The 55298-nt window shown below is 60.0% G+C and carries 58 protein-coding genes and 1 pseudogene (1 of these 59 running past the window's edge); 32 read left to right on the top strand and 27 right to left on the bottom strand.

Annotated features, from left to right (window positions below; genetic code table 11):
- The 6 genes and pseudogenes from P3C18_RS12155 to P3C18_RS12130 all read right to left on the bottom strand — a co-directional run.
- Positions 1 to 968, bottom strand: partial view of a heme biosynthesis HemY N-terminal domain-containing protein gene (locus tag P3C18_RS12155; RefSeq protein WP_275962110.1) — the 5' portion only. The gene continues 283 nt to the left of window position 1, outside the view; 968 of the gene's 1251 nt are visible here — the first part of the coding sequence; its start codon is at positions 966 to 968; its stop codon lies beyond the left edge, outside the window.
- Entirely contained in the window at positions 965 to 2080 is a 1116-nt protein-coding gene (locus P3C18_RS12150; protein ID WP_275962431.1) for a uroporphyrinogen-III C-methyltransferase, read from the bottom strand. The genes P3C18_RS12155 and P3C18_RS12150 overlap by 4 nt, the downstream gene beginning before the upstream one ends.
- A gap of 123 nt (positions 2081 to 2203) precedes the next feature.
- Positions 2204 to 2944: pseudogene (locus tag P3C18_RS12145) on the bottom strand (uroporphyrinogen-III synthase); the annotation flags it as partial.
- Between the two features lie 11 nt (positions 2945 to 2955).
- On the bottom strand, positions 2956 to 3894 hold the full coding sequence (gene hemC / locus P3C18_RS12140; protein ID WP_275962109.1) for a hydroxymethylbilane synthase: 939 nt from the start codon (positions 3892 to 3894) through the stop codon (positions 2956 to 2958).
- Between the two features lie 92 nt (positions 3895 to 3986).
- A complete protein-coding gene (locus P3C18_RS12135; RefSeq protein ID WP_160014938.1) occupies positions 3987 to 4733 on the bottom strand; it encodes a LytTR family DNA-binding domain-containing protein in 747 nt (248 codons plus the stop codon).
- Positions 4730 to 5812: a sensor histidine kinase gene (locus P3C18_RS12130; protein ID WP_275962108.1), complete on the bottom strand. Its 1083-nt coding sequence runs from the start codon at positions 5810 to 5812 to the stop codon at positions 4730 to 4732. The genes P3C18_RS12135 and P3C18_RS12130 overlap by 4 nt, the downstream gene beginning before the upstream one ends.
- Positions 5813 to 6066: 254 nt before the next feature.
- Here P3C18_RS12130 and argH point away from each other — a divergent pair, with 254 nt between their 5' ends.
- From argH to P3C18_RS12100, 6 genes are all read left to right on the top strand, one after another.
- A complete protein-coding gene (argH, locus tag P3C18_RS12125) occupies positions 6067 to 7461 on the top strand; it encodes an argininosuccinate lyase (protein WP_275962107.1) in 1395 nt (464 codons plus the stop codon).
- 31 nt (positions 7462 to 7492) lie between these two features.
- Positions 7493 to 7735 (top strand): hypothetical protein, encoded by a 243-nt coding sequence (locus P3C18_RS12120; protein WP_275962106.1) that lies wholly within the window; start codon positions 7493 to 7495, stop codon positions 7733 to 7735.
- Between the two features lie 6 nt (positions 7736 to 7741).
- Complete coding sequence (locus P3C18_RS12115; protein ID WP_275962105.1) at positions 7742 to 8221, top strand: GNAT family N-acetyltransferase; 480 nt, start codon at positions 7742 to 7744, stop codon at positions 8219 to 8221.
- 24 nt (positions 8222 to 8245) lie between these two features.
- On the top strand, positions 8246 to 8515 hold the full coding sequence (locus P3C18_RS12110) for a hypothetical protein (protein WP_090254619.1): 270 nt from the start codon (positions 8246 to 8248) through the stop codon (positions 8513 to 8515).
- Between the two features lie 177 nt (positions 8516 to 8692).
- On the top strand, positions 8693 to 8938 hold the full coding sequence (locus P3C18_RS12105) for a TIGR02647 family protein (protein ID WP_090254617.1): 246 nt from the start codon (positions 8693 to 8695) through the stop codon (positions 8936 to 8938).
- 177 nt (positions 8939 to 9115) lie between these two features.
- Positions 9116 to 11971, top strand: a complete 2856-nt coding sequence (locus tag P3C18_RS12100; RefSeq protein WP_275962104.1) for a class I adenylate cyclase — start codon at positions 9116 to 9118, stop codon at positions 11969 to 11971.
- 3 nt (positions 11972 to 11974) lie between these two features.
- On the opposite strand, the gene P3C18_RS12095 is transcribed toward P3C18_RS12100, so the two are convergent.
- The 5 genes from P3C18_RS12095 to P3C18_RS12075 all read right to left on the bottom strand — a co-directional run bounded on the left by P3C18_RS12095 (position 11975) and on the right by P3C18_RS12075 (position 15092).
- Positions 11975 to 12775 carry a lipase family protein gene (locus tag P3C18_RS12095; RefSeq protein ID WP_275962103.1) on the bottom strand — a complete coding sequence of 267 codons (801 nt, stop codon included), beginning with the start codon at positions 12773 to 12775 and terminating at the stop codon, positions 11975 to 11977.
- 57 nt (positions 12776 to 12832) lie between these two features.
- Positions 12833 to 13243, bottom strand: a complete 411-nt coding sequence (gene rnk / locus P3C18_RS12090) for a nucleoside diphosphate kinase regulator (protein ID WP_275962429.1) — start codon at positions 13241 to 13243, stop codon at positions 12833 to 12835.
- A 119-nt stretch (positions 13244 to 13362) separates the two neighbouring features.
- Complete coding sequence (locus tag P3C18_RS12085; RefSeq protein WP_275962102.1) at positions 13363 to 13569, bottom strand: DUF1289 domain-containing protein; 207 nt, start codon at positions 13567 to 13569, stop codon at positions 13363 to 13365.
- Positions 13550 to 13882: an iron donor protein CyaY gene (cyaY, locus tag P3C18_RS12080; RefSeq protein ID WP_090254611.1), complete on the bottom strand. Its 333-nt coding sequence runs from the start codon at positions 13880 to 13882 to the stop codon at positions 13550 to 13552. The genes P3C18_RS12085 and cyaY overlap by 20 nt, the downstream gene beginning before the upstream one ends.
- 172 nt (positions 13883 to 14054) lie before the next feature.
- Complete coding sequence (locus P3C18_RS12075; RefSeq protein WP_275962101.1) at positions 14055 to 15092, bottom strand: AraC family transcriptional regulator; 1038 nt, start codon at positions 15090 to 15092, stop codon at positions 14055 to 14057.
- A gap of 141 nt (positions 15093 to 15233) precedes the next feature.
- Here P3C18_RS12075 and P3C18_RS12070 point away from each other — a divergent pair, with 141 nt between their 5' ends.
- From P3C18_RS12070 to P3C18_RS12045, 6 genes are read left to right on the top strand one after another with little or no spacing between them, the layout of a single operon-like run.
- Entirely contained in the window at positions 15234 to 15359 is a 126-nt protein-coding gene (locus tag P3C18_RS12070; RefSeq protein WP_090387640.1) for a lipoprotein, read from the top strand.
- Between the two features lie 9 nt (positions 15360 to 15368).
- Positions 15369 to 16616, top strand: a complete 1248-nt coding sequence (lysA, locus tag P3C18_RS12065; RefSeq protein ID WP_275962100.1) for a diaminopimelate decarboxylase — start codon at positions 15369 to 15371, stop codon at positions 16614 to 16616.
- Positions 16617 to 16621: 5 nt separating this feature from the next.
- Positions 16622 to 17452, top strand: a complete 831-nt coding sequence (dapF, locus tag P3C18_RS12060; protein WP_275962099.1) for a diaminopimelate epimerase — start codon at positions 16622 to 16624, stop codon at positions 17450 to 17452.
- A complete protein-coding gene (locus P3C18_RS12055) occupies positions 17449 to 18147 on the top strand; it encodes a DUF484 family protein (RefSeq protein WP_275962098.1) in 699 nt (232 codons plus the stop codon). The genes dapF and P3C18_RS12055 overlap by 4 nt, the downstream gene beginning before the upstream one ends.
- A gap of 53 nt (positions 18148 to 18200) precedes the next feature.
- Positions 18201 to 19097 carry a tyrosine recombinase XerC gene (gene xerC, locus P3C18_RS12050; protein WP_275962097.1) on the top strand — a complete coding sequence of 299 codons (897 nt, stop codon included), beginning with the start codon at positions 18201 to 18203 and terminating at the stop codon, positions 19095 to 19097.
- A complete protein-coding gene (locus P3C18_RS12045) occupies positions 19094 to 19789 on the top strand; it encodes an HAD-IA family hydrolase (RefSeq protein WP_275962096.1) in 696 nt (231 codons plus the stop codon). Before xerC ends, P3C18_RS12045 begins: the two co-directional genes overlap by 4 nt.
- Positions 19790 to 19940: 151 nt before the next feature.
- Here the strand turns inward: P3C18_RS12045 and sutA are convergent, their stop codons facing one another.
- From sutA to glnK, 4 genes are all read right to left on the bottom strand, one after another.
- Positions 19941 to 20270 (bottom strand): transcriptional regulator SutA, encoded by a 330-nt coding sequence (sutA, locus tag P3C18_RS12040; RefSeq protein WP_160014953.1) that lies wholly within the window; start codon positions 20268 to 20270, stop codon positions 19941 to 19943.
- 258 nt (positions 20271 to 20528) lie between these two features.
- Complete coding sequence (locus tag P3C18_RS12035; protein WP_275962094.1) at positions 20529 to 21779, bottom strand: ammonium transporter; 1251 nt, start codon at positions 21777 to 21779, stop codon at positions 20529 to 20531.
- 79 nt (positions 21780 to 21858) lie between these two features.
- Positions 21859 to 23172 (bottom strand): ammonium transporter, encoded by a 1314-nt coding sequence (locus tag P3C18_RS12030; protein WP_275962093.1) that lies wholly within the window; start codon positions 23170 to 23172, stop codon positions 21859 to 21861.
- A gap of 36 nt (positions 23173 to 23208) precedes the next feature.
- Complete coding sequence (gene glnK, locus P3C18_RS12025; protein WP_021700071.1) at positions 23209 to 23547, bottom strand: P-II family nitrogen regulator; 339 nt, start codon at positions 23545 to 23547, stop codon at positions 23209 to 23211.
- Positions 23548 to 23974: 427 nt separating this feature from the next.
- On the opposite strand from glnK, the gene P3C18_RS12020 reads away from it, so the two are divergent.
- Positions 23975 to 24244, top strand: coding sequence for an accessory factor UbiK family protein (locus P3C18_RS12020; RefSeq protein WP_275962091.1), 270 nt, complete (start codon positions 23975 to 23977; stop codon positions 24242 to 24244).
- Positions 24245 to 24283: 39 nt separating this feature from the next.
- Positions 24284 to 25783, top strand: coding sequence for a YifB family Mg chelatase-like AAA ATPase (locus tag P3C18_RS12015; protein WP_275962090.1), 1500 nt, complete (start codon positions 24284 to 24286; stop codon positions 25781 to 25783).
- Between the two features lie 56 nt (positions 25784 to 25839).
- Here P3C18_RS12015 and P3C18_RS12010 read toward each other — a convergent pair whose 3' ends face one another.
- Complete coding sequence (locus P3C18_RS12010; RefSeq protein ID WP_275962089.1) at positions 25840 to 26628, bottom strand: gamma-glutamyl-gamma-aminobutyrate hydrolase family protein; 789 nt, start codon at positions 26626 to 26628, stop codon at positions 25840 to 25842.
- A gap of 340 nt (positions 26629 to 26968) precedes the next feature.
- The gene (locus tag P3C18_RS12005; RefSeq protein ID WP_275962088.1) at positions 26969 to 27898 is read right to left on the bottom strand and encodes a LysR substrate-binding domain-containing protein; all 930 of its coding nucleotides are present in this window, start codon (positions 27896 to 27898) and stop codon (positions 26969 to 26971) included.
- A gap of 138 nt (positions 27899 to 28036) precedes the next feature.
- On the opposite strand from P3C18_RS12005, the gene P3C18_RS12000 reads away from it, so the two are divergent.
- A complete protein-coding gene (locus P3C18_RS12000) occupies positions 28037 to 29434 on the top strand; it encodes a NorM family multidrug efflux MATE transporter (RefSeq protein ID WP_275962087.1) in 1398 nt (465 codons plus the stop codon).
- Here P3C18_RS12000 and P3C18_RS11995 read toward each other — a convergent pair.
- From P3C18_RS11995 to P3C18_RS11975, 5 genes are all read right to left on the bottom strand, one after another.
- Entirely contained in the window at positions 29415 to 30332 is a 918-nt protein-coding gene (locus tag P3C18_RS11995) for an SdiA-regulated domain-containing protein (RefSeq protein WP_275962086.1), read from the bottom strand. The two genes, P3C18_RS12000 and P3C18_RS11995, sit on opposite strands and share 20 nt — an antisense overlap.
- Before the next feature lie 88 nt (positions 30333 to 30420).
- Complete coding sequence (locus P3C18_RS11990; RefSeq protein WP_275962085.1) at positions 30421 to 30768, bottom strand: NirD/YgiW/YdeI family stress tolerance protein; 348 nt, start codon at positions 30766 to 30768, stop codon at positions 30421 to 30423.
- An 84-nt stretch (positions 30769 to 30852) separates the two neighbouring features.
- Entirely contained in the window at positions 30853 to 31773 is a 921-nt protein-coding gene (locus P3C18_RS11985; RefSeq protein ID WP_275962084.1) for an SdiA-regulated domain-containing protein, read from the bottom strand.
- Between the two features lie 127 nt (positions 31774 to 31900).
- Complete coding sequence (locus P3C18_RS11980) at positions 31901 to 32566, bottom strand: fumarylacetoacetate hydrolase family protein (protein WP_275962083.1); 666 nt, start codon at positions 32564 to 32566, stop codon at positions 31901 to 31903.
- Positions 32567 to 32807: 241 nt separating this feature from the next.
- Entirely contained in the window at positions 32808 to 34202 is a 1395-nt protein-coding gene (locus P3C18_RS11975; RefSeq protein WP_275962082.1) for an FAD-binding oxidoreductase, read from the bottom strand.
- A gap of 185 nt (positions 34203 to 34387) precedes the next feature.
- Here P3C18_RS11975 and serA point away from each other — a divergent pair, with 185 nt between their 5' ends.
- Entirely contained in the window at positions 34388 to 35617 is a 1230-nt protein-coding gene (gene serA / locus P3C18_RS11970) for a phosphoglycerate dehydrogenase (RefSeq protein WP_275962081.1), read from the top strand.
- 345 nt (positions 35618 to 35962) lie between these two features.
- Here the strand turns inward: serA and P3C18_RS11965 are convergent, their stop codons facing one another.
- Complete coding sequence (locus P3C18_RS11965) at positions 35963 to 36451, bottom strand: DUF523 domain-containing protein (protein WP_275962080.1); 489 nt, start codon at positions 36449 to 36451, stop codon at positions 35963 to 35965.
- A gap of 222 nt (positions 36452 to 36673) precedes the next feature.
- On the opposite strand from P3C18_RS11965, the gene P3C18_RS11960 reads away from it, so the two are divergent.
- Positions 36674 to 37231, top strand: coding sequence for a DUF6160 family protein (locus P3C18_RS11960; RefSeq protein WP_346015630.1), 558 nt, complete (start codon positions 36674 to 36676; stop codon positions 37229 to 37231).
- Between the two features lie 20 nt (positions 37232 to 37251).
- On the opposite strand, the gene P3C18_RS11955 is transcribed toward P3C18_RS11960, so the two are convergent.
- Entirely contained in the window at positions 37252 to 37875 is a 624-nt protein-coding gene (locus tag P3C18_RS11955) for a 2OG-Fe(II) oxygenase (RefSeq protein WP_275962079.1), read from the bottom strand.
- A 104-nt stretch (positions 37876 to 37979) separates the two neighbouring features.
- Between P3C18_RS11955 and P3C18_RS11950 the strand changes: the two genes are divergently transcribed.
- On the top strand, positions 37980 to 38747 hold the full coding sequence (locus P3C18_RS11950; RefSeq protein ID WP_275962078.1) for a hypothetical protein: 768 nt from the start codon (positions 37980 to 37982) through the stop codon (positions 38745 to 38747).
- Here the strand turns inward: P3C18_RS11950 and P3C18_RS11945 are convergent, their stop codons facing one another.
- Positions 38748 to 39680 (bottom strand): alpha/beta hydrolase, encoded by a 933-nt coding sequence (locus P3C18_RS11945; RefSeq protein WP_275962077.1) that lies wholly within the window; start codon positions 39678 to 39680, stop codon positions 38748 to 38750. It abuts the gene before it with no gap.
- An 85-nt stretch (positions 39681 to 39765) separates the two neighbouring features.
- On the opposite strand from P3C18_RS11945, the gene P3C18_RS11940 reads away from it, so the two are divergent.
- A complete protein-coding gene (locus P3C18_RS11940) occupies positions 39766 to 40374 on the top strand; it encodes a DUF6436 domain-containing protein (RefSeq protein WP_275962076.1) in 609 nt (202 codons plus the stop codon).
- On the opposite strand, the gene P3C18_RS11935 is transcribed toward P3C18_RS11940, so the two are convergent.
- On the bottom strand, positions 40375 to 41160 hold the full coding sequence (locus tag P3C18_RS11935) for a transporter substrate-binding domain-containing protein (protein ID WP_275962075.1): 786 nt from the start codon (positions 41158 to 41160) through the stop codon (positions 40375 to 40377).
- Between the two features lie 34 nt (positions 41161 to 41194).
- Positions 41195 to 42250: an AraC family transcriptional regulator gene (locus P3C18_RS11930; protein WP_275962074.1), complete on the bottom strand. Its 1056-nt coding sequence runs from the start codon at positions 42248 to 42250 to the stop codon at positions 41195 to 41197.
- Positions 42251 to 42364: 114 nt separating this feature from the next.
- Here P3C18_RS11930 and P3C18_RS11925 point away from each other — a divergent pair, with 114 nt between their 5' ends.
- From P3C18_RS11925 to P3C18_RS11865, 13 genes are all read left to right on the top strand, one after another.
- The gene (locus P3C18_RS11925) at positions 42365 to 44740 is read left to right on the top strand and encodes a penicillin acylase family protein (protein WP_275962073.1); all 2376 of its coding nucleotides are present in this window, start codon (positions 42365 to 42367) and stop codon (positions 44738 to 44740) included.
- A gap of 16 nt (positions 44741 to 44756) precedes the next feature.
- Positions 44757 to 46250, top strand: a complete 1494-nt coding sequence (locus tag P3C18_RS11920; RefSeq protein ID WP_275962072.1) for a M20 family peptidase — start codon at positions 44757 to 44759, stop codon at positions 46248 to 46250.
- A gap of 214 nt (positions 46251 to 46464) precedes the next feature.
- On the top strand, positions 46465 to 46815 hold the full coding sequence (locus P3C18_RS11915) for a hypothetical protein (protein ID WP_275962071.1): 351 nt from the start codon (positions 46465 to 46467) through the stop codon (positions 46813 to 46815).
- A gap of 468 nt (positions 46816 to 47283) precedes the next feature.
- Complete coding sequence (locus P3C18_RS11910; RefSeq protein WP_275962070.1) at positions 47284 to 47814, top strand: hypothetical protein; 531 nt, start codon at positions 47284 to 47286, stop codon at positions 47812 to 47814.
- A 94-nt stretch (positions 47815 to 47908) separates the two neighbouring features.
- Positions 47909 to 48511, top strand: coding sequence for a hypothetical protein (locus P3C18_RS11905; protein ID WP_275962069.1), 603 nt, complete (start codon positions 47909 to 47911; stop codon positions 48509 to 48511).
- 386 nt (positions 48512 to 48897) lie between these two features.
- Positions 48898 to 49185 (top strand): chorismate mutase, encoded by a 288-nt coding sequence (locus P3C18_RS11900; protein WP_275962068.1) that lies wholly within the window; start codon positions 48898 to 48900, stop codon positions 49183 to 49185.
- Between the two features lie 807 nt (positions 49186 to 49992).
- The gene (locus P3C18_RS11895; protein WP_275962067.1) at positions 49993 to 50562 is read left to right on the top strand and encodes a hypothetical protein; all 570 of its coding nucleotides are present in this window, start codon (positions 49993 to 49995) and stop codon (positions 50560 to 50562) included.
- A 74-nt stretch (positions 50563 to 50636) separates the two neighbouring features.
- Positions 50637 to 50927 carry a hypothetical protein gene (locus P3C18_RS11890; RefSeq protein ID WP_275962066.1) on the top strand — a complete coding sequence of 97 codons (291 nt, stop codon included), beginning with the start codon at positions 50637 to 50639 and terminating at the stop codon, positions 50925 to 50927.
- A 736-nt stretch (positions 50928 to 51663) separates the two neighbouring features.
- The gene (locus P3C18_RS11885) at positions 51664 to 52113 is read left to right on the top strand and encodes a DUF2314 domain-containing protein (RefSeq protein ID WP_275962065.1); all 450 of its coding nucleotides are present in this window, start codon (positions 51664 to 51666) and stop codon (positions 52111 to 52113) included.
- Positions 52114 to 52229: 116 nt separating this feature from the next.
- Positions 52230 to 52838, top strand: a complete 609-nt coding sequence (locus P3C18_RS11880; RefSeq protein WP_275962064.1) for a hypothetical protein — start codon at positions 52230 to 52232, stop codon at positions 52836 to 52838.
- Positions 52839 to 52926: 88 nt separating this feature from the next.
- Complete coding sequence (locus P3C18_RS11875; protein WP_275962063.1) at positions 52927 to 53481, top strand: hypothetical protein; 555 nt, start codon at positions 52927 to 52929, stop codon at positions 53479 to 53481.
- Positions 53482 to 53562: 81 nt separating this feature from the next.
- On the top strand, positions 53563 to 54006 hold the full coding sequence (locus P3C18_RS11870) for a hypothetical protein (protein ID WP_275962062.1): 444 nt from the start codon (positions 53563 to 53565) through the stop codon (positions 54004 to 54006).
- A gap of 297 nt (positions 54007 to 54303) precedes the next feature.
- Entirely contained in the window at positions 54304 to 54975 is a 672-nt protein-coding gene (locus P3C18_RS11865; protein ID WP_275962061.1) for a cold shock domain-containing protein, read from the top strand.
- The last annotated feature ends 323 nt before the right edge of the window (positions 54976 to 55298 follow it).

Here is a 55298-nt window from a genome sequence, read left to right as displayed (position 1 = left end):
CCCAGATCACGCCCATGCAACAAGCCGTAGAGGCGCACCAGGGCAGTGTCGTAATGCTGTTTCAAGAAATGCCGCAGCAGCTCTTCCGCCTCGGCTTCGCCACCCAGTTGGCGCAGTTGCTCGGCATACACCGCCAGTAGCTCGGGCACCTGATGCTGCGCCGAGGACATGGCCTGCCAGACTTGCTGCAACGCCAGCAGCGCCGCCTGCGCATCGCCGTCAACCGGCCGCGCGGCCTGCAGCAAGCGGCCTCGCCAGGCCTGACGCTCAAGCTCACTCAGCTCGGCATTGCCTAAGGCTTTCTCCTTGCGCAGATCAGGCAGCAACCCAAGCAGGGCCGACCAATCGCCCGACTGCAGGTACAGTTGCTGCAGCTGACGCAACACCAGGTGATGGTGCGGATGACGCGAGCGCATGGCTTGCAGGGTATCCAGCGCCGCATCGGTCTGCCCACGCGCCAGTTGCAGCTCAGCATGTTGCAGGGCAATTGCCAGCTCCGCCTGCGGTTGGCGGTTAAGCGCCTGCTCCAGCAGATCATCGCTGTCGCTGTGATGACCCAGCTGATGCGCAGCGCGTGCGGCGCCCAGGTAATAGCTCAAGGGCTGCGGCGAGCTGCTGGCTGCCTGCTTAAGATGGCGCAAAGCGCGCGCCCAGCGGCCTTCGGCAAGGTCGAGAAAGCCTTGCTCGGACGCCAGCCGCACGCGGCGACGGCTGTGCAGGCGTGACCAGGGATTGAGCAGGCCGCCGGACGTGACCAGCAGCCGTACGCTTAAACGCAGCAGATAAATCAACAGCCAAATCACCAACACCAGGGCGACAAAGGCCCACAGGCTGGATTCATAGCGAAAGCCCTGAAAGGCAATCAGCACATAGCCCTTGTGCTCGGCCAGTGGCAGACCGAACAGCACCAGGCTGGCGACGCCGGTAACCACTGCCAGAATCAGCAGCAACCAGTAGAGGCGCTTCATTGCAGTGCCTCCTGCAGTTGCGCCTCGACATCATCACTGGCCGCTGCGGCGGGCTCAGCCTCGATCTGCTGCTGACTGCGCGCGGCCTGCTTTGCTTGCATGTATGCCTGCACGGCATTCAGCGTCGGGCTGAGGTCCGGTGGCGTCACCGCGATTGGCCGCTCGGCCAGCTCATCAATGCGCGCGCGCAGGGCGCGGCTGTTGGGGTTATCCACATCGAAGTGCGCATCCAGCACTTCACGAGCCTGCTGCAGGGCCTGCTGGTACACCGCCGTCTGGCCGTGCAAGGCGCCCCACTGCGCCTGCTCCAGCGCCAGGCTGAGAGCCAGGCGCACCTGGGTCAGGCTCTGGCCGGCGAGCACAGGGCGAATATTGCGGTCGGCGTTGAAATCGATGCGGAAGTATTCCGACAAGGTTTGCAGGCCACGCTGCCACCACTGTTGCTCGACCACACCTGCATCGGCCAGCTCGCTGAGCACGCCACCCTCGCCGCTGAAGCTCGGGGCCAGGGCATTGAGTTGCGCCACCTGCTCGCGCAATGCACCGAGTTGCAGAAACAACCCGGTACGGTCCGGGTTGGCGGTGGAGCGCAGTGCTTGCAGGCTCTTGGCCAATTGCTCGCGGGCGGCAAATGCGGCGGGGTCATCCTGCTCATGGAGGATTTCATCGGCGGCCTGCACCAGCGCGGTGGCGCTGTTGATGTCCTGCAAGGCGGACAGGCGCAGGCTGGCCAGACGCAGCAGATGCTCAGCCTCGGCCAGGCGCCAGTCCTGACGGCTGGCACCGAGTACAGTTTCCAAACGCTGGTTGAGTAACTGCTGATCGCCCTGCAGCTGGGTCAGCAGACGACGACGGGTTTCCAGCTCCTCGACACTCGGCAGCTGATCGAGCCGCTGCTCCAGTTTCTCGCCGGTGCGCGCCAGGCTTTGCGCCTCATTACGCGCGTCCTGCAATTGGCCTTGCTGTTGTTGCTCGCGAGCGTCCAGCGCCTGCAACTGCCACAGTCCCCAACCGCCCGCACCGGCGCCAGCCGCCGCAACCAACAAGGCCAGCAACGCCAGGCCGTTACCACGCGAAGCCGGCTTGCTCGCGGCCGGTGGCGTAACCGGCAACGCAGCGGCGGCATCCGCCGGCACCGGCTGCTGTTGTTTCACCTCAGGATCGTTCGGGGCTTGCTCTTTCGGGGTAGTTGCTTCGCTCACGTATCCATCCTTTGCGTCAGAGATCGGGGCAGGTTGCGCCTGCAAGGCTGCCAGCAACGCCGCGGCACTCGCGCCACGGCAGTCCACAACAAATTGTGCACCCGCTGCACGGGCCATCTCGGCAACTCGCGGGCTGGGTACAAACAAGGGTAGCCGGGCCAGGTCGGCCCAGGCGTCAGCGGCCAGCTCGCGCAAATGCACAAAGCCCTGCCCACTGCTGACCACCAGCGCGTTCAGGCGTTCAGCCTGAATGCGTTCGGCGAGCGCTGCCGGCGGGTAATCCGGCAGCACCCGGCGATACAGTGGCAGATAGTCCACCTGCACGCCTTGGCCGCGCAAGCGCTCGGCCAGTAACTCTCGGCCACCCTCGCCGCGCAGGATCAATACCTGCGGATTGGTGGCGGCCGTCAGCGCCTGCTGCAACTGTGGCAGGGCGAGCAGCGCCTCGCTGTCATCGGCCTGTTCGGGGTAATGCACCTGCAGGCCGTGTTCCCGAAGAATCTGCGCCGTGGCTGCACCGACGCTGAACCAGGCTTGCTCGGCAGGCACTGACACTTGATAGCGATCCAGCAGATCAAGCGCCAGCCGCGCCGCGGGCTTGCTCACCACGATCACTGCGCAGTAGCGTTGCAGATCGGCAAACGTGGCGCGTTGTTCGGCACTCTCGCTCAGCGTCTCGATGGCCAACAACGGCAAGCTGCTGCTGTAGACACCCTGCTCGGCCAAGGTTGCCACCAACGCGGCCGACTCCTGGACCGGTCGCGTCAACAGCACACGCCATGCACTCACTCGGCGGCGGCCTCGCCATAGACGGCTTGCAGAATGGCCGCAGCGCCCTGGGCCAGCAGCGCTTCAGCCACCTGCACACCCAGCTGCTCGGCCTGGGCAAGCGGCGCACGGTTTTCCGCCCGCAACAGCAGGCCGCCATCCGGCTGACCGACCAAGCCGCGCAACCACAGCTGCTCACCTTCGAGTACCGCGTAGCAGGCAATTGGCACCTGGCAGCCGCCATTCAGGTGTTTGTTCAACGCACGCTCGGCGGTCACCCGCAGCGCGGTATCACGGTGATGCAGAGGCGCCAGCAGGGCGTGGATTTCGCTGTCCGCCGTGCGGCATTCAATACCCACCGCGCCCTGACCACCGGCCGGCAGGCTGTCTTCCGCGCTGATCGAGGAGCGGATGCGCTCTTCGAAACCCAGACGAATCAGGCCGGCTGCGGCAAGGATAATGGCGTCGTAGTCACCGGCATCCAGCTTGGCCAGACGGGTGTTGACGTTGCCACGCAGAAACTGGATTTTCAGATCCGGGCGGCGCGCCAGCAGCTGGGCCTGACGGCGCAGGCTGGAGGTGCCGACCACGCTGCCTGCGGGCAATGCATCAAGGCTGGCGTAGGTGTTGGAAACGAAGGCATCACGTGGGTCTTCCCGCTCGCAGATGCAATACAGGCCCAGGCCTTCTGGGAAGTCCATCGGCACATCCTTCATCGAATGCACGGCGATGTCGGCCTCGCCTTCGAGCATGGCGGTTTCCAGCTCTTTGACAAACAGGCCCTTGCCACCAATCTTCGCCAGCGGCGCATCGAGCAGCTTGTCGCCACGGCTGACCATGGGCACCAGGCTGACCTTGAGGCCAGGGTGTGCCTGTTCCAGGCGGGCTTTGACGTGTTCGGCCTGCCACAGGGCCAGGGCACTTTTACGGGTGGCAATGCGGATTTCGCGAGACATGGGCAATTCCAGAAAACGAACTGCCGGGGATAATAACAGGCTGGCCCAGATCAGGCCTGCGACCCGGAGTCATCCGGATCGCCCGGTCGACCTCAGAGGTTGTGCATCAGTTTGCGCACCCCGGCAACATGCCGGCGGCTGACAATCAGCGCTTCCTCGTTCATACCCTTGAGGAACAGCTGGAAATGCCCGAGCGGCGTGCGCTGCAGGCGCTCGATACGCTCACGGGCAACCAGTGCATTGCGGTGGATGCGCACAAAGCGATCACCAAATTCGTCTTCCAGGGCTTTCAGCGGCTCATCCAGCAGCACCTCACCGCCAGCGTGGCGCAGGGTCACGTATTTGTGGTCGGCGATAAAGTAGATCACCTGATCCAGCGGAATCAGCTCGATGCCTTTGCGGGTGCGTGCACTGATGTGGCTGCGCGGGCCGCCACCGCTGTCTACTGCAGGACGGGTCAGGGCGGCGAGTTGCACTCGGTTGGGCCGCTCGGCTTTCTTCAGCGCCTCACTGAGGCTTTCTGCGCGCACCGGTTTGACCAGATAACCCACAGCACTGACCTGGAAGGCTTCCAGGGCAAACTCATCATGGGCGGTGCAGAAAATCACGGCCGGCGGCGCCTCACGCTCACACAGCCTGGCAGCCACCTGCAGGCCATCCAGGCCCGGCATGCGGATATCCAGCAACACCACGTCCGGCTTCAGGCTGTCGATCAGGCTCAGGGCCTCCTCGCCGTTACTGGCTGCGGGTTCAAGCACGCGATAGCCATCGAGTTCGCCCACCATGCGGCTCAGGCGCTCTCGGGCCAGGGGTTCATCATCGACAATCAGGACATTCATAATGCACGGGCTTCCTGCTTGGGTCTCGCACAAGGATAGCGTAGACAAGTGAAGTGGCGTCCGTCACGGCGCTCTACGCTGAGACTGGCCCGCGGCCCGAAAAGTGCCACCAGCCGTGCATCGATATTGGTCAGCGCCTGATGCGTGCCGCGCGATGGCGGCTGCTCGCCTAGTTGTTCGTATGGATTGCTCACGCACAGCTGGAATACCCCCTCGTGATAACTCGCCTCGACCCGCACCAGGCCACCCTCGATACGCGGCTGAATGCCGTAGATCAAGGCGTTTTCCAGTAAGGGCTGCAGCGTCAGTTGTGGAATCGGCAGATCATCCGGCACATCGACAATCTCCCACTGCAACTGTAGACGCTCGCCGAGCCGATAGCGCTCAATCGACAAATATCGTTGTGCCAGTTCCAGCTCTTCGCGCCAGGGCACCAGGCTGCCGGGCTTGGCCAGGCTGGCGCGGAACAGATCGGAGAGATCGAGCACCGCCTGCTCGGCCTTGTACGGGTCGACCACCACCAGGCTGGCGATGCTGTTCAGGCTGTTGAACAGAAAGTGCGGACGGATACGCGCCTGCAACGATTCGATACGCGCGCGCAGCTCGGCCTGCTCCTGCTTGCGCCACTGGCTCTGCAGGTAGAAATAGCGCAGCAGCAGCGCCGACATGATCAGGCTGATCAAGGCATGGCGCAGGTACAGATTGACCTCGCCGGTGCGCGGCAGTGGTCCGCCCAGCTCGTAGTAATCCGCAACGGCAGTGCAGATCAGGCTCAGGGTGACCACAATCGCGCAGCACAGGGCTCCAGCAGTGGCCGCTGGCATGCGCGCCATCAACGGGCGCAGACGGCACAGCACGGCGGCCGAGAGCAACACGATCCATTGCACAAACAGCGACGTCAGCGCCAGGCGCACCCAATCGAAGCCCGGCAGCATCGGCTCGGACAACACCAGCACCAGCACCAGCAACTCGGCCAACAGCACCATGCTCAGCAGGGCTTCTGGCTGGCAAAGCTCGGGCACAAAGAAGTCATCGACCAGTGGTGGTTGTTTTTCTGATAAAGCGCTTTTTATTTTCATCGCCGCAGTTTCCGCGTGAGCCGCACCAGCAGCAAGATAGACAGCTGCGACCGGGCAAAATAAAGCACCGAAATGCGCCCGCCGCGATAAAACTGTGAACGGCGCAACATTGCTCTACTGCAGCCTAGCTGCGCCCACCGACAAAGCGACGCGGCGAATTTACCGGCCAGCCTGTTATTATCGGCGCACTTTTCCGTCTTGCCGGCCGCCCCAGCGCGGCCAGCCCGTTTTAGCGCACCAGCCGAGCGAAGCCCATGAGCACTGAAAAAACCAACCAATCCTGGGGCGGCCGCTTCAGCGAGCCAGTCGATGCCTTTGTTGCCCGCTTTACCGCCTCCGTCGAATTCGACAAGCGCCTGTATCGCCACGACATCATGGGCTCAATCGCCCACGCCACCATGCTGGCCAAGGTCGGCGTGTTGAGCGACGCCGAGCGCGATGCCATCGTCGACGGCCTGACGCAGATTCAGAGCGAGATCGAAGCCGGCCAGTTCGACTGGCGCGTCGATCTGGAAGACGTGCACATGAACATCGAAGCGCGCCTGACCGACCGCATCGGCGTCACCGGCAAGAAGTTGCACACCGGGCGCAGCCGTAACGATCAGGTGGCCACCGATATCCGCCTGTGGCTACGCGACGAAATCGACCTGATCCTGGCCGAGATCACCCGCCTGCAGCAGGGTTTGCTGGAGCAGGCCGAGCGTGAAGCCGAGACCATCATGCCCGGCTTTACCCACCTGCAAACCGCGCAGCCAGTGACCTTCGGCCACCACCTGTTGGCCTGGTTCGAAATGCTTAGCCGTGACTACGAGCGCCTGGTGGATTGCCGCAAGCGCACCAACCGCATGCCGTTGGGCTCGGCGGCGCTGGCCGGCACCACCTACCCGATTCAGCGCGAAGTCACCGCGCAGTTGCTCGGTTTCGACGCCGTTGGCGGCAACTCGCTGGACGGCGTGTCGGATCGCGATTTCGCCATCGAATTCTGCGCCGCCGCCTCGATTGCCATGATGCACCTGTCGCGCTTCTCCGAAGAGCTGGTGCTGTGGACCAGCGCGCAGTTCCAGTTTATTGATCTGCCAGATCGTTTCTGCACCGGCAGCTCGATCATGCCGCAGAAGAAAAACCCCGACGTACCTGAACTGGTGCGCGGCAAGACTGGCCGCGTGTTCGGCGCGCTGATGGGCCTGCTGACCCTGATGAAGGGCCAGCCGCTGGCCTACAACAAGGACAACCAGGAAGACAAAGAACCGCTGTTCGACGCCGCCGACACCCTGCGCGACTCGCTGCGCGCCTTTGCCGACATGATCCCGGCGATCAAGCCCAAGCACGCGATCATGCGTGAAGCGGCGCTGCGCGGTTTCTCCACCGCCACGGATCTTGCCGACTACCTGGTGCGCAAGGGCCTGCCGTTCCGCGACTGCCACGAGATCGTCGGCCATGCGGTGAAATACGGCGTCGAGTCCGGCAAGGATTTGGCCGAGATGAGCCTGGACGAGCTGCGCCAGTTCAGCGAGCAGATCGAGCAGGACGTATTTGCCGTGCTGACCCTGGAAGGCTCGGTCAACGCCCGCGACCATATCGGCGGCACCGCACCGAATCAGGTGCGTGCGGCTGTTGTGCGCGGCAAAGAACTGCTGACGACGCGCTGATCGTCGACACACCAAGGGAAAGGGATGTCCCATGTTCGAGCTGTTGCTACGCGGCCTGGCTGTCCTGGCGGAAGTCGTACTGGAGCTGATTTTCGGCTACCTCTTCTACGCCAGCGGCTGGCTGGTGCTGCGCCTGCTCACGCTGGGCAGCTATCCGCGCCTGCCGCTGCGTATATCCGACCCGATGGACCCGCTCAGCAGTTGGGTCAGCGCCTTCGGCTTTCTCTGCGTGGTTGGCCTGCCGCTGACTGTTCTGGTTTTTCTCTACGGTTAAGTACCCATGTCTCTGCATATCCGCACCGCTACCATCGAAGACGCCGCCCTGATCCTGGGTTTTATCACCGACCTGGCGATCTACGAGAAAGCCGAGCATGAGGTGAAGACCGACGCAGCGGGGATCGAGGCGAGTCTGTTCGGCCCCGAAAGCAGCACCCGCGCGCTGATCTGTGAGCATGAAGGTCAGCCGATTGGCTATGCCGTGTACTTTTTCAACTACTCGACCTGGCTGGGCAAACACGGGCTGTACCTTGAAGACCTCTACGTCAGCCCGGAAAAGCGCGGCGTGGGCGCGGGCAAAGCCCTGCTGCGTCACCTCGCACAGCTGGCCGTGGCCAAAGGCTGTGGCCGTTTCGAGTGGGCCGTGCTGGACTGGAACCAGCCAGCCATTGAGTTCTACCAGTCGTTCGGCGCCCGCCCGCAGGACGAATGGACCACCTACCGCCTGACCGGCCAGGCCTTGCTGGATTTTGCCCAAGGCTGAAGCAGCACTCTTTTGGAGCAGCATATGAGCGAGCAAGACGACGAAGATTTCGCCCAGGACACCCTGATCCAGGCCATCGAAAACCAGCTGGAAGCCGGCGAGCCGGCCTTCGTCCAGGCGGTGCTGAACAAGCTCAGCCTGGTCGGCTATGAACGCGATGAAATCATCGAGCTGATGGCCCTGGTGCTAGCCGATGAAATCGACGTCATGCTGCGCGACGACCGCCCCTTCGATCTCGCCCGCTACGAGCAGGGCCTGCGCGCCTTGCCCGAGTTGCCCGAACAGGCGCCGTAAACAGCCTGGAAAAATTTACCCCACAACCCTCCAACTTCTGGCAGCATCAGGTCACAGCAGACTGCCTGGGGCTTCACTACACTGCCTTCGCAGGCTGCCTGTTGTTTCAGCCGATTTACCGCAGCGGGTGCTGCCGCCGCCGGCCGCAGCTCACTAAAACAAGAAGCTGGAGTACTTATGGCCTTTACCCCTGAACTGATTGCCGAACTGGAAATCCTCGCGCTGTTCAACCTGGGTACCACCCAGGAAGGAATCAAGGTTCACCACACTGCCACTCCCTCGGCGATTGCCGCCGCCCAACGCCTGCACGACAAAGGCCTGATCAATCAACCCGACGGCGGCTACCTGACCAGCCTGGGCCTCGACGCTGCCGAACACGCGCAAGTTCTGCTGACCATTCTCAATGTGACCGAAGCGGCCTAAGAAGCGCCCTCACATCGCGCCAACCAGTGCGTGATCGAAACCGTTTCTGAGCCAACCCAGCCTGCGTTGCAGCGGCTTGCTCAAGCTGCCCGCGACGCAGGCGATAACCCTGTATCCGCAGCCGTCCGCCAGCCACCTGGCAAGGCATGATCACGCACCGCCCTGCAGAGCCTGAGCATGAGTCGTACCGAGGAAATTCGCCCGGACATTGAAGACGGTATCGACCGCAAGGTACTGACGCAGCTGCGTGCGCGCTTCCTCAAACTCAACCAGGGCCGCCTGCAACGCGCCATGCAGGCGCTGTCGACGCGCCAGCAACTGGTGCTCAAGCTGTTGCCGTTGCTGTTCCACGTCAATCATCCGCTGCTGCCGGGCTACGTGTCCGGGCTGACCCCGGCCGGCCTTAGCGGCTTCGAGCCGGATGACGAGCTGCTGTCCGAAGTGCAGCGCCTGACCCGCTCGTTCGCCTACAAGCCCTACCGCGGCAAACAGACGCTGCCGATCCACGGCCTGTTTCTGATGGGCAGCCTGGGCACAGTGGCCCAGGCCGAGCAAAGCGATATGGACCTGTGGGTGTGCCACGCCAGCGACCTGAGCCAGCAACAGCTGCATGAACTGCACAAGAAGTGCGCGCTGCTGGAAGGCTGGGCGGCCACCTTCGGCGCCGAAGCGCATTTCTTTCTGATCGACCCGGCGCGTTTCACCCAGGGCGAACGCGAGGCGCAGCTGACCTCGGACGACTGCGGAACTACCCAGCATTACTTGCTGCTCGACGAGTTCTACCGCACCGCCATCTGGCTCGGCGGGCGCACGCCGCTGTGGTGGCTGGTGCCGGTGTATGAAGAGCAGCGCTACCAGCACTACACCAGCACCTTGCTGGCCAAGCGCTTTATCCGCGCCGAGGATGTGCTCGACCTCGGCCATCTGGCGCGCATTCCGCCGGAAGAGTTTATCGGCGCGGGCATGTGGCAGCTGTTCAAGGGCATCGAGTCGCCGTACAAATCGGTGCTCAAACTGCTGCTGACCGAGGTTTACGCCAGCGAACACCCCAAGGTCGAATGCCTGTCACTGCGCTTCAAGCAGGCCGTATTCGCCAATCGCCTGGACGTCGATGAGCTCGACCCCTACATCGTGGTCTACCGCCGCCTGGAGGAATACCTCAAGGCCCGTGGCGAGCATGAGCGCCTGGAGCTGATCCGCCGCTGCCTGTACCTCAAGGTCGACAAGAAGCTCAGCCGCCCACCGCGCAACAACCGCAAGAGCTGGCAACGCCTGCTGCTCGAGCGCCTGACCCGCGACTGGAACTGGGACAGCCGCCAGTTGGCGATGCTCGACAGCCGCAGCCAGTGGAAGGTGCGCCAGGTCAGCGCCGAGCGGCGCATGCTGGTCAACGAGCTGACCTACAGCTACCGCTTTCTCTCCGAATTTGCCCGCAGTGAACACGCTGGCAGCTCGCTCAACAGCCGCGACCTGGGCATCCTCGGCCGCCGTCTGTACGCCGCCTTCGAGCGCAAGGCCGGGAAGATCGAATTTATCAACCCGGGCATCGCCCCGGACCTCGCCGAAGACACCCTGACCCTGGCGCAAAGCCCCAGCCCGGACGAGCCCAATGAAACGCTGTGGGCGCTCTACAGCGGCAGCGTCAACGCCCAGGACCTGGAAGACTTCTCGCCGCTCAAGCGCTCGCGCGAGCTGATCGAACTGCTTGCCTGGTGCCAGCGCAATGGGGTAATCGACAACAGCACGCGGCTGTCGCTGCATCCAGGCTCCAGCGACCTGACCGAGTACGAGCTATCCAACCTGCTCAGCAGCCTGCAGCAGGTGGTGCCGCTGCCTTTGCCGGCGGTCGATGAAGCGGCCCTGCTCAGCGCCAGCGTGCCCGGCGAGGTGCTGCTGCTGGTCAACGTCGGCATCGATCCGCTCAAGCAGTTCAGCCAGATGAACATGCACATGACCACCGAGCGCACCGATGCGCTCGGTTATTCCGGGGTGCGCGAGAACCTGATTCTGACCATCGACCAGGTCACCCTGAACAGCTGGAACGAGTTGCTGGTGACCCGCTATGACGGCCCGCATGCGCTGCTCGATTGTCTGCGTGACTTCCTCAACGCCCTGCCGGCCACTGGCCGCAAACCCAACCTGCGGGTGCGCTGCTTCTGCCGCAACCGCGCCACGGCGATTGCCGAGCGGGTCGAAGAGCTGTTCCGCGAAACCCTCGGCAGCTTCAGCAGCGAACAGGCCAACCGCTACCTGCTGCAGATCAAACAGCAGTACCACGTACTCGAACTGAAGCCCGGCCACGTCAGCCACACCAGCCTGAAAGACCTGCCCACACTCATCGACCATCTGGGCGAGGAGCTGCCCGGCTACAGCGAGCTGCACCTGGATCGCAGCGCCCTGGAAGGGGAAGACCTGGCGCTGATCCTGCCCGTGGGCCGGCCACAGTGCATTCAAGTGTTCTATCGGCTGAACGAAGGCAGCGCCACGGCCGAACTCAGCGTGCTCGACGAGCACAACGCGCTATGGCGCCAGCAAATGCCGTTCCGTGATGAACAAAGCCTGTTGACCCCGCTGCAACGTTTTCTGCAATCGGTGCTGTACCGGCGCAATGCCTTGCTGCCGCTGGATAATCTGCCGGCGCATCAGCCGCTGGAAGTGCTGTATTACCAGGTGCTGCCGGATGCGCCGCTGCGCGCCCAGCGCCTGGAGCGCCGACCGCCGCCGCTGTCACCGATCAGCCACCCGTTCTATGACGTGCAGGCCATCGTCGAGCCGGCAGATGGCAAGCGCTCACACGTCACCCTGTACTGTAATCACCGCGAATTTTCCGAACTGGAATACGCCGGCGACCTGTTCGCCGCCGTGGCCCAGCACATCCTCGCGCAACGCCGCGATGGCGCGCGCTACCCCTGCTATATCACCGACCTCGACCTGTCGGCGGTACTTGGTGATGGGCATATGCAGAGCGTGCATTATCTGCGCTACAAGAGCCGCCTGGAGGCGGCACTTAATCAGGCACTGCAGAAGGCCTGACGCTCAGCCGCGCATCGGCGCCTGCGGGTTCTGCAGCGCGTACAGGTAGCAGTCGGCCAGGCTGTGATTGTCGGCCACCGAGGCATAACTGGCCGTGAAGGTCACCGCCAACCCCAGGTGCTGATACAGCCACTTGCCGGTAACACCCGGCGGCACTTGCGGCACCAGATCACTGTCATTCACTACGCGGAAGGTCGGCACTTGCAGCCCGTTGTAATGCGCAGCGAAATCCGGGGCAGCCAGGCGTGGGCTGGCAAAGCTGTAGTGCTGCAAAGGCAAGTCCGGCCAGCGTTCGCGCAGATCCAGCACTGCCAGGCTGGAGAGCGCACCACCCAGGCTGTGCGCGCATACCCACAGTGGCCCGTTGGGCTGCTGAGTATCGACAGCCTGCAAAGCCTGGTCGCGTAGCGAGGTGTAGAGCTTGAGAAAGCCGTCATGCACATTGCCCAGGCCAGCTTGCCAGGGGTAAGCACGCTGATCGGCATCCAGGTCATCCAGCCAGTCCTGCACCGTGTCTGTGCCACGGAACACCAGATAGACCTCGCCCTGCGGGTCGCGCGCGGCAAAGCCGAAAGGTTCTGATTCGTTAAGAAAGTGCAGCTCGCTGAGCACGCTCCAGATCGGCGCGGAAAAGCCCCAGCCGGGCAGCGCAGGCAGCTGCCAGGTGAAATCCTCGGGCCGCCGTGGGCGCTGCTGAGCTTGCCACTGACTGTATTGGTCGTAGGCGCAACTGACCAACTGCGCGCATTGCAGCGCGCGAGGAAGGTCAAAACCTTGGGGAAAGTACAGGGGTAGACTGGACATACGGCCTCCATGCCGAGATTGGCTTAGCTCTACTCTAGAAGGCTTTACCCAATCTGCTCACTCGGCGCGGCTGTACTCACCCGCCGCTTCCGGCTGATATTCCACCGCCAGCAGCGTCAGCTTGAGCACCTTGCCGCCGGGCGCAGCCCAGTCGATATGCTGCCCCACGGACAAACCCAGCAAGGCCGTGCCGACCGGCGCCAGTACCGACACACAACCTTCTCCGCCGGCGTCCTGCGGATAAACCAGGGTCAGGTGGTAATCCTTGCCGCTGCTTTCTTCACGGCAATGCACCCGCGAATTCATGGTCACCACCCCGGCCGGCACCTCGTCGTGGCCAACCACATCGGCACGGTCTAGTTCGGCCTGCAACGCAATGGCACTGGGACCGAAGTCATCCAGGCTGTCGAGCAGGTGCTCCAGGCGCTGCAGGTCAAGACGGGTAATGGTGAGCGAAGGTGCGCTGATCATGGTGCGGATATATCTCCTACCTAAGGGCAAAAAAAGCAAAACCCCATCAAGGAGATGGGGTTTGCAGGGGTTAGGCCGACCGTATCACAGCCACTCAAATAAACAAGACCGCCCGGTCAAGGTATGCCGTGATGCTGCTGCAAACGGGCTTCGGCAGCCGCGCAGATCGCTCGTTTGCGCGCCATGTCAGCGTTGCCCCAGTCGAGAATTTCCTGCAGCGTGCGACCACAGCCCAGGCAGATATCCTGACCATCCAGGCAACACTGACGCCGACAGGGCGAGGCGACCTCCTGGCCGGAGTCCTCAGAGCTCTTCGAACTCAAGGTCGGCACCGGATTGTTCGAGGGTGATGCGCGCCAGCATTTCGCCCAGCTGCTCGTCGCTGCTGTCGCAGATCCAGCGCTCACTGGCCTGGTCGTAATCGAAGTGGAAGCCGCCCGAACGCGCCGCCAGCCACAGCTGACGTAGCGGCTCCTGACGACTGAAGATCAGCTGGGTGCCGTTTTCAAAGCGCACGGTCAGCACCCCGGCGGAGTTTTCCAGGTCGAGGTCCAGGTCGCTGTCATCGAAAATATCTTCCACCGCCTGCTGGGTGGCATCGACCAGATCGTGAAAGCGGGCTTCGGTCAAACTCATTACGACTACCTCAAAAAATTCAGCGACTGCAAAAGTCTTGGAAACTGGCGCACATGAAAGCGTGACGAGCGAAGGCTAGGCAAGGCGCAAGTAGGCGAGGAAGCGGAGTGTACATCTGTACATGAGCATTCCGAGCCTGCTTGCAACGCGGCATAGCCGAGCGCAGTAGCTTTCATTGCGTCAGCTGGCGGCGATATTCACCTGGGCTTTGCCCAGTCCAACGGCGAAACGCGCGGGCCAGCGAGCCAGGCTCACTGAAGCCGACCAGAAAGGCGATTTCCGCCAGTTCCAGCGCCGGGTCACGCAGGTAATGCAACACCAGCTGCTGGCGGGTTTCATCCACCAACTGATTGAAGGATAACCCGGCTTCGCGCAAACGCCGCTGCAGGGTACGCGGACTGAGCGCCAAACGCGCGGCGATTTGCTGCAGATCGGCGCCCATTTCCGGCAGCTGGCGCGACAATTCCAGGCGCGCGCGATCCAGCACGCTATGGCCCTGCTGGATCTCACCGAGCAGGCGATCAGCATAGGCATCGAGCATCAGGCGCACCTGCGCATCGGCCTGGCCGAGCGGCGTGGCGAGCAAACGCTTGGGGAATACCAGGGCGTTATCGGCCTGATCGAACAGCACCGGGCAGCGGAATATCCGCTGGTATTCGGCAGTGTCCGCCGGCGCCGCATGCTGGAAGCGCACCTCGGTCGGCGGAATATCCAGGCCGCTAATCCAGTGGCCAAACGTTACCCAGCCGGCCAATGTCTCCTCACTGAGCTGACGTTTCTGCTGCGGCAACAGCGGCTGCCAGCTGTGCGCCACCTGCGGCTCCAGCCCTGCACGCGGCGGCTCATCGGCCAGATCGACCTGGCCCAGATTACCGACCAGCGCGGCGTAGCGCGCCTGACGATGCAATGCGTCGGCAAGGGTCGCGCAGCTCATGATCAGGTAACCGAGCACGCCGTAATAACCGGGGCGCACCGCCTCGCCCAGGTGCAGCCCCAGCTGCTCATCGCCGGTCAGCCTTACGCCATGGCCGAGCAGCTCCAGGTAGGTGCTGGCGGCGATGCGTTGATCACGCTGAGCAAGAAGCTGCGGGCTGAGCTGCACCCGCTCCAGCAGTTCAGCGCTGTCGACGCCCTGACGCGTCAGGTAATCGAGCAAACCTTGCAGGTAGGCAACAGAAACCGAGCTGCTCACGGGTACGGGGTTGTCCATCCAGTCTCCTGATCACTGGCGATGGGTGCATCGCCAAAGATACAGGCAAAGCCCCGCCCGACGGGAACCCCGGCGCATAGGCAAGGCGCCGGGGGGCCGGTATACTCCGGCGCAATCATGCTTTATTACAAGGATTTCACCATGAAGCGGTTGTTTACTGCCTTTGTCGCGATGCTTGCCGTCAGCGCCCTGCTCGCTGGCTGCGGCCAGAAAGGCCCGCTGTACCTGCCGGAAGAAAGCCAGCCAGCGCCTGCGCAAACCGAATAAGGACAGCTTATGAACGCCTTCAACTACCGCGACGGTGCGCTGTTCGCGGAAGGCGTGGCGTTGTCCGCCATCGCCCAACGCTTCGGTACGCCGACCTACGTCTACTCGCGTGCGCACATCGAGGCGCAGTATCGCGCCTATGCCGATGCCCTGCAGGGCATGCCGCATCTGGTGTGCTTTGCGGTTAAAGCCAACTCCAATATCGGTGTATTGAATGTCCTGGCGCGCCTTGGCGCTGGTTTCGACATCGTCTCCCGTGGCGAGCTGGAGCGCGTCCTCAGTGCCGGCGGCGAGCCAAGCAAGATCGTCTTCTCCGGCGTTGGCAAAACCCGTGACGACATGCGCCGCGCCCTGGAAGTTGGCGTGCACTGCTTTAACGTCGAATCCACCGACGAGCTGGAACGCCTGCAAATCGTTGCCGCCGAGCTGGGCAAGACCGCGGCGATCTCGCTGCGGGTCAACCCAGACGTCGACGCCGGCACTCACCCGTATATCTCCACGGGCCTGAAAGAAAACAAATTCGGCATCGATATCGAGCAGGCCCCGGCCGTTTATGCCCGCGCCGCTGCGCTGCCGAACCTGCAGGTGATTGGCGTCGATTGCCATATCGGCTCGCAGCTGACCACCTTGCCGCCGTTTCTCGATGCCCTCGACCGTTTGCTCGCGCTGATCGATCAGCTCGCCGCAGACGGCATCCGCATCAAGCACCTGGACCTGGGTGGCGGTCTCGGCGTGCAGTACCGCGATGAGCAGCCGCCATTGGCCGGCGATTACATCAAGGCCGTGCGTGAGCGCATTGCCGGCCGCGACCTGGCCCTGGTGTTCGAACCGGGCCGTTCCATCGTCGCCAACGCCGGTGTACTGCTGACCCAGGTCGAGTACCTCAAGCACACCGAGCACAAGGACTTCGCCATCGTCGATGCGGCGATGAACGACCTGATCCGCCCGGCCCTCTACCAGGCCTGGATGGAAGTGGTGGCGGTGCAGCCGCGCGATGGCGCGACGCGCAACTACGACATCGTCGGGCCGATCTGCGAGACCGGCGACTTCCTCGCCAAGGACCGCGACCTGGCCCTGGCCGAAGGTGACTTGCTGGCCGTGCGCTCGGCCGGTGCCTACGGTTTTGTCATGAGCTCCAACTACAACACCCGCGGCCGCGCCGCCGAGGTGATGGTGGATGGCGATCAAGCCTTCGAAGTGCGTCGCCGTGAGACGCTCAGCGAGCTCTTTGCGGGCGAAAGCCGCCTGCCGGAGTAAGTCTGATGCTATTGCGCTTTACCAAGATGCACGGCCTCGGCAACGACTTTATGGTCCTCGACCTGGTCAGCCAGCACGCGCATATCCAGCCGAAAAACGCCAAGCAGTGGGGCGACCGCCACACCGGCGTGGGCTTCGATCAGCTGCTGCTGGTCGAGCCGCCAAGCAACCCGGACGTGGATTTCCGCTACCGCATCTTCAATGCCGACGGCTCGGAAGTGGAGCAGTGCGGCAACGGCGCGCGCTGCTTCGCCCGCTTCGTGCTGGACAAGCGCCTGACGGTGAAGAAGCAGATGCGCGTGGAAACCAAGGGCGGGATCATCGAGCTGGACGTGCGCAACGACGGGCAGATCAGCGTCAACATGGGCGCACCGCGCCTGGTGCCAGCCAACATCCCGTTCCAGGCCGAACAGCAGGCACTCAGCTACAGCGTTGCAGTCGACGGCCAGACCGTTGAACTGGCCGCCGTGTCCATGGGTAACCCGCATGCCGTGCTGCGCGTCGACAGCGTCGACAACGCGCCGGTGCACAGCCTGGGGCCAAAACTTGAACACCATTCGCGCTTTCCGCAGCGGGTGAACGTCGGTTTCCTGCAAGTGGTTGATCGCCAACGCGCCAAGCTGCGCGTCTGGGAACGCGGCGCTGGGGAAACCCAGGCCTGCGGTACCGGCGCCTGTGCCGCAGTCGTGGCGGCGATCAGTCAGGGCTGGATGGACTCACCGGTGCAGATCGAACTGCCCGGCGGCAAACTGAGCATCGAGTGGGCAGGCCCCGGCCAGCCCGTTATGATGAGCGGACCCGCAGTACGTGTGTACGAAGGACAGGTTCGTTTATGACCGACAAGCAGGATTCACCCAAGCCACTGGATTCGGAAACGGTTGCCGCGTACCTGCGCCTGCACCCGGAATTCTTTATCGACCACGATGAGTTGATCCCCGAGCTGCGCATTCCGCACCAGCGCGGCGATACCGTGTCGCTGGTCGAGCGCCAGGTGAAACTGCTGCGCGAGCGCAATATCGAGATGCGTCACCGCCTCTCGCAACTGATGGACGTGGCCCGCGACAACGACCGCCTGTTCGACAAGACCCGCCGCCTGGTGCTCGACCTGCTCGACGCCAGCAGCCTGGAAGAAGTGGTCAGCTGCGTTGAAGACAGCCTGCGCCGCGAGTTTCAGGTGCCCTTTGTCAGCTTGATTCTGTTCAGCGATACGCCCATACCGGTCGGCCGCTCGGTCAGCAGCGCCGAAGCCCATCAAGCCATTGGCGGCCTGTTGGCCGGCGGCAAAACCATCTGCGGCGTACTGCGCGAGCATGAGTTGAACTTCCTGTTCGGCGCCGAAGACGGCGCGCAAGTTGGTTCGGCGGCGGTGGTGAGCATCTCCTATCAAGGCCTGCATGGCGTACTGGCGATTGGCAGCGCCGACCCGCAGCATTACAAAAGCTCGCTGGGCACGCTGTTCCTCGGTTATATCGCCGAAGTGCTGGCCCGCGTCGTACCCGGTTTTGCCACACCGTTGCGCTCGGTGCGCTAAGTTCTCAACAGCTAGCTAAACACCGCACCGACCGCGCACCGCAGGGAGCTTCCATGCAAGACATCCTGGACGCCTACCTCGAACACCTGCGCAGCGAGCGCCAGCTTTCCTCCCATACCCTGATCGGCTACCGCCACGACCTGAGCACGTTGCTGGCGTTCTGCAGCCAGGAGCAGATCGATAGCTGGAGCGCACTCGACACTGCGCGCCTGCGGCGTATGGTCGGCCGCCTGAATATGCAGGGCCAATCCAGCCGCAGCCTGGCGCGCCTGCTCTCGGCAACCCGCGGCCTCTATCGTTATTTGATTCGTGAAGGCCACTGCCAGAGCGATCCGGCCAGCGGCCTGACGCCGCCCAAGGGCGAGCGGCGCCTGCCGAAAACCCTGGATGCCGACCGCACCGCGCAGCTGCTCGACGGCGCCCTGGAAGACGACTTTATCGCCCGCCGCGACCAGGCCATGCTTGAGCTGTTCTATTCATCAGGCTTGCGCCTGTCGGAGCTGGTGGGCCTGAATCTGGATGGTCTCGACCTGCCTGCCGGCCTGGTACGCGTCATCGGCAAGGGCAACAAAACCCGCGAACTGCCGCTTGGGCGCATGGCGCGCGAAGCCATGCAGCAGTGGCTGCCGCTGCGCGCCCTGGCCAACCCGGCCGATGGCGCGGTATTTATCAGCCAGCAGGGCCGGCGCATCGGCCCGCGCGCCGTGCAGCTGCGCGTGCGCCAGGCCGGTGTGCGTGAGCTGGGCCAGCATCTGCATCCGCATATGCTGCGCCACAGCTTCGCCAGCCATATGCTCGAATCTTCCCAGGACCTGCGCGCCGTGCAGGAACTGCTCGGCCACGCCGATATCGCCACCACCCAGGTTTACACCCACCTGGACTTCCAGCACCTGGCCACGGTCTATGACCAGGCGCACCCCAGGGCCAAACGCAAAGGCAGCACAGAATGAGTATTCAGCTGATTACCTTCGACCTCGACGACACCCTGTGGGATGTCACCCCGGTGATGCAGGACGCCGAAGCGGCGCTGCGCAACTGGCTGGCCATGCATGCGCCGCGCCTGGGTGCGGTGCCGGTGGAACACCTGTGGTCGATTCGCGCCACCCTGTTGCAGGCCGAACCGATGCTCAAGCATCGCCTCAGCGAACTGCGTCGGCGCATTCTTTTCCATGCCCTGGCAGATGCAGGCTATGCACACGCGGATGCGCAGGCGCTGGCCGAGGCTGGTTTTCAGGTGTTTCTCGCCGCGCGCCATCAGGTCGAGCTGTTCGCCGAGGTGCATCCAACGCTGGAAGCCTTGGCCAATCGCTTCCAGCTCGGGGTGATCACCAACGGCAATGCCGATGTGCGCCGCCTGGGCCTGGCCGATTACTTCCAGTTCGCCCTGTGCGCCGAGGAACTCGGGGTTGGCAAGCCGGACCCCAAGCCGTTTGAGGAAGCCCTGAAACGCGCCGGCATCAAAGCCGAACACGCGGTACATATCGGCGACCACCCCAGCGACGATATTGCCGGTGCGCAGGCGGCAGGGCTGCGGGCGATCTGGTTCAATCCCCAGGGCAAAGCTTGGGAAGCCGACAACACCCCGGATGGACAGATCCGCAGCCTGGCCGAGCTGCCGGCATTGCTGCATAGCTGGGCGTAGACGAACACACGCGGTCCTGACCGACGATGAGCGGTGGATGGATAAAGCGCTATCCACCCTACACAGTCATCTGCCGGCCTTAACAAGGCATCGCGCACAAAAAAGCCCGCACGCGGATGGCATGCGGGCTTTTTCATTTTACAGCAGGCCCTTAGATAGGGCGGCTGCCGTATTTGCTATCCGGCTTTTTGGGCGGATCAGAGACCACATTCGGCTCGACTTCCTGCACCTTGCCACCACGGGAGAGGAACTCTTCCATGGCGCGGGCCAGCGCATCACGCTCTTTCTGCTTGGCTTCGATGCTCGGCAGTTCTTCTACGTCGACGGCGGCTTTGGCCTTTTTGCCTTTGCTGGCGGGTACGACTTCGTCGTCACCGTCGCCATCGTCGCTGCTGTCGCCATCATCGGCGGCAGCCAGCTCCTCGCCTTCGTCTTCGTCAGCGCCTTCTAATTCGTCGTGTTCCAGATCTTCGTCGCTCATGTTCCAACCTCATGACTTGCGAAAAGCAGAGTAGTTATAGCCCAGCTGCGTCAGCTTTCTAACGTCGCTGATAAAAATTCCAGTGGCCTTGCCTTGGGCTGAGCGCTGCGCATCGGCGAACTGCGCTCAACGGCGCGCATTCTAGGGTCTGTTGCCGCTCCATCACAACCGCGCACATGCTGAAAAACCACAACCTTTAATTGGCTTGCAGAAAAAACAAAGGGCGCCCTTAGGCGCCCTTGTTGAAACCCGAGGAAATCAACGCTTGGTGAATTCCGGATAGGCTTCCATACCGCATTCGGCGATGTCCACGCCTTCGTACTCTTCTTCCTCGGTAACGCGCAGGCCGATCACCAGTTTGATGATGGACCAGACGATCAGGCTGGCCACGAAGACCCAGGCGAAGATCGAGCCGATACCCAGCAGCTGTGCGCCGAGGGTAGCGTCGCTGTTGGTCAGGCAGACCGCCAACAGGCCCCAGATACCGACCACACCGTGAACGGAGATGGCACCGACTGGATCGTCGAGCTTGAGCTTGTCCAGACCGAGGATCGAGAACACCACCAGCACGCCGCCCACACCACCGATCAGGGTGGCTTGCAGGGCAGTCGGGGTCAGCGGTTCGGCAGTGATTGCCACCAGGCCAGCCAGGGCACCGTTGAGGGCCATGGTCAGGTCAGCCTTGCCGAACAGGATGCGTGCCACGATCAGCGCGGCGACCAGGCCACCGGCAGCGGCCATGTTGGTGTTAACAAACACCTGAGCCACGGCGTTGGCGTCTTCGATGGTGCTCATCTTCAGCTGCGAGCCACCGTTGAAGCCGAACCAGCCCATCCACAGGATAAAGGTACCCAGCGCTGCCATCGGCAGGTTGGCACCCGGAATGGCGTTGACCTGGCCATTCGGGCCGTACTTGCCTTTACGTGCGCCGAGCAGCAGTACGCCAGCCAGGGCAGCGGTTGCGCCGGCCATGTGCACCACACCGGAACCGGCGAAGTCGAGGAAGCCCGCTTCGTTAAGGAAGCCCGAACCCCATTTCCAGAAGCCCTGTACCGGGTAGATGAAACCGGTCATGACCACAGCGAATGCCAGGAAGGCAAACAGCTTCATGCGCTCAGCCACAGCACCGGACACGATCGACATGCAGGTCGCGGCAAACACCACCTGGAAGAAGAAGTCCGAACGAGCCGAGTAGTAAGGCGCGTCGTCACCGCCGGCCAGAACCGACTCAACGCTGTTCTCGTCACCAATCAGGAAACCCAGGCTTGGCAGGATGCCGCCTTCCGGGCTGGAGTACATGATGTGGTAGCCGATCACCAGGTACATGATGCTCGCCACTGCGTACAGGGCGATGTTCTTGGTGAGAATTTCAGTGGTGTTCTTGGCTCGCACCAGACCGGATTCGAGCATGGCAAAACCCGCTGCCATCCACATTACCAGGGCGCCGCAAACCAAAAAGTAGAAGGTATCAAAACCGTACTGCAGTGCAGTCAATGCTGTGTTGTCCATGGTTCACCTCTTGCCGTTGCGCTTTTTAGCGCTATTCGGTTAAGACGTCCGGGGTTGGCTCCGGACGCGCTCCGTGTGCTTACAGGTTGTAGCCGCGCTCGTTATGCAGGGCGAGATCGAGACCGATGGTCTCTTCCTCTTCGCTGACACGCAGGCCCATTACTAGGTCGATCACTTTCAGAATCACGAAGGTCACCACCGCGGTGTACACCACTGTGAAGGCCACCCCCTCGAACTGGATCCACAACTGCGCCGGAATGTTCTCCACCTCGCCGAAGCCACCCAAGGCCGGTGCGGCGAACGCCCCGGTGAGAATGGCGCCGACAATGCCGCCCACGGCGTGTACGCCGAACACGTCGAGGGAATCGTCATAACCCAGCTTGCGTTTCAGGCTGGTGGCGCAGAAGAAGCAGATCACCCCACTGGCCAGACCAATCGCCAGAGCGCCCATCGGCCCCGCCGTACCGGATGCCGGGGTGATCGCCACCAGACCCGCCACAGCACCCGAGGCAATGCCCAGAACGCTTGGCTTACGGTGGGTGATCCACTCGGCGAACATCCAGCTCAGCGCCGCGGTAGCGGTGGCAATCTGGGTGACCAGCATGGCCATACCGGCGCTGCCGTTGGCTGCCAGCGCAGAACCTGCGTTGAAGCCGAACCAGCCGACCCAGAGCATGCTTGCGCCGATCAGGGTGTAGCCGAGGTTGTGCGGCGGCATGGCGGTCGTTGGGAAACCCTTGCGCTTGCCCAGCACCAGACAGGCCACCAGACCGGCGATACCGGCGTTGATGTGCACCACAGTGCCGCCCGCGAAGTCGAGCACGCCCCAGTCCCACATCAGTGCCCCGTCGCCGCCCCAGACCATGTGCGCGATAGGCGCATAGACCAGGGTGAACCACACCGCCATAAAGATCAGCATGGCCGAGAACTTCATGCGCTCAGCAAAGGCACCAACGATCAGCGCCGGGGTGATGATGGCGAAGGTCATCTGAAAGGTGATGAAGACCGTCTCCGGAACACCAGCCACCAGGCTGTCCAGGGTCAAACCAGAAAGGAAGGCTTTGGAGAAACCGCCGACGAAGGAGTTGAAGTTGACGACCCCCTGCTCCATGCCGGTGCTGTCAAAGGCCAGGCTGTAGCCGTAAACGACCCACAGAATGCTGATCAACCCGGTTACCGCAAAACACTGCATCAACACCGACAGCACGTTCTTGGAACGCACCATGCCGGCGTAGAACAGCGCCAGACCAGGGATGGTCATAAACAGCACCAGTACAGTGGCGACTAACATCCAAGCGGTGTCGCCGCTGTTCAGGCTTGCCTCTTCGGCCATGGCAAAGCCAGGAACGAGAGACAAAAGGGCTCCTAGCCCTGCGATTTTTCGCAGAGTCATGGTTTAACTCCTGGGGCGTGGGGTTCGTTCGGAGGCTTAAACTGCGTCGGTGCCGGTTTCGCCGGTACGGATGCGGATCGCCTGTTCCAGGTTTACAACGAAAATCTTGCCGTCACCGATCTTGCCGGTGTTAGCAGCCTTGGTGATGGCCTCGATCACGCGATCGAGTTGATCGTCAGCGATGGCCACGTCGATTTTCACTTTTGGCAAGAAATCGACCACGTATTCAGCGCCGCGGTACAGCTCGGTATGGCCCTTCTGGCGACCAAAGCCTTTGACTTCAGTGACAGTGATGCCCTGCACGCCGATCTCCGACAGTGACTCACGGACGTCGTCCAGCTTGAACGGCTTGATGATGGCAGTGACTAGCTTCATGTAACTCTCTCCCGTGTATGGTGGACTTGCCCCAGGAATTACGAACCCGGCCCAAGTCTAAGCGCAGTGCCTGGCTTTTGTAATGCATCGCAGCCCTGACCCAGCGGCACCGATGCTCACCAACCGCTCCCGACGAAACACTTCCCCGCTTCGCCTGACGCACCGGAACTGCATCGGTGCATGCGTCGCAAGAGACAAAGCAGAAAGCTTGCCAGAACCGCCAAAACCGATTTATTTCATGCAGTTACCCGGCAAACAGGCGTTTTAGCCCGGTACTAGCCAACCGCCAGCGCACAACAACGGTGCAACAGCCAACCAAGCAACGCGCGAAAACTGTGCAACCCGCGCCAATCCTGCGCCGGCCACACCCGGCAAGCCGGGTAAAGCTGCGTGCTACACTGCCGCCACCTGCAAACGGAACCTCACCATGCTGCCACCTAAAGCCCTGCTAGACGCCCTGACCACCCACGCCTCGCGCCTGTTCAACGGTGACGCGCCCTTGCCCCGCGGTGAATTCGAAGCCCAGTTCAAGGTGCTGCTGCAAAGCGCCTTCAGCAAACTCGACCTGGTCAGCCGCGACGAATTCGACAGCCAGATGGTCGTCCTGGCCCGCACCCGCGCTCGCCTGGAAGCCCTCGAAGCCAAGGTTGCCGAGATGGAAACCCGTAGCGCAGACGCCCCAGCTACCAGCGAGTAACGCCCGCAGCGGATGCATCAGCCGATCAAGGAGTGATCGATGTCCCTGGCCATAGTCCACAGCCGCGCCCAGGTGGGAGTTGAAGCCCCCGCCGTCACCGTCGAAGCCCATTTGGCCAATGGCCTGCCTTCACTAGCACTGGTCGGCCTGCCGGAAACCGCCGTCAAGGAAAGCAAGGACCGGGTGCGCAGCGCCATCCTCAACTGCGCCTTCGAGTTCCCGCCCAGACGGATTACCTTGAACCTGGCACCGGCAGATTTGCCCAAGGACGGCGGACGCTTCGACCTGGCGATTGCCCTCGGCATTCTCGCCGCCAGCGGCCAGGTGCCGGCCAGCGCGCTGGAGCACCTCGAGTGCCTCGGCGAACTGGCGCTGTCCGGGGCGATTCGCCCAGTACAGGGCGTCTTACCTGCTGCACTGGCCGCCCGCGCCGCCGGACGCACCTTAGTGGTGCCCAAGGCCAATGCCGAAGAAGCCAGCCTGGCGTCGGGGCTGACGGTGATTGCCGTCGAGCACCTGCTGGAAGTCGCCGCCCACCTCAATGGCCAGACACCAATTGCGCCGTATCAGGCCCAGGGTCTGTTGCGCCAGATCCTGCCCTACCCCGATCTGGCCGAAGTGCAGGGACAGATCGCCGCCAAACGCGCCCTGCTGGTAGCGGCGGCCGGCTCGCACAATCTCTTATTCACAGGCCCACCCGGCACCGGCAAAACCCTGCTGGCCAGCCGTTTGCCCGGCCTGCTGCCAGCGCTGGATGAACAGGAAGCGCTGGAAGTGGCGGCGATTCACTCCGTGGCCAGCCACACGCCGCTAAGTGCCTGGCCGCAAAGACCCTTTAGAACGCCTCATCACAGCGCATCCGGCCCGGCGCTGGTCGGCGGTGGCAGCCGCCCGCAGCCCGGCGAAATCACCTTGGCCCATCACGGTGTTTTATTCCTCGATGAGCTCCCCGAGTTTGATCGCAAGGTTTTGGAAGTTTTACGTGAGCCCCTGGAAAGCGGGCAGATCGTGATTGCTCGCGCTCGCGACAAGGTGCGTTTCCCTGCGCGCTTTCAGTTGGTGGCGGCGATGAACCCCTGCCCCTGTGGGCATCTGGGCGATCCGTCCGGGCGCTGCCGCTGTAGCAGCGAGCAGATCCAACGTTACCGCAGCAAACTTTCCGGCCCGCTGCTCGACCGCATCGACCTGCACCTCAGCGTGCCACGGGAAACCACCCGGCTGGGTGCCAACGCCGAACCCGGCCCAAGCAGCGCCGAGCTGGCCGCCCAAGTGGTGCAAGCGCGTCAGCAGCAACTGGCGCGCCAGGGTTGCGCCAATGCCCACCTAGACCTCAACGGCGTGCAACAGCATTGCAGCCTGCAGGGCGAAGACCGCCAATGGCTGGAAAACGCCTGCGAGCGCCTGGGTCTGAGCCTGCGCGCAGCGCACCGCGTATTAAAAGTGGCGCGCACCCTGGCCGATTTGGATAGCGCCGCGCGTATCAGCCGCAGCCACCTGGGTGAAGCCCTGCAGTACCGCCCCAGCATCAGCGGCGCCTGAATAGCGCGCATAAAGAAGCCCCGCATGCGGGGCTTCTTTATATAAAGCTAAAGCACTTACTGGTCGCGACGGGCAGCCTGCTCACGACAGGCATCGCCGAATGCCTTGAAGATTTTCACCGAATGCGGGTTCTGCGCCGCCTGCCATTCCGGGTGCCATTGCACCGCCAGGGTGAACTGCTCGGCGCCTGGCAGGTGAATCGCTTCGATCAGGCCATCTTCGGCATGGGCCAGAGCTTCGACACCCTCGCCCAGTTGATCAACGGCCTGCCCGTGCAGCGAATTGACCGGGAAATCCGCATGGCCCATCAGTTCAGCAAACCAGCTGCCCGGCAGCGCACGCACGCTATGGCTGTCGGCATACTGCACAGCCACCGGAGCACTGGTGTCTTCGCGGTGGTCATTCATGCCCGGTACTTCGTAGACCTTCTGGTGGATATTACCGCCCAGGGCCACGTTGATTTCCTGCATGCCGCGGCAAATGCCAAACAGCGGCAGGCCACGTGCCAGAGCGCCGCGGATCAGCGGGATATCGAACAGATCGCGGTCCTGATCCTGGCCCTTGCTCGGGGTCAGGTTTTCCTGGCCGTAGAGGGCCGGATCGATATTGCTGCCCGCACCGGTCAGGTACACGCCGTCGACCATCGACAGGTACTGCTCGATGTCATCGGCGCCGCAGCAGCTGGGCGCCAGCAGCGGCACACAGCCAGACAGTTCGACCAGGGGGGTTATGTATTTGTGGGTCATTACTTGATAGGCATGCCCTTTGCGCTCTTGAGCGCCCATGGACATCAGGACAACCGGTTTACGCGCGCCTGGGCGCTGTTTCGTATTGTTGTTGGACATACATCACCTTGGGGCAGCCGTGATTGGCTGCCGTTGTTGTGCAGAAGGGCTGACGGTTGTCGCGCACCTTCTGTTTTACGGCTGATTGCGCCTGTCTAGATGCCCGCCGCAGCGGCAGCAGATGCGCGAGAAACGCCCATCTGGCAGTCACAACCCTGAAGCCAGTCTGCCAAAGCCGTAAAATATGTCAAACAAATACGCTCATAATGTTAAGAAATCAGACCGCAAGCAGCAGGCAACCCAGCCCAACAAACGAAGCAAGCTACTGTTTTAACAGCATTAATCTGAGAAAGCCGGCAAACGATAGTCCAATATTTTTTACGCCTTGTGCGCTGTCGTGCTAACGCGCTCGATTGTCCACCCGCTCAACCACGGGCAGCTGCATCGCCGCCACATCCGCCACCAGATAATCGCGCAAGCGGCAAAAACGCTCCTGGCCTCGACGCGCCTTGGGCCAGACCAGGTAGTAACTGCAGCCACTGCGCACCGCGCTGGGCCAAGGCAGGCCAAGCCGGCCCTGAGCGACATCCTCGGCAACCATCACCAGATCGCCAATCGACACGCCATAGCCGCGCGCAGCAGCGACCATGCCCAACTCCAGGGTATCGAATACCTGACCACCCTTAAGCGGCACCTGATCTGCCAAACCCATGGCCTGCAGCCACTGCCGCCAGTCGCGGCGATCCGGGGTGGGGTGCAGCAGTTCGGCGGCCTGCAGGCGTGGCAGATCCCAGGGCTGTTCGCTCAAGGCCTCAGGCGCGCAGACCGGAATCAGCCATTCGGCGAACAGTTCGGTACTTTCCCACTCATCCGGGAAGTCGCCCTGGCTCAGCAGCACGGCGCAGTCGAACGGCTCATGCAGAAAGTCCACCTTGTCCACGTCCATCCAGGCGCTGGTCAGTTGCACTTCACTGGCGCTGATCAGGCGATAGCGTGACAGGCGCGCCAGCAGCCAGCGCATGGTCAGCGTCGATGGGGCCTTCAGGCGCAGCACGGTATCGTCGACACGCAGGGTGTTGCAGGCCCGCTCCAGCGCCTCGAAACCATCGCGCAGCCCCGGCAACAACATGCGCGCGGTCTCGGTGAGTTGCAGGCTGCGGCCACGGCGCTCGAACAGGCGGCAGGCGAAGTGCTCTTCCAGGGTGCGCACATGCCGGCTGACCGCACTCTGGGTGATCGCCAACTCTTCGGCCGCGCGAGTAAAGGAGCTGTGCCGCGCCGCCGCCTCGAAGGCGCGCAAGGCATAGAGCGGCGGCAAGCGCTGGCTCACGACTGCGATCCATGAGTAATAGTCATGCCTGTCATCGCTATTATCCTTTTGTGCTGTCGCCGTTGGCTTATGAGAATAGGCGCATTCTCTGCCTGCGCGGATCACCCGGGCAAGCCTTCTGACTGAGTAGAACTCATCATGCCGCATCCACTGCGTGGCGAACTGCACGCCATTCTGAAACTCGCCGGGCCGCTGATTGCCGCGCAACTGGCGCATGTGCTGATGGTGTTTACCGACACTGTGATGATGGGCCTGCTTGGCCCTGCGACCCTGGCGGCCGGCGGCCTGGGCGCGGCCAGCTATTCCTTTGTATCGATCTTCTGCGTTGGGGTGATTGCCTCGGTCGGCAATCTGGTGGCGATCCGTCACGGCGCGCAGGACGCCGCCGGGGTTACCCGGCTGACGCAGAACGGCCTGTGGCTCGGCTGGGGCCTGGCGCTGCTGGCCGGCCTGACGCTGTGGAACCTCGGCCCAGCGCTGCTGTATTTCGGCCAGCAACCGGAGAACGTCAGCGGCGGCATGCAGTTTCTCTCCACCCTGGTGTTTGCCCTGCCCGGCTATATGAGTTTTATGGCGCTGCGCGGTTTTACCAGCGCCATTGGCCGCCCAGGCCCGGTAATGGCCATCAGCATTGGCGGCGCGCTGGCCAACTTCGTCCTCAACTATGCACTGATCAAGGGCTGGTTCGGCCTGCCGCCACTGGGCCTGGCCGGGATCGGTCTGGTGACTGCCGTGGTGATGAATGTCATGGCGTTGCTGCTGGCCTGGCATGTGCTGCACCACAGCGCCTACAGCCCTTATCCGCTGTGGCGCGGCCTGCTGCGGCCGGTGTGGACCGAGCTGAAAGAGCTGCTGCGCCTGGGCCTGCCGATTGGCGGCACCTACGCGGTGGAGTCCGGGCTGTTTGCCTTTGCCGCGCTGTGCATGGGCGCGCTGGGCAGCACCCAACTGGCGGCACACCAGATCGCGATCATGTCGGTGTACGTGGCCTTTATGGTGCCGGTGGGGATTTCCTACGCGGTGACCTTCCGCATCGGCCAGCACTTTGGTGCCGGCCGCCTACAGCAGGCACGCCAGGCCGGGCGCCTGGGCCTGGGTCTTGGTGCGCTGTGCATGCTCGGTTTCGCCTGTTTGTTCTGGCTGGCGCCGCAGTGGGTGGTCGGGCTGTTTCTCGATCACACAGACAGCGGCTATAGCGAGGTGGTGCGCCTGGCCGTGGCGCTGCTGGCGATTGCCGCCTGGTTCGAATTCTTCGACGGTATCCAGACCATCGCCATGGGCGCGATTCGCGGCCTCAAGGACGCCAAGACCACCTTCTGGGTCGGCCTCGGCTGCTACTGGGCAGTCGGTGCACCACTGGCCTGGGCGCTGGCATTTCCCCTGGGCTGGGGCGCAGAAGGCGTGTGGTGGGGGTTGGCCGGCGGCCTGGCTTGCGCGGCCATCGGCCTGACTCTGGGTTTCGAATGGAAAACCGCCCGCCTGCTGCAACCAACGGCCGCAGCGCTCACCTCACCAGCTAGGCGTCTGGTTTCTTGAAGCGATAAAACAGATTGGGCTCGCTGACCAGGTAGAGCACACCCTGGTTATCCATGGCGATGCCCTCACCCTGGGGCACGCTGCGGGTCAGGCCATTGCGCCCGGCCAGCAGTGACAGGCTGCTGATCGGCTTGCCCTCGATATTCAGCTCCAGCACCAGCCGTGACTCATCGGACAGCGCCAGCAGATGGCCGCTGCGCTCATCAAACTGCAGGCTGGACAGATCGCGCACAAACAACCCGGCATCACGCTGCTGATCATCCACCACATGCACGGCGAAGGGTTGCTGCGGATCACGCTGCGGGAAACCGTGAATTTCATAGATGCGGATCGGGTCGCGCTCCTTGGCAACAAACAGACGCTGGCCAACCGAGTCGTAGGCCAGCCCCTCAAAGCCTTTGTTGCCATTGCGGCCGATGCTAAGGGAGAACTGCTGCGCCTGATCGGCATGCAACTCGGTGGTGCGGTCATCGACCCGCACCTTGATCAACCGCTGCTGACGCTCATCGCTGATCACATAGAGGCCCGAGCTGATGTACTCGACCGCTTCGGCATCGCCAAAACCATGCAGGTCGATACGTCGCAGCAATTCGCCATCCAGCGACAGCTCGATCAGCTGCGCCTTCTGGTTGGTCACGGTAAACAGGCTGTTGCGGTCCGGGTCGTAGGTCAGCGCCGAGACATCATCGTTCAGCCCCTCGATCACCTTGGCTTCGATATCCACCTGATAGCCCGACAACAGTATGTCGCGCTCCGCTGCCAGGCTTTTGCCCGCCTGCTGCACATTGAACCAGGCCCGTTCAAACAGACGGTACTCCTGGGCGAACAAACCAAGCAGCAGCAACGCCAGCACGGCAAAGCTGAGCAACAGGCGCTTCAGGGTGAAATGATCTCGCATGGCGCTTCACTCTCAACTATCACGGGTGACACAACGGCGTCAGCCCGAAGCAGGGCTTCGGGCTGACATGGGCACATGATGGGGCGACTTACTTGACCAGTTCGAGGTACTCGACATCGATTTCGCGGCTGGTCAGGTCACGGTCAACTTCGCCGCTGATCTTGACCACGGCCTTTTCGGAAATGGCCTGGGCTGGCCAATGCTCATCGTCAATCTCGACATTGATGGTGCCGCTGGCGTCTTTGAACTCATACAGCTCATCCTGCAGACGCTTGACGATCTGCCCCTGCAGTACCACCGGGGTGTCATCGGCCGCATCCAGTGCAGCGGCCACGGTGGTGACCTGAGTGGTGGCGCCTGGGCCGGTGTAACCGGTGGCCATAGCAGCAGTGGAGAACAGTGGAACCAGCAGCAGAGCCAAAGTGAAACGCTTCATGGGGTGAACCTCTAATCAGTTAGGTGATGGGGCCAGAGTAGAGGGCCTAGCTGAAGCCAGGCTTAATCGGCGCTTAAGCCAAACTTAATCCGCTGCCGCCGGCTCTTTGTGCAAGACGTAGAACAGGTTGGGCTCGCTGACGATATAGATATTGCCGGCCGCATCCATGGTCACCCCTTCGGCCTGGCCGATGCCCTGGCGCAGGCCATTCATACCGCGCGCCAGGCTGATAAAGCTGACCGGCTCACCCTGCTCGTTCACTTCCAGCAGCAGGCGCGACTCATCCGAGAGCACCAGGGCATGGCCGGTGCGGGCGTCGTAACTCAGCGAGGAAATATCGCGCAGAAACAGATGCCCGGTGCTCAGCGGCTCAAGGGCTCCGACCGCGCCGTCCTCACCAGGAAAAGGCATGCTGAACAGCCCCAGCGGACCTCGCTCCTTGCCCAGCAGCACGCGCTCGTTGCGCGAATCCCAGGCAATGCCCTCGAAGCCCTTGTTGCCGGCATCGATAAAGCCCAGATCGAAGGACGCCAGATCGTCAAACTCCAGGCTGCGAGTCAGCGCGCCGAGCTTGAAGGTGGTCAGGGTGCGCTTACGCTCATCGATAATCGCCAGGCGACCATCGGCGAGCATTTCCACCCCTTCAGGGTTGGAGAAGCCATGCAGGTCGATGCGCTGCATCACCTGGCCATCCAGAGTCAGCTCAATCAACTGTGGGTGCTTCCCGGTTACGGTGAACAGGGTGTCGCTCTCGGGGCTGTAGGTCAGCCCGGACACCTCGTCGTCTTCCAGCCCCTGCAACGGCCTGCCCTGCAGCACAGCCTTATAGCCAGGCAACCAGATGCTCGCCTGCTGCTCGGCAGGCCCCACCTGTTGCTGTTGAAACCAGAAGGACAGTCGATCATCCCAATGACGGTAATTGGCCACCAGCAGAGCAACCGTGAGCAGGAACAGCAGCACAATTAGCCAGCGCAGACGCACCAGCCGAGCAATCCAGATCGACATCGCACACAACTCAGCAGAACACGATGGCTATCAGACTAGAGAGCAATCCTTAAGTTTCTGTTAAGCCGCCAGACTAGCCGGCACCTCCAGGTGCCGTTTTATATCAGCTGGCGACTAGCCGTTGCGGTTAAAGCGCGCGACTCTCGAAGCGGCTATGACCAACCAGCTCCAGCACCAGCGCATCGCCCTTGTGCAGCGGGCCGACGCCGACTGGCGTGCCGGTGAGGATCACATCGCCGGGCTGCAGACTGAAGTGGCCGCAGATGTGCTGGATCATCGGCAAGATCGGGTTGAGCATGTCGCGGCTGTTGCCGTCCTGACGCACTTCACCGTTGATTGCCAGGCGGATACCGATATCGGCAAGGTCTTCGACTGCATCGCCCGGCACGAACGGCGCCAGCACGCAGGCACCGTCGAAGGATTTGGCAGTTTCCCAGGGGTAGCCCTTGGCCTTGAGCGTGGCCTGCAGGTCGCGCAGGGTCAGGTCCAGAGCCGGGGCGAAGCCGGAAATGGCGTCGCGCACTTCCTCGGCATTCGGCGTACGCGACAGTGGCTTGCCAATCAGCACGGCGATTTCCGCCTCGTAATGCACATCACCCTTACCCTCGACCAGGGTAAAGCCGTCATCCAGCGGCACCACACAGCTGCCCGCCTTGATAAACAGCAACGGCTCAGTCGGCACCGGGTTATTCAGTTCCTTGGCATGCTCGGCGTAGTTACGGCCGATGCACACCACCTTGCCCATGGGGAAGTGGATATGGGTGCCATCGACATACTGATGCTGGTAGCTCATGGGCAACTCCTTATGGGAATGCGTTGCGCTGCTCTTTATGGGAGCGTGCCGTGTAGGGCGGGTGAAACCCGCCACCTGATAATGGCGGGCTACACCCGCCCGACGATCATGCCCGCTTTAGGGCCGGCCGTCGTTGCGACCAAAGCACGATTTCGTAGCCTGGATAAGCGCAGCGCAATCCGCGGCGCCGCTGCCCCGGATTACGCCAAGGCTTATCCGGGCTACAGATGATCAAGGTCAATCAAAGCGGGAAGATCTTACCCGGATTCATGATGCCGTTCGGGTCAAACACTGCCTTGATCGCCTTCATATAGCCAATCTCGGCTTGCGAGCGGCTGTAGGTCAGGTAATCGCGCTTGGTCATGCCCACACCGTGTTCGGCGCTGATCGAGCCGTTGTACTTATGCACGGTCTCGAACACCCACTTGTTGACCGTGGCGCACTTGGCGAAGAACTCGTCCTTGGACAGGTTCTCCGGCTTCAAGATATTCAGGTGCAGGTTGCCGTCGCCGATATGGCCGAACCAGACGATTTCGAAGTCCGGATAGTGTTCGCCGACAATGCGGTCGATATCGTGCAGAAACGCTGGCACTTTCGACACAGTGACAGAGATGTCGTTCTTGTACGGTGTCCAGTGGCTGATGGTTTCCGAGATGTACTCGCGCAGCTTCCACAGGTTCTGCAGCTGCTGCTCGCTCTGGCTCATCACGCCATCCAGCACCCACCCCTGTTCGACACAATGCTCGAAGGTGGCCAGGGCCGCTTCGGCGACTTCCTCGGTGGTGGCTTCGAATTCCAGCAGGGCGTAGAACGGGCAATCGGTTTCAAACGCCGCCGGCACGTCGCCACGGGCCATGATCTTGGCCAGGGCCTTGTCGGAGAAGAACTCGAAGGCGGTCAGGTCCAGCTTGCTCTGGAAGGCATGCAGCACCGGCATGATCGAATCGAAATCCGGAGTGCCGAGCACCATCGCGGTGAGGTTCTTTGGCGCACGGTCCAGGCGCATGGTGGCCTCGACGACGAAGCCCAGGGTGCCTTCGGCGCCGATAAACAGCTGACGCATGTCATAACCGGTGGCGTTCTTGATCAGGTCCTTGTTCAGCTCCAGCAGCTCGCCGGTGCCGGTGACGACCTTGAGGCCAGCCACCCAGTTGCGGGTCATGCCGTAGCGAATCACCTTGATGCCGCCGGCATTGGTGCCGATATTGCCGCCAATCTGGCTGGAGCCGGCCGAGGCGAAATCCACTGGGTAATACAGGCCCTTGTCCTCGGCGAACATCTGCAACTGCTTGGTCACTACACCGGGCTGGCACACAGCAGTGCGGTCGAATTCGTTGAAGTCAAGAATCTGGTTCATATAGTCGAAGGCCACCACCACTTCACCATTGGCTGCCACAGCGCCAGCGGACAAACCGGTACGACCACCGGAGGGCACCAGTGCGACCTTATGCTGATTGGCCCAACGGACGATGGCCTGCACCTGCTCGATGCTCTTGGGGAAGGCAATCGCCAGCGGCGCTGGGGCGAAGTGCTTGGTCCAGTCCTTGCCGTAGGCGTTGAGGGAATCGGCATCGGTGAGCACCTTGCCGGGCTCAACCAGGGTCTTCAGCTCTTCGATCAGCGCAGGGTTGGTCATCTACGGAACTCTCAAACGATTCATGGTCACCCTGAGCACGCTTCATCTGCCAGGGTAGGTGTTTCGCGGGGCTCGTATGCTAGCATACGCCCCCCGTGAATCGTGCCCCCGCGCCGATCTGCGGGCTGCGGCCGACGGCGCTCGGCCTCTTCCCTGACACTATTTGTGGGACAACAGGTACTCCGATGAGCAAGACCTCTCTCGACAAGAGCAAGATCAAGTTCCTTCTTCTTGAAGGCGTCCACCAGAATGCAGTGGACACCCTGAAGGCCGCTGGTTACACCAACATCGAGTACCTCAAGGGCGCACTCTCCGACGACGAGCTGAAAGAAAAGATCGCCGACGCGCACTTTATCGGTATCCGCTCGCGCACCCAGCTGACTGCCGAGGTCTTTGACTGCGCCAAGCGCCTGGTCGCCGTCGGTTGCTTCTGCATCGGCACCAACCAGGTTGACCTCGACGCCGCCCGCGAGCGCGGTATCGCCGTGTTCAACGCACCGTATTCGAACACCCGCTCGGTGGCCGAACTGGTACTGGCCCAGGCCATCCTGCTGCTGCGCGGCATCCCCGAGAAGAACGCCTCCTGCCACCGTGGCGGCTGGATCAAATCGGCGGCCAACTCCTTCGAAATCCGCGGTAAGAAGCTGGGTATCGTCGGCTACGGCTCCATCGGCACCCAGCTCTCGGTACTCGCCGAAGCCATGGGCATGCAGGTGTTCTTCTACGACACCGTAACCAAGCTGCCGCTGGGCAACGCCACCCAGATCGCCAAGCTGCATGACCTGCTGGGCCTGTGCGACATCGTGTCGCTGCACGTGCCTGAGCTGCCATCCACCCAGTGGATGATCGGCGAGAAAGAAATCCGCGCGATGAAGAAGGGCGGCATCCTGATCAACGCCGCACGCGGCACCGTGGTCGAGCTGGAGCATCTGGCCGCCGCGATCAAGGACGAGCACCTGATCGGCGCAGCCATCGACGTGTTCCCGGTCGAGCCGAAGTCCAACGACGAAGAGTTCGAAAGCCCGCTGCGCGGCCTGGATCGCGTGATCCTGACTCCGCATATCGGTGGTTCGACTGCCGAAGCTCAGGCCAACATCGGCCTGGAAGTGGCCGAGAAGCTGGTCAAGTACAGCGACAACGGTACCTCGGTGTCCTCGGTCAACTTCCCCGAAGTGGCCCTGCCGGCGCACCCGGGCAAACACCGCCTGCTGCACATCCACGCCAACATCCCGGGTGTGATGAGCGAGATCAACAATGTGTTCGCCGAAAACGGCATCAACATCTCCGGCCAGTTCCTGCAGACCAACGACAAGGTTGGTTACGTGGTCATCGACGTCGACGCCGATTACTCCGACCTGGCGCTGGAGAAGCTGCAGCACGTTAAAGGCACTATCCGTAGCCGCGTACTGTTCTAAGAACCTGGTTACGATCTGCTGCGCGTCGGCCCTGCTGCGTTAAAAACAGGCTCGAATGCGAGCCCAGTCGGAATGCTCATGTACAACAGTACACTCCGCTTCCTCGCCTGTTCTTGCCTTGCAGGACTCTAGCTCGCGAGATCGTAATACAGGTTCTAGGCGTTGCCGCGATACGAAAAAGGGAGGCTTCGGCCTCCCTTTTTGTTGATAGCAATTTCACGGCTGCTCAGCCGAGCGGCGCTGTGCGGTAGGTTAGCGTTGAGCGCAGCGAAGCCCAACAGAACTCTGCCTGCATCGTTGGGCTTCGTCGCGTTGCTCCTCAACCCAACCTACTTGCTAGGCGGTTCAAACTTCTAATTCGCGTAGCGCCGCCTCGGCGGCCGGCAGCTCTTCTTCGCTAAACACCTGCACCCCAGCACGGCGTAAGGCCGCAGCGGTCACGCCTTCACCGGCGACCTTGGTGCCGCTAAAACTGCCGTCGTAATTCTCCCGATTACCGCACGAGGGGCTGCGCGCCTTAAGCAGCGCCATGCGGATGCCATATTTCGCCACCAGCGCCAGCGCCTGCTCGGCACCTTCGACAAAGGCGGCAGTAACATCCTCGCCGTCCACGGTCAGCACCGGCAGATGCCCGTCGAGTACCTGTGCCCCCTGGCCACCGGCAATCTCCGCGGGCGCACGCGGGGTTGGCAGACCGCCGGCAACTTCCGGGCACAGCGGCACAATGCGGCCCTCCCGCTGCCAACGCTCAAGCACAGTAAACGGGCCATGGGCGCCGCCGTCATAACGTACGCGCTGGCCCAACAGACAGCGGCTCACCAGAATCTTCTGCATCGTTCACGCTCATTCAGTCACCCGCCGTAACACTGCCAGGTTACTGCGCTTACTGGCCGCCGATCAAAGGGACGGGGTGCCGAGCAGATTGCCAAGCGCTTCACGCGGGCAACCCCATCCGCGCACAACGCCGACCTATCCTTCGGCGGGAAGCGCCCTGGGCCAATGGCGCGCACGCCAGGCCAGGCACAGACTCACGCCACTCTAAGAGAGGACGCCTCCATGCATCGCCCACTTCGCACCTTCGCCCTGCTACTCACTGCCAGCCTTGCGGCCTATGCCCTGCCGAGCCAGGCGGCCCTGCTGCCGATGGATAACCAGAGCCTGAGCGAGATCAGCGGGCAGGCCGGCATCAGCATCCGCGCGGATGTGCTGGCGACCATCGGCCAGGTGCGCTGGAGCGATGACGGCGGCCACGCCTCGCTGCGCAATGTGAAGATCGACAACGGCTGCACCACCCCGACCAGCTGCCCGAACGGCTCCGGTGGCAACTTTGCCTTCGGCGCCGCGCAGCTGGGTCTGACCTTGCCGATTTTCGGCGTCAACCTGCCCACGCTGAAAATCGATGTGGTGACCAATGGCAGCGGCCAGCAGCAACTGCAGCTGACCCTGCCCGACCTCACCACCATCAACGAACAGTTGGTGGCCAGCGGCATCCCGGCGCAGCGCATTCGCGTGCGCGTCGCCGCCGATATGTACGTCGGCGAAAGCCGCCTGGGCAGTATCGAGATGCGCGATATCACCGATCTGCGTGGAACCTTTAAGGTCTGGGGCCACTAAGAGCAGTTCTGTTAGGCCGATTACAGCGGCCCATTGCCCCGCCGGCGAAACCAGCCGGTCAATGACAGCCGCTCGCGCGTTGCCGGCAATACTTCGTGGGGCATATCGGCGGAGAGAAACAGCAGCAGGCTGCCCGCTTGCGGCAATACATCGCGGGTCTCGCCATTCGGCAGATACAAACGCAGCGCGCCGCCGTGCTCTGCCTGCCAACCCTCATTGAGATAGAACACCGCCGACACAGCGCGGCGATCATCATCGCGAAAGCGGTCCACATGCTTCTGGTAGAACGCCCCCGGCGGATACAGGGCGAAGTGCCCCTCGAAATCCTCCAGCCCCAGGTACAAGCCTTGGTTCAGCGCCACGCGCAGCTCATCAAACACCTGCAGATATTGATCACAAGCCTCGGCCTGACCGGCTTCCAACCACTGAATATGATCGCCGCGCACCCCTTCGCGGATCTGCTGCTGCGCGCCACGGCCGACGCCGGCGGGTGCCAACGCACCTTGTGCGGCACGTTTACGGCACTCTTCGGCCAATTCGAGGGTCAGAGATGGGGCAATAAACTGCGGCTGCAGCGACCAACCGTGTTCGGCCAGGTCGTCAACGATGCGGGTCAGGAGCGCGGTGTGGGTATCGGTCGTCATGCCGGCGATTCTACCAGCCTGTCGGTGTTTGATTCACAGCCACGCCGAGCCTCGACAAGCGTCAGCATGCCGCAGAAAATAGCCGCCCCTGAATGGAGTCCTTAATGCGCGCCCTTTCCGTTGTACTGACCCTGCTGCTCAGCCTGCCCGCCCTGGCGGACGATTACCTGCAGCTGTATCAGGCGGCCGGCTGGCCGCAGCAGCGCATGCACTTCAGCGATGCCCTGCAGGCCGCCCAGGAACGCTACCGCAGCAGTCTGCCGCCGGCGGTGCACCAGGCGCTGGTGAATAACAGCAACCAGCGCTTCGCCGCCGCCGCGGTGGATCAGCGCGCCCAGCAGGGCCTGCGTGACAGCCTCGGCAACCCGGGCAGCGCTTTGCAATTCTTCCAGTCGCCACTGGGGCGCAAGATTGTCGACGCCGAACTGCTAGCCACCCGCAGCGATCAACTGGCGCGCTACGCCAACGGCCTGCCGCGCAGTGAGGCCAGCGCCACTCGTCGCTTGCTGATTCGCCACCTGGCCCAAGCCCTGCCGGCCAAAGAAGCCGGCGCGGAAGTCAGCCTGGCGCTGGCCGGCGTAGCTGCCGACAGCCTTAGCCAAATGCTCCCCGGCCTGCTCGGGGGCGACAGCGCACAAGCCATGCTCAATGGCCAGCGTCAGCGCCTGATGGAACAGATTGGTGCGGATCTGGATAACACCCTGCTGCACGTCTACCGCGAGCTGAGCGATCCGGAGCTGGAAGAGTTTGTCAGCTTTGCCCAGTCAGAAAGCGGCAAGACCTACTACCAGGCCGCACTGGCCGCCATTCGCAGCGGCCTGGCGGTTGGCCAGAGCAGCGCAGCACTAACCCCAGCACCGCGCGGTATCTGATTAGCTCAAGCGCTGGCTAAGAAACTCGAAGTAGCGCTGGCGCAAAGCCGGCGCTTCATTGGCCAGGTGGTGACGCGCCTCGGGCAGACGCAGAATCTGCGGCGCGGCAAATTTGTCCTGCAACACCTGAAGGTTGTGCTGCCAGGCCACGGTCATATCCGCCTCCCCCTGAATGATCAACGGGCTGCGCGCACTGCGCGGCGCCGCCTCGATACGCGGCACCCACTGACTAAGTGCGCCGACCCAGGCAGTTGGCAGATTGCGCGGCTGCAGCGGGTCCTGATGATGGACGAAGTCGATAAACGCCGCGTCGCTGGAGTTGACGCTAAAGCGTCGGGGAATCTCGCTGACAAAATTGCGCATCACCCGGTAACTGAGCTGCGACCAAACCCAGGCCCGCGGCCGCACCAGCGGCGCCAGCAGAATGGTTTCGCCGATCTGCGCCAACGGCTCGCCGGTCAGCAGGTAATCAATCAGAATCGCCCCGCCAGTGCTTTGCCCGCACAGGTGCCAGGGTTGCGGCAGCTCTAGTACGGCGGCTTCAGCCAGCACCGCCTGCAACACCGTCTGGTACTCGGCAAAATCGCCGATGCTGGCGCGCGCGCCGCTGGACAGGCCATGCCCCGGCAGATCAAAGCTCAACACGGCAAAGCCCATGCCCAGTGCCCACTCGACCACATGGCGGTACAGGCCAACGTGGTCGTAGTAACCATGCAGCAGCACCAACGTGGCGCGCGGCTGCTCAGGCCACCAGGCCTGTAGCGCAATCTGGTAGCCGCCCGCCTGCAGCGTGCCCATACGGCTGTGCGTAGCCGAGGTATCGCTGAAGCCGTAAAACTGCCGGTATGCCTGTTCGGCCGGTGACAGGGCAACGGCTGCGGCCAAGGGTCGCAGACTGGCAAGCAGGTTTTCCGGCTGAAACGGCTCTGGCATAAGGCTTCCATCAAACTTACGGGCTAGTCACAGACCATCCAGGGCTGTGCAATCAGGTTGCGGATATTCAGCTGTCGCGCCAGTCATGGCAAGCTGCGCGCCTGTTTGCCGAAGACCGCCGATGACTCGACCCACGCGCAAGACCCTACTCGCCAGCCTGCTGATTCTGCTCTGGGCCGCCGCCATGCTCGCCGCCTACTGGTGGTATGAAGCGCGCTACCTGCGCAGTTTCAGCGAGCAGACCGCGCTGTTCTACGGCGAGCAGCTGCGCCTGCCGGATGAGCTGGCCGGCCCCGGGCCGATCCGTCTGGTGCACTTCTGGGACCCGGCCTGCCCGTGCAATGTCGGCAACCAGCAGCACCTGGCCGAATTGATCGAACGCTTCGACCCCCAGGGCGTGAGCTTCTATGCCGTGCAAAAACCCGGCAGTAGCGGCCAGCTGCCCAGCACCCTCAGCGCCCTGCAACCGCTGGCAGAGCTGGCGGGCAGCTCGCAGATCCCTGCCAGCCCGGCGGTGGCGATCTGGGACCGCAACGGCCAACTGGCCTACTTCGGCCCCTACAGCGAAGGCGCCGTATGCACCTCCAGCAACAGCTTTATCGAACCGATTCTCGATGCGCTGATTGAAGAGCGCCCGGTCAACGCCAGCAACACGCTCGCAGTAGGCTGTTTCTGCGACTGGCAGAGCCACTGACTACTTCAGGCCGTCCGGCGTAAAACGCTGAAAGATCTGCTGCGCCTCGCCGCTGGCCTGCAGCTGTTTAAGCTGCTGATCAAACTGGCTGACCAGACGTTCACCCCGCGCTGAGCCCTTGCTGACCAGCAGAAAGAACTCCTTATTGGCGACCAGTGGAACATGCCGTAATTGTTCATGGCCCTGATAGATACCCAGCGCCAGGCCGCCATATAACGGCTCGATCTCGCTGGGGAAGAAGTCGCAGCGCTGACGCTGCAGCATATCCAGGTTCTGCTGAATGCCGGGGAAGCGCTTGATCGGCTCGCCCAGGCCAAACGGCTGGTAGTTGTAGCCAATCACCCCGCACACCCGATACGGCTGCAGGTTCTGCAGCAAGGCGGGTAACGGCACTTCGGCAAAGCGCTGAGCGGAGTAGAACAGCCCAAGCCGCGTTGCGTAGAGGCGCGCGCTGTAATGCGCGTAGGCCGCACGCTCGGCGTTGTAGCTGGCATCCCAGGTCAGTTCGCAACGGCCCTTCTCAGCAAAATCCGCCAGCTCCTGCTGCACCCGCGCCCAGGGCATGTAGTGCACCTCATAGCTCAGCTGCAAGCGCTGCAGAATCTCCAGCACCAGGGTGCTGGCCGACCCAGTCAGACGGCTGCGGTCCACCTCGCCATCGCTGCGCTGCCAATAGGTGTAAGGCGGCCACTCATTGCTGTCGCCCAGACAAATCTGCACTGGCGGCGCCGCCAGGCAGGGCATCGCCAGCAGCGCCAACACTCCACTCGCCATCATTCGCCACATAACCACTACCTCAGGCCTGTGTAGAAAGGCTAGATCAGTCTGGCCGAGCCATTCCCACAACCGACTGTCGGCGAAAGCCCTGCGGCGTCTCGCCCTGCCAGCGCTTGAACGCGCGGTAGAACGGTGACAGCTCGGCAAAGCCGCAGGCACGGGCCACTTCGCGGATCGCCAGGCCACTGTCGAGCAGGGCCTGGGCGCGCAGACGGCGCACCTCATCGTGCAACTGGCGAAAGCTCTGCTGCTGTTCGGCCAGCGCCCGCTGCAAGCCGCCAACGCTATAACCCAGAGCCTTGGCGCAATGCGGCAGGTCACACAACTGCACGCCCAGATTGACCTCCAGCCAGTAGCGCACGCGGTTGAGCAGCTGGTTTTCCTCCAGCTCCGCCAGCTCCACTTCCGCCTGCGCCCAGAGCACCGCGAACAGCCGTGGGTTAGCGCTGCGCGATGGCCGACCCAGCCAGGCGCGCGGGAAGATCAGTGCGTCATGAGCCTGGGCAAAGCGCGGCAGCAGCCCGAACAAACGCCGATGCTCACTCAGCCGGCGCGGTGCCGGGTGACGAAAATCCAGCCCAGCCAGGCGAAAGCTGCCGTCATTGTTGATGCTGGCGAGCATCTTCTGCAGCAACAGCGCCAGGCACTCCATCTGCTGACGCAGCGAGCCGACACCACGGTAGTTGAGGTCGAAGATCAGTCGCGCCTGCTCGTCATCCAACTCCAGACGCGCAGCAAAGCCTCCGGACAGAATGTGCTGAAAGCGCACAAACCCCTCCAGCGCCTGTCCCAGATCGCGGCTGGCCAGCAGCAGATAACCGACCACATCCAGCGGCCGTGGCTGCATGGTTTCACCCAGGTGCAGGCCGATATCGACATCACCACTGATGCCCGCCAGTGCCTGCCAGAAGCGCGGCGCATTGTCGTGATCCTCGCGAGCATTAAGCAGCGGCGGCGCCAGCACCACGCCCTGATAGGCCTGGCGATAGGTGTCAGTCGGGTCGAGGCCCAACTCCGCCAGCGCCTCATAGAGCAGGCGGCGCAGGGTCGAGGAATGCGTCAGCGCGCTGGCAATGCTGTTATGCGGATCCTGATTCATACACCCTCCTTTGATTGACCAAAGACTTTCACTCCCGCTGCACTTGGTCAATGTCGGCACCGCAATCCGCCCGCACAATGGCGGCGCTGATAAAACCTATAACAAGGAACACCCATGAAACGCACCCTGACCGTCCTTGCCGTAATAGTCGCCGCCACTGCCGCCGGCGCTTACTGGTACCTCGACAGCAAGCAACCGCAACGCGCGGGCGAGCTGAGCCTGAGTTCACTGCAGGCGCCGGTCACGGTGGATTACGACGAGCGCGGCGTGCCGCATATCCAGGCGCAGAACGAGGCCGATATGTACCGCGTGCTGGGTTATGTGCACGCTCAGGATCGTCTGTTTCAAATGGAAATTCTGCGGCGCCTGGCTCGTGGCGAGCTGGCGGAAATTCTCGGCAGCAAGCTGGTCGACACCGACCGCCTGTTCCGCACCCTGGGTATTCGCGAGCACGCCGACCGCTATGCGGCGAAGATGGACATGAACACCCCGGCTAGCCAGGCGCTGCAGGCCTATCTGGATGGCATCAATCAGTACCAGGCCAGCCGTCCGGCACCGGTAGAGTTCGATGTGCTGGGCATCGAAAAACGCCCCTTCACCACCGCCGATACCCTCAGCGTCGCCGGTTATATGGCCTACAGTTTCGCCGCGGCGTTTCGCACCGAGCCGGTGCTGACACATATCCGCGACCAACTGGGCGCCGATTACCTCAAGGCCTTTGACCTCGACTGGCACCCGCAGGGCGTGGTCGGGCAGAACCTCGCGGCCGGCGACTGGCAGGACCTCAACGCCATCGCCGAGCTAAGCCACGCCGCGCTGCTAAATGCCGGTTTGCCGCAGTTCGAAGGCAGCAACGCCTGGGCGGTGTCCGGCAGCCGCACCGCCAGCGGCAAACCACTGCTGGCCGGCGACCCGCATATCCGCTTCGCGGTGCCGTCGGTGTGGTACGAGGCCAACCTGAGTTATCCCGGTTTCAGCCTGTACGGCCATCACCAGGCGCTCAACCCGGTAGCTTCGCTGGGTCATAACCGCGATTTCGCCTGGAGCCTGACCATGTTCCAGAACGACGACCTCGACCTGATCGCCGAGAAAACCAACCCGGACAACCCCAACCAGGTCTGGTACCGCGGCCAGTGGGTCGAACTGCAAAGCCGCGTCGAGCAGATAACCGTCAAGGACGCCGCGCCGGTCAGCCTGACCATCCGCCGCTCGCCCCATGGCCCACTGATCAACAGTGCCCTGGGCGAAACGGTCGGCAGCACGCCGATTGCCATGTGGTGGGCGTTTCTGGAAACCGAAAACCCGATCCTCGACGGCTTCTACCAGCTCAACCGCGCCGCCAGCCTGGAGCAGGCCCGCGCCGCCGTCGAGCATATCGAGGCGCCGGGGCTGAACGTGGTGTGGGCCAATGCCACGGGCGATATCGGCTGGTGGGCGGCGGCGAAACTGCCGCGCCGCCCGGCCGGGGTCAACCCGAGATTTATCCTCGACGGCAGCAACGGCGAAGCGGAGAAAGACGGCTACTTCCCGTTCAGCGCCAACCCGCAGGAAGAGAACCCGGCGCGCGGTTATATCGTCTCGGCCAACTACCAGCCCATTTCGCCGACCGGCATGGAAATACCCGGCTACTACAACCTCGCCGACCGTGGCCAGCGCCTGGATGAGCGCCTGAGCGACAGCAGCGTGAAATGGGACTTGAGCAACAGCCAAGCCCTGCAGCTCGACCCTGGCACCGGCTATCCGCAGCGCCTGCTTGCACCATTGGCCGCCGACCTGCGCGCAGCAGCGGGTGATGCCGGCGGGCAAGCCCTGGTCGAGCAACTGTTGAGCTGGGATGGCCAGCACAGCCTCGACGCCACCGCCGCTACGCTGTTCAACCAGCTGGTCTATCAACTGACATTTGCGGCCATGGCTGACGAGCTGGGCGAAGCCTTCTTCGCCAACCTGCTGCAAACCCGCGTGCTCGACAGCGCCCTGCCGCGCCTGGCCGCCGACGCCAACTCGCCCTGGTGGGACAAGCGCGGCAGCGACGCCGTGGAAAGCCGTGCCGACACCGTCAAAGCCGCCTGGCAGGCCAGCCTTGCCCATCTGCGCAGCACTCTGGGTGACGACACCACTCAGTGGACCTGGGGCAGCGCGCATACCCTCACCCATAGCCATCCGCTGGGCCAACAGCAGCCGCTGGATAAGCTGTTCGACGTCGGCCCATTCGCCGCGCCGGGCGGCCATGAAACGCCGAACAACCTGTCGCAACCAGTCGGCCCGGCGCCCTGGTCAGTGGTCTACGGCCCCTCGACCCGCCGCCTGATCGATATGGCCGACACCAGCAGCGCGCTGGGCATCAACCCGGTTGGCCAGAGCGGCGTGCTGTTCGATAAGCACTACAAGGACCAGGCCGACGCCTATATTCGTGGTGAGTACGTGCCGATGCACCTGGATGCCGAGGCGATCAAAGCCAATAGCCGCAGCCAGCTGATTCTTCGCCCCTAAGCGCCCGGAGCCTGCAATGAAACGCCTGTTATTGGTTGTATTGATCGCCCTATTCGGCCTGATTGGCGTAGTCGTCGGCCGCACATTGCTGCTGCCGCCCGCCGCCTTCAACAACGCACCTGTCAGCCTGCCCGAGGGGTTGGATGCACAACGTGCAGCTGAGAGTTTGGCGGCGGCGATTCGCCTGCCCACCCTGTCGCATCAGGTCGGCACCCCGGCCAGCCAACAGGCTGCCAGCGATGCTGCCTTTGCCGGCCTACGCGAGTGGCTGACGCAGCGCTACCCACGCCTGACGGCAAGCACTGAACAACTGCCCACCGGCAGCCCGAGCATCCTGCTGCGCTGGCCGGGCAAGGACAGCCAACTGCCCGCAGCCCTGTTGATGGCGCACCAGGACGTAGTGCCCGTCGCGCCCGGCACCGAAGAGCTATGGAGCCACCCGCCGTTTTCCGGGGCGATAGCCGATGGCTTTATCTGGGGCCGTGGCGCCATCGACAGCAAAGGCTCGATGGTGGCGATCCTCGAAGCGGTGGAAACCCTGATCGCCCAAGGCTTCCAGCCGCAACGCGATGTGCTGCTGGCCTTCGGTCACGATGAAGAGATTGGCGGCCACCAAGGCAACCGGCGCATCGCCGCGCAATTGCAGGAGCAAGGCAAACGCCTGGCCTGGGTCAGCGATGAAGGCGGCTTTGTGGTGCGCGGGCAAATCCCCGGCGTCAGCCAGGATGTCGCAGTGGTCGGTATCGCGGAAAAGGGCTACGTCAGCCTGACTCTTCAAGCCAACGCCCAGGGCGGCCATTCCTCACAGCCGCCAGCCTTCGATGAAACCGCCATCGGCCGCTTGAGCCAGGCCTTGCAACGGGTAGGCGATGCGCCATTTCAACGCGGCTTCGACGGCCCCACCGGCGACCTGTTGGCCAGCTTTACCCCGGCGCAATCCTTCGGCTATCGATTGATCTTCGCCAACCTCTGGCTGTTCGGCCCATTGGTGGAACAGCAACTGGCCGCCTCGCCAGCCGGCGCTGCACAAATGCAAACCTCATTGTCACCGACCCTGCTGCGCGCCGGCATCAAGGAAAACGTTCTGCCGCCCAGCGCCCGCGCCACCCTCAACCTGCGCATCCACCCACGCGACAGCATCGAAAGCGTGGCCGCACATGTACGCAGCGCCGTGGCGGATGAACAGATTCAAGTCAAAATCATGCCCGCCGGCCGCGAGCCCTCGGCGGTTTCCGACGTCAACGGCGAAACCTACAAAGCCTTCGCCGAAGTGATCCGGCAGAGCTTCAGCAACACCCTGGTCAGCCCCAACCTCACCGTTGGCGGCACCGACTCGCGCTACTACGAGCCGCTGACCGACAACATCTTCCGCTTCAGCCCGCTGCTGATGGAACGCGACGACCTGCCGCGCATGCACGGCACCAACGAGCGCGTGGGGATCGATACGCTGGCCAATGCCAGCGGCTTCTATTACCGGCTGCTGCAGAGCCTGAATAACCCGGCGAACTAGGCCGAGAGCACGCGAGGGGCGCAACGCCCCTCGCACGCGCTGTGGCCAGCACAAAGCCGCAAATGCTGGAAAACGCTTCGTAACTTCCCCCCGGCGCGCGGCCGTCATTTGTAAGGTGGACAACTCGAAGTTTATCCACCTTATGCCCGGCTTGAGCCGTCCAACGGATGCAGGCAGACTGCCAGCAGGACACCGCGACCTAACGGGGCACGATATGGACGTTGTAAAAAGCCTCAAGCCAGGCAAAAACGGCACCAAACGCTTTGTCGAACGCTACGGCGACGACCTGGTCGCCGTGCGCTACCGCCACGACGCGGAAAAGCAAATCAGCTACACCACCGTCGAATTGATCGTCGAACGCAAACACAAACCAGCGAAAACCCGCGCCCATACGCCCAAACAATCAACGGCGTTGGTATTCGTGCGCATCAGTTTTCACGAGAAAGACATGCAATTGGCGGTAAAGCAGGCTGGCGGCAAATGGCAGCCTGAAGAGAAAGCATGGCTGTTGAGTTACAAAGCGGCAGTGCAACTGGGATTGCAAGAACGGATCATCAATAACTGATGGTCACATATGGATACGGGATAGCCAGATTTGGATACTTACTGCCAGCAGTGGCAATAGCGTGCAGATTTGGAAATGTCGTCTAATTATAGTTAGGCACACAAAGCAAAGGAATGCGGGCGCATGGAAAATTGCGGAATCAATAGTTCAAAACCGTGTGTTTCTTGTGAAAGGAATTTGGCGTATTTGAAATCGCAGGCGGGGCAAAAAATCTTAGTTCCGCAATGCCCTACACGCCAGTCATGACATCGAACTGGCGCTGAGGCGCACCAAAATCGCCAAGCAGAAAAAGCACATGAAACAGCACAACAGCATGAAAAAGCCATTTAAAGCAAAAGCACTGTTGGCTATCGTGGTGCAACCACTTGCAACGCCCGGCTCAAGTCCGCGCCTAACAAGTGGTTCAAAACGCTCGCTGCGCTCACTGGGACGGGCTAAAGCCCGCCCCTTAACCAAACGTTAGGCCCTATGAAAAAAATCATCGCAAGCCTCATAACATTTTTTATATTCAATAGCATTGCTTCAGCTCACGAAGACACTTCACTGCCGATAAGTGCCGACGGATCAATATCCGGAATACCTCCAGAGTTTGGGGCTGCAAAGCTAGATATTGAATTTTCCAAAGAAAGTACATCCGCATCTGTTTCTAAACTAGAACTACGCATCGGCGGGAAATCCCTACTATTTCCTACGTGTCTTAGCAGCCTTCTAGAAACGAAAAAAATCAACACTGTAATAGCATCCGGCTCTTGGTATCACGACGAGTCGAATCTTCCGTATTATTTGAGCATCAAATTTCACGACAGCACATACAACCCTAAAACCTGGGTAAATACCGGATATTCGATTTTAGTTAACCTCAGAGAAAACACATTAATAAGCATGAACAAGTATGAAATTCTTGATGGTGGTATGAGTTACCAGGAACCTGAAATCAATCTAAAATCTCAGTGCACAGAAAGTGAGCTTAAGAATTTTCCTTACCATCCAGTAATCTAGGCAAAGCCTAACAAGTGGTTCAAATCGTTCGCTTCGCTCACTGGGACGGGCTAAAGCCCGCCCCTTAACCAAACGTTATGTCTAAGGAGTAGACATGAAAGAATACAGCGTCTCAATGGTTTCCGGCCTTGCTGGAGTTATTATCGGCGCAACTATTCAATTTGGAATAAATTATCAACTCATAGAGAAGCCCAAGCTTCGAATAGAGCAACAAAAAACCGCCATCGAAGTACAGAAGGCAATATCCAGCTTATCCACAAATCTAGAAACATCATGCAGCAATACAAAACTAGATAACTGGACCTGGCATGTAGAGTGTTACGTTACAAACAGAGGAGCGCTACCTGCATCCGCAAAAATTGAAGAAATCTCAATATTTGCGCTCTCTGACAAGAAAAGAACCTTATACAAACAAGATGATATTTTTAGTGTGGTATCTCCAGAAGAAAACTACAGCCCAATCCTAAATCCTGGCTCACGAAGCTATTTTGACTTCCACATAAAATTTAGCGACGAAAAATACAAGGACGGAATCAAGGACTCTACGGCTGGCGTAAACGTCTTATTTGAGTTCGAAACTTCGCAAACAGCACAGCAATATTTAATCAACAGCTTTCCAGAAAGCGAGTCAGAAATTGAGTATTTCTCCAAATCCAAACTAAATTTCATGACCCGTCTAACGGAAATAAAGACATAACAATGCGCTCAACTATCGCTCACTTCGTTCGCTGGACGTCCAAAAGCTGCGCTTTTGGCCGCCCGTTAGCTTAATCGTTAGGCAACCTCCGGAATAATTTTTTCCGTTTGCATCACCCACAACACCGCGTCGCCAGTACATTTTCCATAGTTACTGGCATTATCAAAAGGAGTTGGTTTATGCCGGACAACGTAACAATTAACTTACCAAATCCGACACTAGCATCGGCGGTGCCTGCCTTTTCTTTCTGCGTTGCGGCGGCTACCTTGTCAGACCTGCCAGGCCTAACAACTGGCTCAAATCGTTCGCTGCGCTCACTGGGACGGGCTAAAGCCCGCCCCTTAGCCAAACGTTAGGGTCAGAGCAAAAATAGGAGTACGACGTACATGGATGTCAGGTGTAACTCACTAAACGAAGTACGCGAAAACATCGACAATATAGACCGCAAAATTGTTGCATTACTCGCAGTGCGTGGAAATCTTGTCACCCAAGCAGCATCATTCAAAAAGACAACAAGCGAAGTAAAAGCACCCAGCCGGGTAGAGCAAGTAATTTCAAAAGTCACATCACTTGCACAAGAGCAAGGAGCTAACCCTGCGGTAGTAGAAAGCGTCTATCGTGCCATGATCTCGGCCTTTATTGAGGCAGAGCTTAAAGAGCACTCGCGTGCTTAACGAAGATCGTGGGGAACCCTAACAAGTGGTTCAAGTCGTTCGCTTCGCTCACTCGGGACGGGCTAAAGCCCGCCCCTTAACCAAACGTTAGGCGTAAGAGCAAAGCCATGGTCGATGACCGTGCACCGGAACACAGCAGCCGCATCGCGGCGCCAGAACAGAATCGAGTGGCCGTCTGAAGATAGAGGCCGTTATTTGTGCTCAGCAAGGGAGTTGCTTTCAGGAAATGTGCACATCACAAATAACTTCCGGGGTCGAAACCGACACACCGTGCGCCCCGCCGGTTAAGCTCAGCGCTGGCAGCAAGTCCTTCGTCCGACTCGAAGTCCGCTGCCTAACAACTGGTTCAAGCCGCTCGCTTCGCTCGCTCGGGACCGCGTTCCGCGGCCCCTTAACCAAACGTTATAAGCCAATGCCATGAGCCAGAAACCTACGTACGCCGAAATAGCCCTTGAGTACCAACGAATACTCATTCAAGACCTTGATCGAATATTGGAGCGCCATGGCGTTGATCTAAAGGCGCGACGGAGTATCTGCCTCAGCTATGCATTTCAAACGGGAACACTGCATGACGGAGCAAGGCTTGAGGCCAATGGAGTAGAGTTTTCACCTGAACTAGTCTTTAAACTAATTTCTGGGGCGGTCATCTCAAACACAGAGCGACTGTGTTTCCATGACAATGCAAGTAATTCTGTATTTAACTACTTCGACGCTCAAGAAGGCTTATAACAATGCGCTCAAATCGCTCACTTCGTTCGCTGGGACCGGCTAAAGCCGGACCCTTAGCTTAATCGTTAGGCATATTCAATGAGTGACCGTCATAGCGACATTGATCAAGCCGAAAGAGCTTTTCAAGAAGGGGACTTCGATCTTCTAAAAATAATTCTACCCCCTCTTGTGGAAAAGAATATTCCGGCAGCTATTCGGATTAACTCTAGCTTTTTCGCTCCAGATATACCCGAGGATGAGTGTGAGCGCATGTATGTAGAAGGCATGTTCAAAGCTGCAGAGCTGGGTGATCTCAAAGCCAAGTATCAGGTAGGCGTTTTCTATGACCTCGGCGAATATGGCATACCTCAAGATAAATATCGTGCATCCCACATATTTAAAGAGCTTGCTGAAAAAGGCAACTCTCATTGCATGTGGATATATGCGTGCGAATTAATTTGGGGAAATGGTTCTTTTCAGAAATCCACGGAAGCCGGGTTAAATATTCTGCATAATGCAGCACTAGCTGGTTCTGCTGATGCCTGTATGACAATCGCCCGCTTTCATAACGACGGGGAATTTGGGTTCGAAAAAAATTATTTGCTACGAGAAAAATACAGGCAATTGGCACTTCAGTACGATGACACGACCTATGATCCATATGCCTAACAAGTGGTTCAAGCCGTTCGCTGCGCTCACTCGGGACGGGCTAAAGCCCGCCCCTTAACCAAACGTTATACGCCATGACAATATACGAGTACGACCTCAACGAAATACTTCCTAGAGTTGAAGGGCCGCTGAGAGAGCTTTTAGATGCAGAGCTTTCATGTGGAAATTCGATGGTTGAAATAGCAGGTGGCTGGCCCATGAAAAAAGCCAATATTTGGCTATCTAAGCGCTTCCACAAAAACTATCAAGACCAATACCCGAGTCTAAAATATACATATCTAGGCGACCCGAAAAACTGGATCGAAGAGTATATAGATATCGAGCGTGGTCTTATGGTCGCTGTTTCTGCGTCAGCTGGCGTATAACATATGGTTCAAGCCGCTCGCTGCGCTCGCTCGGGACCGGCTAAAGCCGGCCCCTTAACCAAACGTTAGAGGTAATGCTCATGACCCTTGAGTGCCCAAGGTGCCAGCAAGGACACATAAGGCCAATGCGCATCATAAGTACGCGAGAATTAATTTGGGTTTGTGAAGAATGCGAAGCAAGCTGGGCAAATCAAAACGCCATTAGCAAAAACAGTTTTCAGGACTATGGAACAGCAATGGAATCAAAGGGGCTAAACCATCTCTGGTCCGAACTGGAGCCACAATAATGCGTAGCGCTTTACCTCTAACAAGTCGCTCAAATCGCTCACTTCGTTCGCTGGGACGGGCTAAAGCCCGCCCCTTAGCTTATCGTTAGGCACACAAAGCAAAGGAATGCGGGCGCATGGAAAATCGCGAAATCAGTAGTTCAAAACCGCGTGCTTCTTATGAAAGGAATTTGGCGTATTTGAAATCGCGGGCGGCGCAAAAATCTTGGTTCCGCAATTGCCTTGCACGCCAGTCATGACATCGAACTGGCGCTGAGGCGCTCCAAAATTGCCGAGCAGAAAAAGCGCATGAAACAGCCATTTAAAGCAAAAGCACTGTTGGCTATCGTTGTGCAACAACTTGCAGCGCTTGGCTCCAGTCCGCGCCTAACAAGTGGTTCAAAACGTTCGCTCCGCTCACTGGGACGGGCTAAAGCCCGCCCCTTAACCAAACGTTAGGCAAAGGCTCAATGGAACCCATATTCCAAGACATCCATAAAAACGACAAAGAGATTGAAAGAGCTCATCAACAGTGTGCGAACACAATCAATCACTTCATTGAAATGGTCAAAACAGGGAACGAGTCTACCTATATGGCGAAACTACGTTTTCTTGACCCAGAGAAATCCGAAAAAGAAGGTAAGGATCATATTTTCTATTTGTGGTTATCCGAAGTTTTGTACCACCCAACTACGAATTTACTTTCAGGAGTATTTTTTGAAATCCCTGAAGGCTTTGAAAAGTGGCACCAAAGAGGCCAACGCTTAGGCTTTGATCCAGAGGATGTCTTTGATTGGATGGTAATTGATAAAGGTCATGCTAAGGGGGCATACACCCTTAGGGTATCGAGAGAGCGCTTAGCTACTGAGCAAGAAAGAAAAGAGTTTGACCGTTATATTGGCGTAGCGTCATACGAGTAGCCTACAGTTAATCGTTCACGCCCCAGCCTAACAACTGGTTCAAATCGCTCGCTTCGCTCACTGGGACGGGCTAAAGCCCGCCCCTTAACCAAACGTTAGGGAAGGAGTCCAAATTCGTGTGGGAAGCAATTTTAGGATCGATTGCAGCAAATGCACTGGTGCTGGGAATTTTGGGCTATCTGCTGAAATCGATCTTGTCGCACTGGCTCGACAAAGACATAAGCAAGTTCAAATTAGAAATCGAAGAAAATGCCAATAAGGTAATCGCAAGCTACCAGTCAGAACTAGAAAAAGAACGGATAAGGCTACAAATTTCCTACGGCGGAATATTTGAAAAGCAGGCAAATGCAATCTTGGAGCTATTTACGCTCGCCGTTGAGTTCGAGAAGAGCGTTCAAAGCGCAACCCATCTCGCGGATAACAAGAGCCAAGCTTACGAACAGTTTATAGAGTGCTGGCGCAACTTGGTAGGATTTTATGAAAAGCACAAAATACTAATGCCCGAGTCAATCGAAGAAATATTTGAAAAGTTCAGCAATGGTACATTTTGGAGTGTCGAAGATTACCGCAGAGCTGAACAGCGAATTTCCAGACATAAAATAACAAATGAAGATCTTGATAAACTATTTTCAAGGCAAGACAAGGCACTCGCTGACCTCGATCAATTACCAGCGCTAAAGAAAGAGCTTACAAGCAAGCTTAGATCGCTAGTCGGGGTTCATTAGTATCCTCCCCTAACTAGTGGTTCAAGTCGTTCGCTTCGCTCACTCGGGACCGGCTAAAGCCGGCCCCTTAACCAAACGTTATGTGAATATGCATAGTAAAACAATTGAAAGAATAATTTCTGGTAATACTCAGCTTGCAAAATTCTGGAGCAGTAGCCACGGCTGGGCTCCAAAAGAAGCAGCGGAGCTAATGTCAAAGTCGAGGCTTGACTGGCAAGTCGAATTATCTAAAACATTACAAATATGGAGCTCTCTTGATTCAAAACCAGGAGAGTTAATTTTAGCCTGGGCAAACTTAGGCGCGCTAGTTGAAGGGACTCTCAAGCTCTTTCTTTCAGTCTTTTACCAAGACTACAGCACCGACGAATTCAGCTTAAAAAATAAAGGCAAACTAGTCGACCCAGATGTTTTGGCACTAGAGAAATTAAGACAATTTTTTATAAAAAAGCAGTTATTAGATCAAGATGATTTAGGGCTAATTGAAAAAGTCCAGCAGCGAAGAAATGCTATCCATGCATTTAAGGATCGGCCAATTGGAACCGAGTCCGAATTTTTAGAGTGCGTTAATCTTTATCTTGAATTTCTTGTTGGTATAAACAATCGACTTCCTTATCCCGACGATTGTTACAGACCGCAATTTTAATCACATAACAACTGGTTCAAACCGTTCGCTTCGCTCACTGGGACTGGCTAAAGCCAGCCCCTTAACCAAACGTTAGGCTCTATGTTTACACATATAGAATTCAGCAAACTTGGCAAAAAACTCCTGAGCGATAGCATTAATTTCGAACGCTATCCTGGTCTTTACTATGTAACATACCCACAATTTTCATTTACTGTCCCAGACGGTGAAGAGACTATAAGAATTTCTAGGGCACCAAAAATCTCAAACGATAACGGAATAAAGTTTTGGCTAGCCAGCGAATGGCTTGCTGGCTGGCGTGGAAAAGAGGAATTGTTTTCCTCATATATCACAGATAGCGCCTTTGAAAAAATCACAGAAGATGAGGTGAATCTTGAAATATCCACCCAATGCTCAGGCTTAATTTCGCCACCACAACTGCCAGTTATTGGCGGGCAGAAATTTATAGGGGCGCTAATAATGTACTCATTAAAAACTGAATTTATTATTTCCTTCAACGAGGCAGGACAAAGCTTCAGACAGTAAGAGCTTTCAGAGTATTGACTTGGTTTTTTACTATTTCAGCCTTGGCTGTTCCAGTATTTATCGAGAAAAAAATTGAAGAAAATTTCGATACTGAGTCATTCAAAAACCTTTATCTTCTCCACGTCATACTTATAATAATTTATTTATTTTCACGCTACTTTAAGAAGCAGGCATATGCATCTGCCACTGAATCATAACAACTGGTTCAAACCGTTCGCTTCGCTCACTGGGACGGGCTAAAGCCCGCCCCTTAACCATACGTTAGGTACGCTATTAAAAAATGAGAGCGCCACAAGAATGAAAGGGAAAATTGTTTCATGGAAGGATGACAAGGGCTTCGGCTTCATCAGTCCTGAAGGTAAAAACGAACAGGTGTTCTTCCACATATCAAGCATCAAAAAGGCAATTCGCAAACCCGAAATTGGTGACGTAGTTATTTTTGAAGTGGCCAAGGACTCTCAAGGTCGCCTGAAAGCAACGCATGTGCTACTTGAAGGTATATCACTTGCGAACCCGGGGAGCTCTAAAAAAATAGTCACAGAACCGGTTAAGAAAGACGCACTAGATTATTTTGCATATTCTATTTTGGCTGCACTTCTTGCCATATCACTGGGTCTATTCATAAAAACGGGGACACCAGAGTCAGCCTTGGTTCCCGGTGCAATATTTCTACTAGTTATGTTCTTCATATTAATCAGAAAGAAGCAGCCTGCAAATAAACTGTTCTCATGCTCAAAATGCCGCTTGGTCTCCAGTCACGACGAGAGAACAGTGCTTGCCTGGAATAGAGGGCTCAATAGGTTATATTGCAAATCTTGTCACCAAGCATGGCTGCGCGAACAACCTAAAGAGCAACAAGAAAGCCGAAGCTCTTATGCTTCATCCAAGTCAGGTTGCCTTGGTTTGTTTTTGGTTATTGCTTCCGTTCCGATCATCTGCGTCGTCGGTGCGGTCACATGGATTGTGTAAGCTAAACCTAACTAGTGGTTCAAATCGTTCGCTTCGCTCACTGGGACGGGCTAAAGCCCGCCCCTTAACCAAACGTTAGGAACCGCATGCCTAATAAATCCGCAACCATTAAGTACTTTTTTTGGGTTGGCCTGCTCATATGTTGTGTTTTCTTATTTTTCGCAGGGGCTAACAGAAACGCCTTCTTCTCAATACCAACCGAGGTATTCCCTATCCCGCTAGCTGTTTCGTTAGTCATAACAGCTTATTTACTGAACCTTAAAAACAAATTGTTTAGGTTCTTGATTTGGATTGGGCTACTAGCATCCACGGCATCAATTGGG

The sequence above is a fragment of the Pseudomonas sp. 1928-m genome (assembly GCF_029269135.1).
GTDB lineage: Bacteria > Pseudomonadota > Gammaproteobacteria > Pseudomonadales > Pseudomonadaceae > Aquipseudomonas.
Note: the sequence above shows the minus strand (reverse complement) of the source record. Positions and strands in the feature narration are given on the sequence as shown.

Excerpts from the sequence above, each read along its gene's own strand:
- hemC (WP_275962109.1), bottom strand. The coding sequence starts at position 3,894 with ATGTCTCGCGAAATCCGCATTGCCACCCGTAAAAGTGCCCTGGCCCTG.
- P3C18_RS12135 (WP_160014938.1), bottom strand. The coding sequence starts at position 4,733 with ATGAATGTCCTGATTGTCGATGATGAACCCCTGGCCCGAGAGCGCCTG.
- P3C18_RS12130 (WP_275962108.1), bottom strand. The coding sequence starts at position 5,812 with ATGAAAATAAAAAGCGCTTTATCAGAAAAACAACCACCACTGGTCGAT.
- argH (WP_275962107.1), top strand. The coding sequence starts at position 6,067 with ATGAGCACTGAAAAAACCAACCAATCCTGGGGCGGCCGCTTCAGCGAG.
- P3C18_RS12120 (WP_275962106.1), top strand. The coding sequence starts at position 7,493 with ATGTTCGAGCTGTTGCTACGCGGCCTGGCTGTCCTGGCGGAAGTCGTA.
- P3C18_RS12115 (WP_275962105.1), top strand. The coding sequence starts at position 7,742 with ATGTCTCTGCATATCCGCACCGCTACCATCGAAGACGCCGCCCTGATC.
- P3C18_RS12110 (WP_090254619.1), top strand. The coding sequence starts at position 8,246 with ATGAGCGAGCAAGACGACGAAGATTTCGCCCAGGACACCCTGATCCAG.
- P3C18_RS12105 (WP_090254617.1), top strand. The coding sequence starts at position 8,693 with ATGGCCTTTACCCCTGAACTGATTGCCGAACTGGAAATCCTCGCGCTG.
- P3C18_RS12100 (WP_275962104.1), top strand. The coding sequence starts at position 9,116 with ATGAGTCGTACCGAGGAAATTCGCCCGGACATTGAAGACGGTATCGAC.
- P3C18_RS12095 (WP_275962103.1), bottom strand. The coding sequence starts at position 12,775 with ATGTCCAGTCTACCCCTGTACTTTCCCCAAGGTTTTGACCTTCCTCGC.
- cyaY (WP_090254611.1), bottom strand. The coding sequence starts at position 13,882 with ATGAGTTTGACCGAAGCCCGCTTTCACGATCTGGTCGATGCCACCCAG.
- P3C18_RS12075 (WP_275962101.1), bottom strand. The coding sequence starts at position 15,092 with ATGGACAACCCCGTACCCGTGAGCAGCTCGGTTTCTGTTGCCTACCTG.
- P3C18_RS12070 (WP_090387640.1), top strand. The coding sequence starts at position 15,234 with ATGAAGCGGTTGTTTACTGCCTTTGTCGCGATGCTTGCCGTCAGCGCC.
- lysA (WP_275962100.1), top strand. The coding sequence starts at position 15,369 with ATGAACGCCTTCAACTACCGCGACGGTGCGCTGTTCGCGGAAGGCGTG.
- dapF (WP_275962099.1), top strand. The coding sequence starts at position 16,622 with ATGCTATTGCGCTTTACCAAGATGCACGGCCTCGGCAACGACTTTATG.
- P3C18_RS12055 (WP_275962098.1), top strand. The coding sequence starts at position 17,449 with ATGACCGACAAGCAGGATTCACCCAAGCCACTGGATTCGGAAACGGTT.
- xerC (WP_275962097.1), top strand. The coding sequence starts at position 18,201 with ATGCAAGACATCCTGGACGCCTACCTCGAACACCTGCGCAGCGAGCGC.
- P3C18_RS12045 (WP_275962096.1), top strand. The coding sequence starts at position 19,094 with ATGAGTATTCAGCTGATTACCTTCGACCTCGACGACACCCTGTGGGAT.
- sutA (WP_160014953.1), bottom strand. The coding sequence starts at position 20,270 with ATGAGCGACGAAGATCTGGAACACGACGAATTAGAAGGCGCTGACGAA.
- P3C18_RS12035 (WP_275962094.1), bottom strand. The coding sequence starts at position 21,779 with ATGGACAACACAGCATTGACTGCACTGCAGTACGGTTTTGATACCTTC.
- P3C18_RS12030 (WP_275962093.1), bottom strand. The coding sequence starts at position 23,172 with ATGACTCTGCGAAAAATCGCAGGGCTAGGAGCCCTTTTGTCTCTCGTT.
- glnK (WP_021700071.1), bottom strand. The coding sequence starts at position 23,547 with ATGAAGCTAGTCACTGCCATCATCAAGCCGTTCAAGCTGGACGACGTC.
- P3C18_RS12020 (WP_275962091.1), top strand. The coding sequence starts at position 23,975 with ATGCTGCCACCTAAAGCCCTGCTAGACGCCCTGACCACCCACGCCTCG.
- P3C18_RS12015 (WP_275962090.1), top strand. The coding sequence starts at position 24,284 with ATGTCCCTGGCCATAGTCCACAGCCGCGCCCAGGTGGGAGTTGAAGCC.
- P3C18_RS12010 (WP_275962089.1), bottom strand. The coding sequence starts at position 26,628 with ATGTCCAACAACAATACGAAACAGCGCCCAGGCGCGCGTAAACCGGTT.
- P3C18_RS12000 (WP_275962087.1), top strand. The coding sequence starts at position 28,037 with ATGCCGCATCCACTGCGTGGCGAACTGCACGCCATTCTGAAACTCGCC.
- P3C18_RS11995 (WP_275962086.1), bottom strand. The coding sequence starts at position 30,332 with ATGCGAGATCATTTCACCCTGAAGCGCCTGTTGCTCAGCTTTGCCGTG.
- P3C18_RS11990 (WP_275962085.1), bottom strand. The coding sequence starts at position 30,768 with ATGAAGCGTTTCACTTTGGCTCTGCTGCTGGTTCCACTGTTCTCCACT.
- P3C18_RS11985 (WP_275962084.1), bottom strand. The coding sequence starts at position 31,773 with ATGTCGATCTGGATTGCTCGGCTGGTGCGTCTGCGCTGGCTAATTGTG.
- P3C18_RS11980 (WP_275962083.1), bottom strand. The coding sequence starts at position 32,566 with ATGAGCTACCAGCATCAGTATGTCGATGGCACCCATATCCACTTCCCC.
- P3C18_RS11975 (WP_275962082.1), bottom strand. The coding sequence starts at position 34,202 with ATGACCAACCCTGCGCTGATCGAAGAGCTGAAGACCCTGGTTGAGCCC.
- serA (WP_275962081.1), top strand. The coding sequence starts at position 34,388 with ATGAGCAAGACCTCTCTCGACAAGAGCAAGATCAAGTTCCTTCTTCTT.
- P3C18_RS11965 (WP_275962080.1), bottom strand. The coding sequence starts at position 36,451 with ATGCAGAAGATTCTGGTGAGCCGCTGTCTGTTGGGCCAGCGCGTACGT.
- P3C18_RS11960 (WP_346015630.1), top strand. The coding sequence starts at position 36,674 with ATGCATCGCCCACTTCGCACCTTCGCCCTGCTACTCACTGCCAGCCTT.
- P3C18_RS11955 (WP_275962079.1), bottom strand. The coding sequence starts at position 37,875 with ATGACGACCGATACCCACACCGCGCTCCTGACCCGCATCGTTGACGAC.
- P3C18_RS11950 (WP_275962078.1), top strand. The coding sequence starts at position 37,980 with ATGCGCGCCCTTTCCGTTGTACTGACCCTGCTGCTCAGCCTGCCCGCC.
- P3C18_RS11945 (WP_275962077.1), bottom strand. The coding sequence starts at position 39,680 with ATGCCAGAGCCGTTTCAGCCGGAAAACCTGCTTGCCAGTCTGCGACCC.
- P3C18_RS11940 (WP_275962076.1), top strand. The coding sequence starts at position 39,766 with ATGGCAAGCTGCGCGCCTGTTTGCCGAAGACCGCCGATGACTCGACCC.
- P3C18_RS11935 (WP_275962075.1), bottom strand. The coding sequence starts at position 41,160 with ATGTGGCGAATGATGGCGAGTGGAGTGTTGGCGCTGCTGGCGATGCCC.
- P3C18_RS11930 (WP_275962074.1), bottom strand. The coding sequence starts at position 42,250 with ATGAATCAGGATCCGCATAACAGCATTGCCAGCGCGCTGACGCATTCC.
- P3C18_RS11925 (WP_275962073.1), top strand. The coding sequence starts at position 42,365 with ATGAAACGCACCCTGACCGTCCTTGCCGTAATAGTCGCCGCCACTGCC.
- P3C18_RS11920 (WP_275962072.1), top strand. The coding sequence starts at position 44,757 with ATGAAACGCCTGTTATTGGTTGTATTGATCGCCCTATTCGGCCTGATT.
- P3C18_RS11915 (WP_275962071.1), top strand. The coding sequence starts at position 46,465 with ATGGACGTTGTAAAAAGCCTCAAGCCAGGCAAAAACGGCACCAAACGC.
- P3C18_RS11910 (WP_275962070.1), top strand. The coding sequence starts at position 47,284 with ATGAAAAAAATCATCGCAAGCCTCATAACATTTTTTATATTCAATAGC.
- P3C18_RS11905 (WP_275962069.1), top strand. The coding sequence starts at position 47,909 with ATGAAAGAATACAGCGTCTCAATGGTTTCCGGCCTTGCTGGAGTTATT.
- P3C18_RS11900 (WP_275962068.1), top strand. The coding sequence starts at position 48,898 with ATGGATGTCAGGTGTAACTCACTAAACGAAGTACGCGAAAACATCGAC.
- P3C18_RS11895 (WP_275962067.1), top strand. The coding sequence starts at position 49,993 with ATGAGTGACCGTCATAGCGACATTGATCAAGCCGAAAGAGCTTTTCAA.
- P3C18_RS11890 (WP_275962066.1), top strand. The coding sequence starts at position 50,637 with ATGACAATATACGAGTACGACCTCAACGAAATACTTCCTAGAGTTGAA.
- P3C18_RS11885 (WP_275962065.1), top strand. The coding sequence starts at position 51,664 with ATGGAACCCATATTCCAAGACATCCATAAAAACGACAAAGAGATTGAA.
- P3C18_RS11875 (WP_275962063.1), top strand. The coding sequence starts at position 52,927 with ATGCATAGTAAAACAATTGAAAGAATAATTTCTGGTAATACTCAGCTT.
- P3C18_RS11870 (WP_275962062.1), top strand. The coding sequence starts at position 53,563 with ATGTTTACACATATAGAATTCAGCAAACTTGGCAAAAAACTCCTGAGC.
- P3C18_RS11865 (WP_275962061.1), top strand. The coding sequence starts at position 54,304 with ATGAAAGGGAAAATTGTTTCATGGAAGGATGACAAGGGCTTCGGCTTC.